Annotated in this window: 41 protein-coding genes and 1 tRNA gene (1 of these 42 cut by a window edge); 13 read left to right on the forward strand and 29 right to left on the reverse strand. The window is 61.7% G+C overall.

What is annotated here, in order from left to right; genetic code table 11:
* A protein-coding gene (locus tag L8U58_RS03280) for a hypothetical protein (protein WP_034974303.1) crosses the window boundary here: on the forward strand, positions 1-407 show its 3' portion. It extends 97 nt beyond the left edge of the window; the window shows 407 of its 504 coding nt (coding positions 98-504); its start codon lies beyond the left edge, outside the window; it ends in the stop codon at positions 405-407.
* 2 nt (positions 408-409) lie between these two features.
* Here the strand turns inward: L8U58_RS03280 and L8U58_RS03285 are convergent, their stop codons facing one another.
* From L8U58_RS03285 to secA2, 5 genes are all read right to left on the reverse strand, one after another.
* On the reverse strand, positions 410-922 hold the full coding sequence (locus L8U58_RS03285) for a MerR family transcriptional regulator (protein ID WP_034967731.1): 513 nt from the start codon (positions 920-922) through the stop codon (positions 410-412).
* Between the two features lie 126 nt (positions 923-1,048).
* On the reverse strand, positions 1,049-1,642 hold the full coding sequence (locus L8U58_RS03290; protein ID WP_034967728.1) for a hypothetical protein: 594 nt from the start codon (positions 1,640-1,642) through the stop codon (positions 1,049-1,051).
* On the reverse strand, positions 1,635-2,372 hold the full coding sequence (ftsR, locus tag L8U58_RS03295) for a transcriptional regulator FtsR (protein ID WP_034981904.1): 738 nt from the start codon (positions 2,370-2,372) through the stop codon (positions 1,635-1,637). Before ftsR ends, L8U58_RS03290 begins: the two co-directional genes overlap by 8 nt.
* A 6-nt stretch (positions 2,373-2,378) precedes the next feature.
* The gene (gene odhI / locus L8U58_RS03300; protein WP_005294594.1) at positions 2,379-2,813 is read right to left on the reverse strand and encodes an oxoglutarate dehydrogenase inhibitor Odhl; all 435 of its coding nucleotides are present in this window, start codon (positions 2,811-2,813) and stop codon (positions 2,379-2,381) included.
* Between the two features lie 71 nt (positions 2,814-2,884).
* Positions 2,885-5,200, reverse strand: coding sequence for an accessory Sec system translocase SecA2 (secA2, locus tag L8U58_RS03305; RefSeq protein WP_269954677.1), 2,316 nt, complete (start codon positions 5,198-5,200; stop codon positions 2,885-2,887).
* A 72-nt stretch (positions 5,201-5,272) separates the two neighbouring features.
* Between secA2 and L8U58_RS03310 the strand changes: the two genes are divergently transcribed.
* The 3 genes from L8U58_RS03310 (at position 5,273) to L8U58_RS03320 (ending at position 6,676) form a co-directional block, all read left to right on the forward strand.
* On the forward strand, positions 5,273-6,022 hold the full coding sequence (locus L8U58_RS03310) for an alpha/beta hydrolase family protein (protein ID WP_269954678.1): 750 nt from the start codon (positions 5,273-5,275) through the stop codon (positions 6,020-6,022).
* 4 nt (positions 6,023-6,026) lie between these two features.
* Positions 6,027-6,530, forward strand: a complete 504-nt coding sequence (gene rraA, locus L8U58_RS03315; protein WP_034967717.1) for a ribonuclease E activity regulator RraA — start codon at positions 6,027-6,029, stop codon at positions 6,528-6,530.
* 69 nt (positions 6,531-6,599) lie between these two features.
* Positions 6,600-6,676: transfer RNA gene (locus L8U58_RS03320), tRNA-Pro, on the forward strand.
* A 404-nt stretch (positions 6,677-7,080) separates the two neighbouring features.
* Here L8U58_RS03320 and L8U58_RS03325 read toward each other — a convergent pair.
* The gene (locus L8U58_RS03325; RefSeq protein ID WP_034981901.1) at positions 7,081-8,712 is read right to left on the reverse strand and encodes an ABC-F family ATP-binding cassette domain-containing protein; all 1,632 of its coding nucleotides are present in this window, start codon (positions 8,710-8,712) and stop codon (positions 7,081-7,083) included.
* A gap of 218 nt (positions 8,713-8,930) precedes the next feature.
* On the reverse strand, positions 8,931-9,623 hold the full coding sequence (locus L8U58_RS03330; protein ID WP_034967712.1) for a type I restriction-modification system subunit M N-terminal domain-containing protein: 693 nt from the start codon (positions 9,621-9,623) through the stop codon (positions 8,931-8,933).
* A 519-nt stretch (positions 9,624-10,142) separates the two neighbouring features.
* On the opposite strand from L8U58_RS03330, the gene L8U58_RS03335 reads away from it, so the two are divergent.
* Positions 10,143-10,538 (forward strand): hypothetical protein, encoded by a 396-nt coding sequence (locus tag L8U58_RS03335; RefSeq protein ID WP_034967709.1) that lies wholly within the window; start codon positions 10,143-10,145, stop codon positions 10,536-10,538.
* A gap of 85 nt (positions 10,539-10,623) precedes the next feature.
* Here the strand turns inward: L8U58_RS03335 and L8U58_RS03340 are convergent, their stop codons facing one another.
* On the reverse strand, positions 10,624-10,770 hold the full coding sequence (locus tag L8U58_RS03340; protein WP_141747035.1) for a type II toxin-antitoxin system Phd/YefM family antitoxin: 147 nt from the start codon (positions 10,768-10,770) through the stop codon (positions 10,624-10,626).
* Between the two features lie 120 nt (positions 10,771-10,890).
* Here L8U58_RS03340 and L8U58_RS03345 point away from each other — a divergent pair, with 120 nt between their 5' ends.
* Positions 10,891-12,489, forward strand: a complete 1,599-nt coding sequence (locus L8U58_RS03345) for a cation:proton antiporter family protein (RefSeq protein ID WP_034967707.1) — start codon at positions 10,891-10,893, stop codon at positions 12,487-12,489.
* Here the strand turns inward: L8U58_RS03345 and L8U58_RS03350 are convergent.
* Positions 12,452-13,747, reverse strand: a complete 1,296-nt coding sequence (locus L8U58_RS03350; RefSeq protein WP_051879606.1) for a glycosyltransferase family 87 protein — start codon at positions 13,745-13,747, stop codon at positions 12,452-12,454. The two genes, L8U58_RS03345 and L8U58_RS03350, sit on opposite strands and share 38 nt — an antisense overlap.
* Before the next feature lie 139 nt (positions 13,748-13,886).
* Here L8U58_RS03350 and L8U58_RS03355 point away from each other — a divergent pair, with 139 nt between their 5' ends.
* The 5 genes from L8U58_RS03355 to L8U58_RS03375 all read left to right on the forward strand — a co-directional run bounded on the left by L8U58_RS03355 (position 13,887) and on the right by L8U58_RS03375 (position 18,458).
* Positions 13,887-14,804, forward strand: a complete 918-nt coding sequence (locus L8U58_RS03355; RefSeq protein ID WP_269954679.1) for an ABC transporter ATP-binding protein — start codon at positions 13,887-13,889, stop codon at positions 14,802-14,804.
* A gap of 2 nt (positions 14,805-14,806) precedes the next feature.
* Positions 14,807-15,568, forward strand: coding sequence for an ABC transporter permease (locus L8U58_RS03360; protein WP_034967703.1), 762 nt, complete (start codon positions 14,807-14,809; stop codon positions 15,566-15,568).
* Complete coding sequence (locus L8U58_RS03365; protein WP_034967702.1) at positions 15,568-16,695, forward strand: sensor histidine kinase; 1,128 nt, start codon at positions 15,568-15,570, stop codon at positions 16,693-16,695. The genes L8U58_RS03360 and L8U58_RS03365 overlap by 1 nt, the downstream gene beginning before the upstream one ends.
* Positions 16,692-17,294, forward strand: a complete 603-nt coding sequence (locus L8U58_RS03370) for a response regulator transcription factor (RefSeq protein ID WP_034967700.1) — start codon at positions 16,692-16,694, stop codon at positions 17,292-17,294. The genes L8U58_RS03365 and L8U58_RS03370 overlap by 4 nt, the downstream gene beginning before the upstream one ends.
* Positions 17,295-17,393: 99 nt before the next feature.
* Positions 17,394-18,458, forward strand: a complete 1,065-nt coding sequence (locus L8U58_RS03375) for a glycerophosphodiester phosphodiesterase family protein (RefSeq protein WP_269954680.1) — start codon at positions 17,394-17,396, stop codon at positions 18,456-18,458.
* Here L8U58_RS03375 and L8U58_RS03380 read toward each other — a convergent pair.
* The gene (locus L8U58_RS03380) at positions 18,455-20,161 is read right to left on the reverse strand and encodes an ABC-ATPase domain-containing protein (protein ID WP_043012079.1); all 1,707 of its coding nucleotides are present in this window, start codon (positions 20,159-20,161) and stop codon (positions 18,455-18,457) included. The genes L8U58_RS03375 and L8U58_RS03380 overlap by 4 nt on opposite strands.
* Before the next feature lie 373 nt (positions 20,162-20,534).
* Here L8U58_RS03380 and L8U58_RS03385 point away from each other — a divergent pair, with 373 nt between their 5' ends.
* Positions 20,535-22,163, forward strand: a complete 1,629-nt coding sequence (locus L8U58_RS03385) for an aspartate:alanine exchanger family transporter (protein ID WP_043012078.1) — start codon at positions 20,535-20,537, stop codon at positions 22,161-22,163.
* A 12-nt stretch (positions 22,164-22,175) separates the two neighbouring features.
* Here the strand turns inward: L8U58_RS03385 and L8U58_RS03390 are convergent, their stop codons facing one another.
* Positions 22,176-23,642, reverse strand: coding sequence for a glyceraldehyde-3-phosphate dehydrogenase (locus tag L8U58_RS03390; RefSeq protein WP_269954681.1), 1,467 nt, complete (start codon positions 23,640-23,642; stop codon positions 22,176-22,178).
* Positions 23,643-23,780: 138 nt separating this feature from the next.
* On the opposite strand from L8U58_RS03390, the gene L8U58_RS03395 reads away from it, so the two are divergent.
* Positions 23,781-25,469: a formate--tetrahydrofolate ligase gene (locus L8U58_RS03395; protein WP_269954682.1), complete on the forward strand. Its 1,689-nt coding sequence runs from the start codon at positions 23,781-23,783 to the stop codon at positions 25,467-25,469.
* A gap of 27 nt (positions 25,470-25,496) precedes the next feature.
* On the opposite strand, the gene der is transcribed toward L8U58_RS03395, so the two are convergent.
* From der to L8U58_RS03485, 18 genes are all read right to left on the reverse strand, one after another.
* Positions 25,497-27,854: a bifunctional cytidylate kinase/GTPase Der gene (der, locus tag L8U58_RS03400; RefSeq protein WP_034974262.1), complete on the reverse strand. Its 2,358-nt coding sequence runs from the start codon at positions 27,852-27,854 to the stop codon at positions 25,497-25,499.
* A gap of 87 nt (positions 27,855-27,941) precedes the next feature.
* On the reverse strand, positions 27,942-28,814 hold the full coding sequence (locus L8U58_RS03405) for a pseudouridine synthase (protein WP_034974260.1): 873 nt from the start codon (positions 28,812-28,814) through the stop codon (positions 27,942-27,944).
* Between the two features lie 64 nt (positions 28,815-28,878).
* Complete coding sequence (gene scpB / locus L8U58_RS03410; RefSeq protein ID WP_269954683.1) at positions 28,879-29,463, reverse strand: SMC-Scp complex subunit ScpB; 585 nt, start codon at positions 29,461-29,463, stop codon at positions 28,879-28,881.
* A gap of 33 nt (positions 29,464-29,496) precedes the next feature.
* Positions 29,497-30,345 (reverse strand): segregation and condensation protein A, encoded by an 849-nt coding sequence (locus L8U58_RS03415; protein WP_370547005.1) that lies wholly within the window; start codon positions 30,343-30,345, stop codon positions 29,497-29,499.
* A complete protein-coding gene (locus L8U58_RS03420) occupies positions 30,320-31,213 on the reverse strand; it encodes a ParA family protein (protein WP_005294544.1) in 894 nt (297 codons plus the stop codon). The genes L8U58_RS03415 and L8U58_RS03420 overlap by 26 nt, the downstream gene beginning before the upstream one ends.
* Positions 31,214-31,288: 75 nt before the next feature.
* Positions 31,289-32,188, reverse strand: a complete 900-nt coding sequence (locus L8U58_RS03425) for a tyrosine recombinase (RefSeq protein WP_269954684.1) — start codon at positions 32,186-32,188, stop codon at positions 31,289-31,291.
* A complete protein-coding gene (locus L8U58_RS03430; RefSeq protein WP_034991450.1) occupies positions 32,185-32,841 on the reverse strand; it encodes an NUDIX domain-containing protein in 657 nt (218 codons plus the stop codon). The genes L8U58_RS03425 and L8U58_RS03430 overlap by 4 nt, the downstream gene beginning before the upstream one ends.
* Positions 32,842-32,866: 25 nt before the next feature.
* The gene (locus L8U58_RS03435) at positions 32,867-34,534 is read right to left on the reverse strand and encodes a CTP synthase (RefSeq protein ID WP_034981885.1); all 1,668 of its coding nucleotides are present in this window, start codon (positions 34,532-34,534) and stop codon (positions 32,867-32,869) included.
* A 62-nt stretch (positions 34,535-34,596) separates the two neighbouring features.
* A complete protein-coding gene (locus L8U58_RS03440) occupies positions 34,597-35,529 on the reverse strand; it encodes a copper transporter (RefSeq protein WP_269954685.1) in 933 nt (310 codons plus the stop codon).
* 32 nt (positions 35,530-35,561) lie between these two features.
* On the reverse strand, positions 35,562-36,764 hold the full coding sequence (steA, locus tag L8U58_RS03445) for a putative cytokinetic ring protein SteA (RefSeq protein WP_269954686.1): 1,203 nt from the start codon (positions 36,762-36,764) through the stop codon (positions 35,562-35,564).
* Between the two features lie 73 nt (positions 36,765-36,837).
* Positions 36,838-38,451 carry a hypothetical protein gene (locus tag L8U58_RS03450; protein ID WP_269954687.1) on the reverse strand — a complete coding sequence of 538 codons (1,614 nt, stop codon included), beginning with the start codon at positions 38,449-38,451 and terminating at the stop codon, positions 36,838-36,840.
* A gap of 215 nt (positions 38,452-38,666) precedes the next feature.
* Positions 38,667-39,395, reverse strand: coding sequence for a hypothetical protein (locus L8U58_RS03455; protein ID WP_269954688.1), 729 nt, complete (start codon positions 39,393-39,395; stop codon positions 38,667-38,669).
* Between the two features lie 143 nt (positions 39,396-39,538).
* Positions 39,539-41,263 carry a DNA repair protein RecN gene (recN, locus tag L8U58_RS03460; protein ID WP_269954689.1) on the reverse strand — a complete coding sequence of 575 codons (1,725 nt, stop codon included), beginning with the start codon at positions 41,261-41,263 and terminating at the stop codon, positions 39,539-39,541.
* Positions 41,264-41,265: 2 nt separating this feature from the next.
* Positions 41,266-42,210 (reverse strand): NAD kinase, encoded by a 945-nt coding sequence (locus L8U58_RS03465; protein ID WP_034967668.1) that lies wholly within the window; start codon positions 42,208-42,210, stop codon positions 41,266-41,268.
* Positions 42,207-43,046, reverse strand: coding sequence for a TlyA family RNA methyltransferase (locus tag L8U58_RS03470; RefSeq protein WP_034967664.1), 840 nt, complete (start codon positions 43,044-43,046; stop codon positions 42,207-42,209). The genes L8U58_RS03465 and L8U58_RS03470 overlap by 4 nt, the downstream gene beginning before the upstream one ends.
* Complete coding sequence (locus L8U58_RS03475; RefSeq protein WP_168163088.1) at positions 43,046-43,222, reverse strand: hypothetical protein; 177 nt, start codon at positions 43,220-43,222, stop codon at positions 43,046-43,048. The genes L8U58_RS03470 and L8U58_RS03475 overlap by 1 nt, the downstream gene beginning before the upstream one ends.
* Entirely contained in the window at positions 43,223-44,230 is a 1,008-nt protein-coding gene (locus tag L8U58_RS03480) for an HAD-IIA family hydrolase (protein ID WP_034967661.1), read from the reverse strand.
* A 3-nt stretch (positions 44,231-44,233) separates the two neighbouring features.
* Positions 44,234-45,130 (reverse strand): tetratricopeptide repeat protein, encoded by an 897-nt coding sequence (locus L8U58_RS03485; protein ID WP_034967657.1) that lies wholly within the window; start codon positions 45,128-45,130, stop codon positions 44,234-44,236.
* Positions 45,131-45,349: the final 219 nt, after the last annotated feature.

Raw genomic sequence — 45,349 nt, forward strand, 5'->3', positions numbered from 1 at the left:
GGTGGATCGTGCTGGCGCGCAACAACCAGGATCAGCTGACGGCGCCGGAATGCCCGCAGGGGGATTTCGTGGTGCAGGTGTGGGCTGCGGATACCGCTGGATTGCAACCGAAGGTCGACGAGTTTAACGAGGCCAACGAGGTCCAGTTGGACCACTGTCTAAAGGCGGAGGCGGTAGAGAAACCGGATGCGGAGGCCATTGCCGCGTACAAGGCGTGGGGTGAGGGCGGTCAGCCGGGCGCCGCGCTGTGGCAGCCGGCGGATCGGCAGAAGGCCGACGAGGCCTTGGCGGTCTCCAAGGTGGAGATCGGAGAAGAGAAAAATGGTGTGTTGGCCCCACAGTTGCGGGACAAGGCACTGCCCGAGTTGGATCAGCGGGCGCGGGGAGCTTTCTTAAGGCAGTTCTAGGTCTAAGCCATGCGGCGACGGCGGCGCTCGGCGAGCTCGTCGATAGCCGCGTCCTGGACGACCTTCTCAGAGGGGAAGGAAGTAATCGTGCCGGTGAGTTCCTTCATCAGACCCGGGACAGCGATGCCGAATACGCCCTGGCCACCGTTGAGGAGGTCGATGACTTCCTCCGAGGAGCGGCACTCGTAGACGGTGTGGCCGTCGGAGACAAGGGTGATGCCGGCGAGGTCGTCGACGCCCAGGTTCTCCAGCTTTTCTACCGCCTTGCGGATGTTCTGCAGGGAGATGCCCGTATCCAGCAGGCCCTTGACGATCTTCAGCACCAGAATGTCGCGGAAGGAGTACAGGCGCTGAGAGCCGGAGCCCGCCGCGTTGCGGATGCTCGGCTGCACCAGCTTGGTGCGTGCCCAGTAATCCAGCTGGCGGTAAGTGATGCCAGCTACCTGACAGGCGATCGGCACTCGGTAGCCGACCTCGTCATCGGGGCCATGGACGTCGAAAAGGGCATCCTGCATGGGAAAGACTCCTGGTGTAATTTCAATTCTCTTCTAAAGATTAGACCGGTTCGCGACATAGTCAACCGCTAGCCGAGAATTACTTTAACACGAGTCACAAAAATCACACGTGTAACAACACGCGTGTCATTCTTTCAACCAGTCGTCGAGGTCGCTAGATAGACCCAGGCCCTCCCACATCTGTTGGAAATCGGAGTCTGCGTTGTCGCTGGCGCTGAAGCCCATCTCCGCCGGATCCCAGTCGAGGAGGAAGTCCACCTGGTCGCCATCCTCGTCGACCTGTTTGAGCTTCGCTTCCAGCTCTTCCACCCAGGCGGGGTTCACGCGGATCAGTGCGCTTTCCACTCCCGGAGCCACCCGCACGTCGAAGAGCACACCCGCGTGCCACAGAGGTTCCAGGGTGGAAGGACGGAGGTCGATGTAGCGTTCCGACTCCCCCTCCTCCAGCACCAGGCCGGCGGTCATCTGACCGCGGGAGTTGGTGGCGATGCGGGCAAACCAGGGGTCGCGCGCCTCGTCGTTTTTGAGGATATTCGCCAGTACCTCGGCATCCGTGGGGCGCCCGCCCAGATCCACCGTGGGTTCTACCCAGATCGGCAGGATGTGGGTGCGTTGGGGCGTCATAAAGATAAGGCAGTCAGCCACCGGACTGCCGCAACCAAGGGCGCTGGCGACCGCGCGGCCGAGAAAGACGACCTCGGTGCCTTTGCCGTTATCCAAGGTTGCCCTTCACCAGAGCGGTGTTGAGGGAAATGATCAGCGCGGACATCTCGCGGGCGGTTTCGGCGGAGCGCTGCTTTGCGTTCTCGTCGCGACCGTGGGCCAGCGGGTCGGCGATGCGGGACACCATGTCCAGCTGGCGGTTCGCGATGGTCAGCAGCGACTTCAGGTGGCGATTATCCAGCCCGTGGTCGGTCAGATTCTGCGCGATCTGCACGATCTCCACGTCGTCGACCGAGTAGAACCCGGCCGGGTCAGCAGTGATCAGCCCCATGCGGATGAGTGCGCCGGTGAAGGAATCCTGCACGTTGGCACGCGCCGTGACGTCCGCGCGGGTCAGTCGGCGGGACTGGGCAGCGCGCATCTGTTCGGCGGAAATGGCGCCGGGGGCGGACTTGCGGGCGGCGGTCACCGGGGTGACCTTGCCGGAATCCATTGCCTCCAGGCGCTGGCGGATAACCTTCAGCGGCAGGTATTCGTCCCGCTGCAGGGTAAGGATGTAACGCAGCCGCGAAATATCCTCTGGCGAAAAGCGCCGGTAGCCGCTCTGCGAACGGCGTGGGCTAACCAGCCCTTCGGATTCCAGGAAGCGGATCTTCGAGACGGTGACGTCTGGGAAGTCCGGCTTCAACTGCTTCAGCACGTCGCCGATGGACGAGGTGGGAAGAACCGCACCGGCTGGGGCGGAGGAAGGGACGGGAGCGCTAGCGTGGCTTCTCTGTGCGCTCACTTTTCTTTAGGCTTCCTTCGAACCGTTCAGGAACACCAGGCGGAACTTGCCGATCTGAATCTCGTCGCCGTTAGACAGAACGGAGGAGTTCTTCGGCTCACGGTTAACGTAGGTTCCGTTCAGGGATCCGACGTCGACTACCTCGTACTGGTCGCCATTGCGGCGGAACTCTGCGTGACGGCGGGAAACGGTGACATCATCCAAGAAGATGTCGCTGTCGGGGTGGCGGCCAGCCGCGGTGGTCTCCTGATCCAGCAGGAAGCGGGAGCCAGCGTTCGGGCCACGCTTCACGACCAGCAGCGCGGAGCCCTCGGGAAGACCCTCCACACCGGCGGGAGAGGCATCGTGCTGAGAACCAGATTCCATCTCCTTTAGAAGGTCTGCGCGGAAGACCGACGTGGTCTCGACAGATGCCTCCGGCACTCCGGTGTTATCGCTCATGGCTTTAAAGTCCTCTCATTCGAACTAATCGGTTCGGCTTTAACAATACGTCTAACAATACCCTAAAGCAGTTAGCGGAACATCTGAACGATAGATCCCATCACAGACCCCCCGGAGGAGGACAGCGGGTTGTCGTTCACCATGTAGGTCCACGTTGCGCTGGGCTTATGCAGGCCCAGGTCGCCCAGTTGGGCACCCTCGGAGGTAATCTCGACCTCGTCAAAAGTCTGGCGGGCCTTTTCCACCGCGCGCTCGGCCAACTCGCCGAAAGCGGCGATAGACATGCGGTGGAACTCGTCGATAGGCGATTCGCGGGCGATGGCGCGCAGGTGGATCGACTCGCGCACATCGTCCAGGTAGGCCAGGTGCTCCGACCACTCGTTATCCAGGTGGAAAAGCATGATCTCGCGGGCGGCCTGCTCTAGTACTTCCTCGCTGATGCCCTGCTTCTTGAGCTCCGCGGCCCGGTCGACGTTGTGGTAGCTCAAGTCATCCCAGGCTGCGGCGGTATCCAGCAAGGTGTCGCGACGGTCGTTTACGATGTCGCGCTGATCCTTGATGAGCTTGTTGTACTTCCACGTGGTGGCGTGGATATCCAGCATCTGGCCTTCGGTCACGCGCTGGCAATGGTCCACGAACTGCAGAACCTTCTTCTGCGGCAGCAGGCCGTCGTCCTCAGGCTGAGCCTGCAGCTCCTCCCCTGCTCCGCCGATGGCGACCACGTCGTCTTCCAAGGAGACAAAGAACACAGAGCTGCCCGGGTCGCCCTGGCGGCCTGCGCGGCCGCGGAGCTGGTTATCCAGGCGCTGGGAACGGAAGCGCCCCACGCCGACGACATGCAGGCCGCCGGTCTCCACGACCTCGTCGCGCTCCGCTTCGTCGGTGCCACCCAGCTTGATGTCCGTGCCGCGTCCGGCCATCTGCGTGGAGACGGTCACTCGGCCCGGACGGCCTGCCTCGGCGACGACGGCCGCTTCGGCCTCGTGGTTCTTCGCGTTCAGCACGGAGCATTCCACGCCAGCGGATTGCAAAGCCTCGGCCAGTTCTTCGGATTCCGCGACGTCCTGAGTTCCCACCAGCTGCGGCTGGCCGGTCTTCTGGATTTCGATGATGTGCTTGACCACTGCATCGTTGCGCTCGGCGGCGGAGACGTACACCCGGTCAGCCTCGTCGAAGCGGACGTTCGGCACGTTCGGCTCGATCACGGAGACCTGCAAGTTGTAGAACTGGCGCAGCTGGTCGCCCGCGGCCAGCGCGGTGCCGGTCATGCCGCACACTTCGGGGTACATGCCGACCAGTGCCTGGATCGTGACCTGGTCGAGGATACGACCGCCGTCGGTGACGTCCAGGCCCTCCTTGGCCTCCACTGCGGCTTGCAGGCCGTCGGGCCAGCGCTGCAGTTCGGCGACGCGTCCACGGGAGCCGTCAATAAGAGCAACCTTGCCCTCACGCACGATGTAGTGCACGTCGCGGATCAGTAGGTGCTCGGCGTGCAGGGCAACGTTGACCTGCACCAGCAGATCGCCTTCGTCCTCGTAGAGGGAATCCACGCCCAGCCGCTTTTCCACGAAGGCCGAGCCTTCGTCGGTCAGGAAGACGTTGCGGTGATCCTCGGAGATGTGGAAGTGCTTGTCTTCCTCCATCCGCTTGACCAGGTCGGTAATGCGACCTGCGGGCGCGGGGCCTGGCTCGGAACCGGCCAGGACCAGCGGCACCAGGGCCTCGTCGACCATCACCGAGTCTGCCTCGTCGATCACGGCCACGTCTGCCGGGGTGCGCACCTGGTCGGAGCGGCGGGTAATCAGCTGGTCGCGCAGCACGTCAAAGCCAAGCTCGTTGATGGCGCCGAAGATTACGTCGCGGGAGTAGACCTCGCGCCGCTGGTCCGCGGTCAGGTCCTCGTTGATCGCGCCGTGGGACAGACCGAAGAAGTCGAACATCGGGCCCATCCAGTCGTTATCGCGACCGGCCAGGTAGCTGTTCACCGTGATGACGTGTACGCGCTTGCCCTGCAGCGCGAAGCCCACGGCGGCCATCGCGCCGGCCAGGGTCTTGCCCTCACCGGTGGCCATCTCCACCACGTCGCCGTGCAGCAGGCGGTAGGTACCCTGCATCTGCACGTCGAAGGGCTCCATGTTCAGGGTGCGGCTGGCTACCTCGCGGAGAATGCCCAGCAACGCTGGAGCGTCGTCTACCTGCCCGCCGAAATGGTGGCCATCCTCGCTAGTGGATTGTTTGGTGACGACGTCCGAGGCGGCGTCGCGAAGCTCCTCATCGCTTAGCCCCGAGTAGCGCGACGAGTCGGCCTGAGCGACCACGGCCCGGCTTTTCTTCTGATTCTTCTTCGGGGAAGATCCCATTGCCTTCCAGAACCAGTCAAATGCCATGAATGTGCCCTTCGAGTGAGAGATGTAAAAATGTACTGACCACGTTAACCGACTAATGGCAAGAGGCGATCTATGACCCGCACGATACGCTCCGTTCACGTGACCATGCCGACGAAAAACGGCTGGCAGCTGGCAGGAACGGTAGATATGCCGCGGGATGTGAAATTGGAGGATTCGCCCCGGCGGGCGGTCGTCGCGCACTGCTTTACGTGCACGCGCGGGGCGATTGGAGTGACGCGCATTTCTAAGGCGCTGGCCCGGGCAGGTTACGCGAGCTTGCGGTTTGATTTCGCGGGGCTGGGTGATTCTGACGGGAGGTTCGAGGAGACCACGCTGGCGACGAATGTGTCCGACGTGCAGGCTGCCGCCGAGTGGTTCGGCGGGGCGGAGTTGTTGGTGGGACATTCGCTGGGAGGCACCGCGGTGCAACGGGCGGCGGCGGCGATTCCTTCGGCTGAAAGCATCGTAACCATCGGCACCCCTTTTGAGCTGCGGGATACCGCGAAGCGCGCGCCGGAGATCATGCACATGTTCGAGCGCCAACGGGAGCTTTCTTTGGGCCAGGCGCTGCTGGATGAGCTCGCCACGGCCGATTCTGCCGATACCGTTGCCGCTGTTTCTTCTAGTGACGCCACGTCTCTGGTGCTGCACTCCCCCGATGATCTGGTAGTTCCAGTGGCAGAGGCGCATGCAATGAGGGCGGCTCTGCCGCGAGCGGACTGGGTGAGCTTGGAGGGCATGGATCACCTGCTTTTGCAAAGAGGATCCGGGCAGCGAGTGGGCGAATTCATCGCAGCATGGGAGAGCTTGCGCCTACAGTAGGGGCATGGCTGAAGAAAAACTGACTTTTATTCCGACCGCCGACCTGGTGGACATCATTGGTAGCGACGTGCGCAGCTGCGATACGCAGTTCCGCGACCTGGGCGGTGTGGTGGAGTTCTGCGGCAAGATCACCACGGTGAAGTGCTTCCAGGACAACGCGCTGCTGAAGAAGGTGCTGCAGGAGGATAACCCGGGTGGCGTGCTAGTGATCGACGGCGATGCGTCGATGCACACCGCACTGGTGGGCGACATCATTGCAGGCATGGGCAAGGATCACGGCTGGGCCGGAGTGGTGGTTAATGGGCCGATCCGCGATTCCAAGGTGATCGGCCAGATGGAGTTCGGCTGCAAGGCGCTGGGCACCAACCCGCGTAAGTCCACCAAGACCGGTGAGGGCGAGCGCGACGTGACGGTGAGCTTCGGCAGCGTGGACTTTGTCCCAGGCGAATACATTTACTGCGATTCGGACGGCATTATCGTTACCGACAAGGCTGTGCAGCCGGTATAAGCAGGGGATTTCATAACGGCGATGGGAGTGGGGTAACCTATCGCCGTTGCCTTTTTTACAGGGCTTCGGCGGACTGTGGCGCAGCTTGGTAGCGCACTACACTGGGGGTGTAGGGGTCGCAGGTTCAAATCCTGTCAGTCCGACCAATTTCATTATTCTGGGGGGCATGACCTCACCATCACCACAGAAAAAGAATAACTCTCCTTGGTGCAGGTATTGGGCTGGCACTGACCTACAAAGAATAACTAAGGCTTCTTTACATATGGCAGGCCTTCGATCACTTCGTCGTTATCAAAAATGACTGAGCGACCGCATCTAAGGCAACCCGTTGTGACGCTCGGTCCACGAGGTTGTTGACTTTGATTCCGGCAAGCAGCTCCTCGGCACTTCCAAGGGTGCTCCCCCGACGCCACCGGCAAAGCCCACACCGCCCTCACCCAAGCCCTCCGTCTATATCGACGCCCTCGCCGACGCGGTAATCCGAGGCGAGTACGCCAAGGTCGACAAGAAAGGAACTCTGACCTTCACATTTAGGGAGGACTCCCAAGTCTCATGTCGATGCTGACTGGTGAACAGAAGTGAGGTGGAGATGACGTCCGTGCCAATGTTCAATCAGCCAACGGTCATGACTGGCGATGATGAGAGTTCCTCGCCAGTCCCGTAGCGCGTTCTCGAGTGCATCCATCGATTCCAAATCAAGGTAGTTAGTTGGCTCATCAATGATCAACAAAGCTGGCTGTTTCGCTAGGGCGACTGCAAATTGAGCCCGGCGTTGATTCCCTGCAGACAAGTTCACGATGGGAGTGCTCCACATTGAAGGATGCAGAATTCCTTTTCCAGCCTCGCCGACGCCATCTTGCCACCTCTCCGAGTCAAATCCTGCAATTGAACCATCAGGAAGCGTCTGCGGCACCACGCCGACGGGATCATCACGGGTGAGGGTGCCACTGTTCATAGTCCCCTCGGGTGCGTTTCCTGTGGCGATCCAGTTAAGCAGGGTTGATTTACCCGCCCCGTTTTCTCCTGTCACGAGGAGGTGCTCGCCTCGCCCTAAATCGAACGTAACCGGCAAAAGCCGACCTGCCACTGTCGCATCTCTGAGCGAGACGGCCAAACCAGTTCCGGGGTCAATCTTGAGGGAGGGGAACGCCAGGTTGTAGTGGCGGGGTTTCCGTATCTCTCGCTCTGAAATGCGTTCCAGGCGGACGTCGTCACTTCGGGTTCTTTTTGCCGATGTGGCTGCTGCGCGATCGGTGAAGAACTTCTTCTCTTTGCGGGTTGCGGTTTCAACCCGAACCCCACCACGGGCGATCTTCATGCTTTCGCGCCGATGCTCGTGTAGCTCGCGTTTCTCAGCTTGCTGTGCGGCGTGGATCTGTCGGTGTTTTGCACGGGCAGTCTTCTTCGCCAGCAGGTAGTGCGTGTAGTCCCCTGCGTTGCGGTACAAGCCCACGACCTTCTGTCCGTCCGCTTTGGCGAGTTCTTGCCAAACGGTGATGTCCATGTCGTAGATGGCAGTGGCGGTGTCGTTGATGAAAGATCTGTCGTGGCTCGTAGCGAGCACAGGGCCGTTCCAGTTCTTGACAACACCAGTGAGGAAATCGGCTGCTTCATGATCGAGATGATTGGTCGGCTCGTCTAGGATCAACACCTCAGGTCGCATCATCAGCAGGGTAGCCAGTTTCAGGCGTGCACGCTGACCTGGCGAAAGGGTCTGCATCATTCGATTGCTTCCCGACCCCATGAAATCTACGAGTCCCAGTCCTGCGAGTGTTTCATTCACTCGTGCATCCAACGACCACACATCAAGGGCGTTCAACCGGGCAAGAAGTTGGTCAAACTCCATTGCTAGATGAGTGTCTCCCGCTGCCATGGCTTCTGTGGCTTGGTCGAAGCGCGTGAGTAGCTCATTAAACGGTTTAAGCGCCGAGTCAAGGAATTGCGCAACGCTGCCGTCGAAAGACTCTGGATCGGGAACGTGCTGAGGAACAGGCCCAGAAACAATTCGGCCCGAATCAGGCGTCAACTCACCAGTGAGGACCCTTAACAGGGTGGATTTGCCGACCCCGTTCGGGCCAATCAAAAAGGCGCGTTCACCGTTTGGCACATGCAAACTCACACGGTCGAGAATGAGGCGGGAGCCGAATGAAAAAGAAATAGAATCGAGCAAAATTTCGGGCATAGTAATCTCCAATAGGAAGAAGTAACTTCAGTCACGTCTCAGCAGAGCTGAGTGGAGATCACATGTTCACCGGAATTACACGCTCCTCGGTTCGGGTAGGTCGTCAGTCGACGAATCCAGTCTAATTATACGCGATTATACGCGATTCGCTGAGACTCAAGCGGCTCCGTAATAGGGGCGAAACGCTGAATTGACCAGCTGCCTCCGTTTTGAACCAATCAGACGACCAAAACGCAGTTCGCACGCATTTGTATCCGTCGTGGCAAGAAAGTTTCGTACACGGTGCGTGAAGCACCGTCCGAGGCCAGTCCGATGTCGTCGGAAGCGAAAAGAATATCCACCATGAGCCGGATCGCGTCACGCGGAGTGTAGAACGCACCCGCGGCTTTGCCCTTGGTGTCGAATGCCTTGTACATGACGTGCTCGAAGAGGTCACCCATCTGGGCATCCGGCAGCGCCTCCATACTCATGTCGATGGTGGCGAAGTGTTTGACCACCGGCCACAGGCGTGAGGCACTGTCGAGAGTCTTCATCTTCACCGCGAAATCGAAAGCATCCCACACGTCGCGGACAGAGGCCGAGAACGCACCGACATAATCCATCAGCGCCTCATATACATGGTCGTCGAGCTGCGCGATCCGCGGCAAGTCCAGGCGAGAAGAGTTATAGAAGGAAAGACCAAAGCGAGCCTGCACCTCCCAGTCGATCATCTCGTCGCTGAAGCCCTCCTCCTGAAGACTCCATACCAGGTCGAGAACTTCATCTTTGGTCGGGGCGAGAATGCACTCAAGACGTCGCAGCACCGTCATCGGCAGAATATAGTCTCCGTAATCTTCAGGCTCGACGATGGAGCGCAGAAACTTGTCCGCTGTGTTCCAAACGGCGGACTGATTGAGTTCCGCTGTACTCATCCGGGCATGCCTCCTTGGGCCGAAAGTCTCAGTGCCCCTACGGTAAACGCACTGTCCAAAATCGTTCTCGAGACACGCACGTGCTGTCTCGCCTTCTAGTGCATCACCCCCGATAGACACCGTGCTGCTATGTTCGAACGAAGTATCGAACAGCTTCAATCCTTCAAGCTTTGCTGTCTTGCCTTATAAACCACCCTTAGCCACCCCTCCCACTCTCTAACGCGCTACACCTACCCCACTTCACTGCTTCAAGACTTAAGAACGACCTTCCTCCCCAACGTCAACTACTGGTTGACACACCTGTCAACCTATGGTTGACTAACTGTCATGGATCCATTGACGAATATCCGACACACACTGCAAGCAGTCAGCCTCGCCGAACACGAATTGGAGGATGCCGTCTCGCAAGCAAGAGATGCAGGACATTCATGGGCGGACATTGGGCAAGCGCTCAATGTTTCCCGCCAGGCAGCCTTTAAACGATTCGGTGCGGTGCGAAACCCCTTTACAGGAGAAACCATGGCCCCAGTATCAACCGACAAGCTCCCAGAGATTTCCGACAAGCTCATTCGCCACATTGCCAAGGGCGAAGAAGCAGAAACCATTGAAATGCTCGATCCGCACGTCCGCGAGGACCTCCCCTGGTCCGTCATCGTGGACGTTTGGACATCAATCCTGACCGACTTCGGCGAGCTCCAGGAGATCACCGACCAGACGATCGTCCCCATCAAGGGAGACCGCAACGCGGCACCGGAGTCAGAAGCACTCTCCGCAAAAAGCACGGGCACCTCTGTCGTCGTCTCGACGCTCAACCACGAAGCCGGCGAACTGATGTCTCGGATCGCCGTCAGCAGAGAGGGCACGGTCGTTGGCGTTCTTTTCTTGACGCCCGATGCCACGGACTACCCGTTCTAAGTCAGCTCCCGTAGTGGTAGCGGCGATCCGCCGTCTGCCACCACAAATAGTCCCCCCAAGGCAGACTCATCTCAAACGAGAATCATTAGTCCTCAATGAGGGCGTGGTGGGCGCCGCGCCCCCGCTCCAGGTTCTCGATGGAACCGAGGAGGCGGCGAGCGTTCTCGGGAGAGCGCAAAAGGTAGGCAGTTTCCCGCAGTGATTCATACTCGGTATAGCTAATCGGCTTCACAGCGCACCTCCTGTCCTGAAAACCGCCGCAGGTCGTGTGCCTTCAATACTATCTGCCCCACTCGGGGTAGAAATCGCCTCTATTGGCGAGTTACCAGCCCCTGTGAGGTAGACTACATCCATGGAGCTCTTGCTGATTTACCTCGGTGTGGTCTTCGTTTGTGGCCTCATTGCTTGGGCCGTGCGGCTCCCACCCCTTATTGGCTTCCTCGCAGCCGGTTTCGCGCTCCACGCGGCCGGTGTGGAACACGTTGATTCCCTGGACCTTTTCGCCGATATCGGTGTGACCCTCATGCTCTTCGCCATCGGCCTACGCCTGGATCTTCGCGCGCTGACGGATAAGGCAGTCTGGCTCACCGCGAGCGCTCATGTTCTCGTGATGACGCTTATTGGTGCTGGCTTCATCACCGGCCTCGGCGCCCTCGGTGCCTTCGGCCCCACCGATTTCTCCGTGGCCGTAAATATCGCTCTGGTCTTGAGTTTCTCCAGCACCATCGTCGTCATCAAGATCCTGCAGGACCGAGGCGACGAGCAAGCCCTCTACGGCAACATCTGCGTCGGCGTGCTGATCATGCAGGACATTCTGGCCGTCGCGTTCATGAGCATCCTTCGGGGCGAACCGCCACGCCTGGCCTCCCTGCTGCTAGTCGCCATTGTCCCGCTGCTGGCATTGACCACCCGCCGTTGGTACAAGCTCGGCCACGGCGAGCTTGGCTCCCTGTTCGGCATCGTTATGGCATTGCTGCCGGGTTACGCACTCTTCGAATGGGTGGGGCTCTCCGGTAGCCTCGGAGCCCTCATCATGGGCGTGGTTCTCTCCCGCTCCCCCGGCGCAGAACAACTCAGCCACTCCCTGTTTACCCTCAAGGAGCTACTGCTGGTTGGCTTCTTCGTCAACATCGGCTTCCTGGGTCTACCAAACCTGCAAAACCTCGCCGACGCTGCCCTGTTGCTCATTCTGCTGCCCGTCCAAGGCATCGCCTACTGGGCGATCCTGTGGGGCCTCGGACTGCGCAATCGCACCTCCGTTCTCGCTTCACTATTGTTGGCGAACTACTCGGAGTTCGCGCTCATTATCGCTGCTCTCGGAGTAAGTGACGGTTGGCTCAACCAGCGCTGGCTGCTTTCCCTAGTACTCGCGGTATCCCTCAGCTTCGTCATTTCCGCAATTCTGAACCCGCAGAGTGTCTCGCGGGCAACACGCCTGGCAAAGCGCCTCCCGACGCGCCCGCCGCACAAGATCCACCCAGAGGATCGCCCCATCAAACTCGGCGATGCCCACGCCCTGGTTCTCGGCGTGGGCCGCCTGGGGGTGTCTTGCTACAACGAACTCACCGAGGTCTACGGCACGAAGGTCTTGGGCGTGGAGCACGACCCCGCCCGAGTGCGCCACCTGCAGGAGCGCGGTTACAACGTTGTGGAGGGCGACGCCACAGATATCGACTTCTGGGAGCGTGTGAAGGACAGCCACCAGATCGACATGATCATGCTTGCCATGCCCGCCCAGCACGCCAACGTAGACGCAGTAAAGGAGATTTTTGCCTCCAACATCAATCCGGAGGAATGCACCATCAGTTCAGTGGCCATGTACCGCGAGGATGTCGAGGAACTCGAAGAACTTGGGATCAACGTTGTTGTCCACCTTCAGGACGGTGCCGGCGAATCCCTCGCCGAACGCACCTTTACAGAGAATCAGCAGCGTCGCGCTCGGTCCCAGTAGCACGGCGGTCCGTGAAATACCGCACCGCATAGTACGCCGCAGCCACCACGACGAAGGCCACGCCCAGGAAGGTGAAGGCGCCCTGCCACAGCGGGTTATCGTGAGCCACGCCCTGGCCGAAGAAGCCGAACCTGCGGGACGTGGCGTTGCTGACGAAAGGCAGGAACACCACCGTCAATACCGCCACCACTGCGAAGCTCAGGAGCTGCTCAACAACCCAGCCCAGCACTCCCTTCACCTTGTCTGAGACCGCCTGTACCAGCCGGAACCCGGCGTCCAGAAAAACGACAAAGAGCGGTACCAAGAACACCCAGTGGTGATACCAGCTAAACGGCGAGATGATGCAGGCGACAACGCCGCCGAGGGCCATAATCATCGAGTAGTTACCGCGACGGTAGCAGCCCAGGACCACGATGCTGTACAGCACCACGATGGCGACAACGCCGACGAGCCACAGCACCGTGTTGTCGTAACCGAGGCGGTGCAAGACTGCGCCGAGGGACTGCGCGCCGGGATTGTCCTCGCCGCCGATGCGCTGGGTTTCGAAGATCTTGGTCTGCCAGAAAGACTTGGCGTCCGGGACGAACAGGAAGCCAATGACGACGGTCGCGAGGATCGTGAGGGTCATGTAGACCATCGCGCGCCAGCGCCTGCCCAGCAACAACGGCAGGTAGAAGAAGACCGGGGTGAGCTTAATGCCGGCGGCCACACCACTGAATACGCCGCCGCCCTTGTTGCCGGTGCGCCTGCGCAGGAAATCCAGGGCAACCAAGCCCATGAGGAAGATGTTGATCTGGCCCCAGAAGAAGGTGCCGAAAACCGGGGCCAGGTGGATGGAAGCGACTAGCGCCGCCAGGGAAACGAGGATTAGCCCCGGGGACCAGGCATAACCACGCTCGCGGAAAACACCGACAATCACCGCGAAAAGCACCAACGCGGTGAGCGCCAACCAGATACTCGCCGCAACCTCGAACGGGGCCAAGGGCAGCACCCTGAAGATCGCGCCGGAAAAGGGCGGATACGTAAAAGGAAGGCCCCCTACGAAAGGCTGGGAGTACAGCTCCTGCCCGCTGTTCAGAGCCACCGCCGCGTTGTAATAGACCTTAAAGTCCGTCGGCCACTTAAAGAGATTTGTGAACCAGGAAGCGCGAGTTTCCGGCAGAGTGAGCCGGTAGACCGCATACGCGGCGAGCAGGGCGAAAGCCACGAACGCGCCGAAAGCGCCCGGCAGCCTCTTGGTGGTGGACTCGGTTTTCACAGCCCCACCTTAAAACGCAGGATGCAAAAACCCGCTTAGGCGGTGCGGGAGTCTGCAAAAAAGGCATGACAAAAGTCATGGTGCAATTCGTGATGAACGGTATGCGCGCCCCCTTCGTCGGCGAAATAACGTGAAAACCATGAGCACAACACAACTGGCACACGCCATAGAAGTAAGCGGAATCAGCAAGACCTTCAACCCACGATCCAACAAACCAGTGCACGCGCTGAAGGACGTAAGCCTCAGCGTTCGCCCGGGCGAGATCATCGCACTGCTCGGCACCAACGGCGCGGGCAAGACCACCCTGGTGGACCTGATCCTGGGGCTTACCTCCCCGACCGCCGGCACCGTGAAGGTCATGGGCCAATCCCCCAAGCAGGCGGTGTACAACCAGAACATCAGCGCACTGATGCAGACCGGTGGCCTGCTCCACGAACTGACAGTGAAGGACACGGTGGAGATGATTGCCGCCGCGTTCCCGGAGCACCTGCCCCTCGACGAGGTCATCGAGCAGGCAAACCTGGAACCCATCTACAAGCGCCGCGTAGGCAAGTGCTCCGGCGGCGAGCAGCAGCGTCTTCGCTTCGCCCTGGCCATCCTCGGCAACCCGGACATCCTCATCCTCGATGAACCCACCGCTGGTATGGACGCCGGCGCACGCCACCGCTTCTGGGACTCCATGAAGCACCAGGCCCAGCTGGGCCGCACGATCATCTTTGCCACCCACTACCTAGAGGAAGCGGACAACTTCGCTCAACGCATCGTGCTGATGAATAAAGGCGAGATCATCGCCGATGGCACCACCGACGAGCTGCGAAACCTGAGCGCCAACCGTGTGGTCAGCGCCGAGTTCCCGGGCGGATTCCCCGAGTTGTCGGGACTTAGGGGCGTCATAAAAAGCGAAGTAAACGGCCATCGCCTGCGGATAACGACCGATGACTCTGACGCGCTTGCCCGGTACTTGCTGACGGAAACTGACGCCCGCAACCTCGACATCACCAGTCACAGCCTGGAGGATACGTTCCTCGCGCTAACGAACGAACACCAGGAGGCCTAACAATGAGCACCACCCTAAAATTCGCCGGCCACGAGCTACTACGCCTGCGCCGGGACATGACCACCCTGTTCTTCAGCATCGGCATGCCGATCTTCTTCTACCTGCTTTTCGGCGCAATGCAGGAATACGGCGATCAGGAAATGAACGGCGGTAACGTCTCCGCATTCGTCATGCTAGGCATGGCTTTCTACGCCGGAGTGGTAGGCGCAGTTGGCGCGGCGGGATCTGCCGTAACCGATAGCCGCAGCGGATGGGGTAGGCAGCTGGCGCTGACACCCCTGCGTCCCTGGCAGCTCGCCTTCGCCACTACCTTAAGCATCACCGTGCGCGCAGTGCTGCCGATAGCGGCAGTGTTTATTGTCGGCGGGCTGACGAAATCACACATGCAAGTTGACCAGTGGATACTGAGCTTTATCGCATGTGCACTGTGTGCCATCCCCTTCGGATTCTACGGCCTGGCATGGACATTGCTGATCCCCAAAGAAAATACAGTGGCCATCGCCACAGCCTCCATCGTGATTCTCGCCTTCGCGGGCAACGTATTCATGCCACTGAGCGGATCGCTTCTGCAGGTGGGCCGTTTCACTCCGATGTACGGCGCGGTAACGCTGGTTCGCTGGCCGCTGGCAGAAGGCGCACAATTGCTCGATCAAGGGCTGCTGTTCGACCCGATGTGGTACGCCTGGGTTAGCATCGCAATATGGACGGCGATCTTCGTAGGCTTTTGCCTTCTCATGAGCAAGCGAGACAAGGGACGAAGCTAATGCGCCCTTTCGACGGGTTCCGGCTGAACTCCGCCATCTTCGCTTCAATATGGCTGGTATTCCTGGTGCCCGTCGCTCTGCAGGTTTACATGGGGGAAGGATTCTCTACTACGGCGAAAGCCTGGATGACAGTATGCCTGCTGGCTTTCGGCGCGTTCTACTTCTACGCCTTCGGCTCGCTGAAGTACTTCCCCCGTGACTGGGGAACACTTGCGCGGGCACTGCTGCGCTGGGGCATACTGCTAGCCATTGCGTTGGCCAGCGTGCCCGCGATGAAGTCTGGCGCAGTGTCCTTTGCTCCCTACCTGGCCGCGATGTTGGGATTCACGGTGACGCTACGAAAGGCGCTGCCGATCGTGGTGGCAACGGGTGTGCTCGGGACTGTCGCTGTGTGGAACTGGTCGCCGGACGACCTTACCTGGGCTGCATTCACCCTTTTCGGCATGCCGCTGATGCTCGTCGCACTTGGGATCTTCAGCCAATACGATGAATCCCGCCACAAGCTGCGACACGACCTGGACCTGGCGCAGCAACGAGAGGATATCGCAACGGACGTGCACGACCTGTTGGGTCACTCGCTGACGGTTATCAACCTGAAGTCCGAGGTCGCCAGGCGGGCAATGGATAGCAACCCCGAGCAGGCCAAACAGGAGCTCAAGGAGATCAGCGACCTCTCCCGCCTGGCCTTGGCGGAAGTGCGCTCGACAGTCACCCGCATGCGCACACCCACCTTCGCCGGTGAGCTGCAGGCAGCGCGCCGGGCTTTGGAAACTAAGGGCGTCACCGCGCATCTACCCGAACTCCTGAAAGCACCGGGCGCACACGACGCGGTGTTTTCCTGGGGGCTGCGTGAGCTCACGACAAACGTGGTGCGGCACTCCGGGGCGAGCGCGTGCTGGGTGAGCGTCAATGCCCACAAGCTGCAGGTTACCGACGACGGCTGCGGGTTTAACGGTGAAGCCACGCAGGGTACTGGCGGTTTGGCCGGCCTGCGCGAGAGGGTCGAGGTAGCCGGCGGGCAGCTGATCGTACGCCGCGAACGGGGTCTGAGTACGGTGTTGATCGCTATGGAAGGCGACGACAAACTAATCGACGACGGCGCAGTGCCAGAGGAGGCCGCCCGATGAGCATTCGTGTATTACTTGCCGAGGACCAATCACTGGTGCGCGGAGCATTGATCGCGCTGCTCAACGCGGAGCCGGACATCGAAGTCGTTGCCGAATGTGCGACCGGGACTGAGGCCGTGGCTCTCGCGCAGGAGCAGCCCATCGACGTGGCTCTGCTGGACATCGAAATGCCCGGGCTGAACGGCATCGATGCCGCAAAGGAGCTGGCCGGGAATCGGTGCCGCTGCCTGATCGTGACGACATTCGGCAAGGCCGGGTACGTGAAACGTGCCATGGAGGTTGGCGTGGACGGATTCATCGTTAAGGACACGCCTCCCGAGGAGCTCGCCGATGCTATCCGACGGATCCATGCCGGCCTGCGCGTTATCGACCCGACGCTTGCCCAGGAAAGCTTATTGACGCCCGATAATCCCCTTAGTGAACGTGAGACCGAGGTGTGTCAGCAGCTTTTCGAGGGTAAGAGCTCCCCCTCCATCGCCAAGGCGCTGCACCTGTCGCCGGGCACGGTACGAAATCACATTTCCAGCATCATGTCGAAGACGGGTGCAGGCAATCGCTACGAGGCGGCGCACGTGGCGAAGACGAATGGGTGGATTTAGCTCGCCCTGCAGACTAGCTGAATCCTTGTTAAATTCATGTGCGTTGTCTCACAGTAGACGCATGATCTTTTAACAAATAGCTCCCCCAGTTAGGAAAGCATGAAGACACCCCTCACCTGGCGCAAGGCCACTGCCGCAGCCGTGGCCGCCATCGTTTCTATCGGCTCCGCAGGCACCGCAGTTGCCGCCACCAACTCCAGCATCGGTTCTTCCGTCGCCGGCTCTTCTTTTAATCTCACCATCGGTTCATCCGTAACAGGTTCCTCAAAACCTCAGCCGGAGGAGCAGCAGGGCTTCGACCTGCAGTCGCACCGTGGCGGTCGCGGCGAGTACACCGAGGAATCCCGCAAGGCTTTTGAAGAATCTTTAAAGATGGGAGTATCCACCCTCGAGCTGGACATCGTACTGGCCGAGGACGGAACCCCGGTTGTATGGCACGATCCGGAAATCCAGGCCGACAAGTGCACCGATACCAAGCCAGCCACCGAGAACGACCCGGAGTTCCCCTACGTGGGCAAGCTCGTCCACGAGCTGAATTGGAAGCAGCTGCAGACCCTGAACTGCAACAAGGTGCTGAAGGGATTCCCCGAGGCTAAGGCCGAGAAGTCGAACAAGCTGCTGCAGCTGCAGGACGTCTTCGATATTGCTGCCGCCGATCCGCAGATGCGCTTCAACATCGAGACCAAAATCGAGGCCGAGAACCGCGAGAAGTCTGCCACACCGCAGGAGTTTGTCGACGCGATCCTGCCGGTCGTCCGCCACAACAAGGCAACCTCTCGCACCACCATCCAGTCTTTCGACTGGCGCTCCTTGCCACTTGTGCGCAAGGCCCAGCCGGACATCTCTCTCGCTCTTCTTTATGACGCCACCACGTGGAAATCCGGCTCCCAGTGGATCGGTGACGTTGACTACGACAAGCTCGGTGGCGACGTGAACAAGGCCGCTAAGCAGTTGGGCGCGGAAATCCTATCCCCGGACTACAAGCTGGTCACCCCGGAGAACGTAGCTTCCGCCCATGCTGCGGGGTTGCAGGTTCTGCCGTGGACCGTGAACGAGGAATCCGACATGCAGGCCATGGTCGACGCGAAGGTCGACGGCCTGATCACCGACTACCCGACCCGAGGCCTGGAAGTTGTGAAGAAGAATAAGCTCCAGGTTCTCTAAGCCAGCTTGAGTTCCCGGTAGCGGTTCGCCGCCGCCAGGATTTCCGCCCCGCGCGGGCGACTCAAGTGACCGGGGTGATCGCGCCCCGGCGCCAACACGGCCAGACCCTTCTCGGTGATGTGGCGTTCCAAGCGAGCGACCAGATCCACTAGCGGGGTCTGGCCGTCGGCGTTTTTAGACAGCCACGCCAGTGCCGCGGCGATGGCCGCCGTCTGAGACGGCGCAACCAACTGGCCTACGGCACTCAAATCAATGTCGGAACGGTCCACACTGATCGTGGACAACCCGCGGGGCTTCGGCGGTTTGCGTGAGTTCAGAGTTCCACGAGCCAGGACACGCTCGGCGGTCCCGTGCTGAAACTGGTTCTGAGCTGGTTCCCCTGTACTCGCTGTGTCCCCTGTATCCCCTGCGATCTCGTGGGCACGTGCGGTCACCTCGCTGGGGCGGTAGGCATCCATCGCAATGACCGTGTCGGCCAGTCGCAGATAGGCACCCGAGCCGCCGGCGATAAGGACGGTGGAGACCGAGGTGGCGTCATACAAAGAACGAACGCGCTGCACGAACGGGGTGATGGGCTCCTTGTCGTTCGGCACGAGGCGCTGCATGAGGCGGTCGCGGATCATGAAGTTGGTGGCCGAGGTGTCCTCGTCGATGAGCAGCGCGGACGTGCCTGCGGCGTGTGCCTCGACGACATTGGCTGCCTGCGATGTGGAACCCGAGGCGTTGGTGGTGCTGAAGCGGCGCGTATCGGCGCCGGTGGGCAGGTTGGTGATGAACGGCGAGATGTCGGCGCCGGTGATGGGACGGCCGTCCTCGGCGCGGACGCTGGCGACGTCGGCGCGGGAGATAACCCACTCGCGGCCATCGCTGACGATGTGGGGATAAATGCCGCGTTCCAGGGCGCGCAGCAACGTGGACTTGCCGTGGTAGCCACCGCCGACGATGACGGTGAGCCCCTCCGGGATACCCATGCCCGTGACGGTGCGGCCGCTAGGGAGGTTGAATGTGTGGGTAAGAGACTCTGGGGATTCGAAAGGCGTGGCTTGCGAGGCGGCAAGCGGGCGGTCGCTATCGCCTGCAGCGCGCGGGAGGATCGCGCCGTTGCCGACGAAAGCGACGAGCTTGCGGGGTGCCAGCTGGGCGCGCAAGAACTCTTGATCGCGCAGCAGAGCCACGTGATCCTCGAGGGCACGGGCGTCGGCAGGGTCAAAACGGTCGTGGAACAGGCAGTCGTCGGCGAGTTGCGGCAGGTCATCGGCCAGAAGGTGGGCGGCCTGGCGGCCCAGGATGCGGCGGCCCTTGGCAGGCAGACCAACAAGCAGGCGGGCTTCGATGCGGTCGGGAGTGACCAGGACGTGAGTGCGTTCCAACACCTGCTGGCCGATATCACCGATGTGAACGTTCTTCGGGCGGGTGACATCGGCTTCGATGCGGCGGGCTAGGAAGTCCGCGACCGCTACCCTACCGATTGGGTCATCTATCAAGTGCTGTGGAATCCCAGCGGCGCGCATGGGAAGGATAAGGCGCATTTTCGAAGGGCTGGCGTAAGGGTCGGCCTGCACGCGGTCGATCGACAGCGTGAGCCCGGGGTCGCCGAAAGCCCCCGCGAGCTTCTTGTAAGCCCCGTAGCCCGCGCCGTCTAACTTGCGGGCATGGTCGAAAAGATCTTTGAAGCTGCGTGCTGCTGTTTCGTTGCGTGCCATGGCTTCCAGAGTAGGGGCAGAGTTTATTCTGCTCCAATATGCACGTGACCTGCAAATACATAGGATCCGAAAAAAATTTTTAGAAAAATTTGTTTACAAGACGTAACAGTTTTTATGGGTGAACGTTTGTATGGGTGAAGGCGCTAACAAAACACACACTCACTCAACAGGCGTCTCACTACACACCGAAAGGATCACTCCCATGATTGAACTCGTTGCAACCTTCTTCCAGAACCTCGTCGAGGTAATCGGCGGTGCTATCGCTGGACTGGTCGGCCTGATCACCGGCCGATAAGAATCCCCTTCTTCTGAGGTTTCTCACTGGTCCCCGTCCACCTCGTGTGGGCGGGGATTTCTTTATAGGATCGATGACATGCTGGCCTTCCTCGCTGAAAATCCGCTGATAGCCCTCGTCCTCATCCTCGCTCTCGGCTTTGCCTTTGGAAAGCTCCGCATAGGCGGCATGTCGCTGGGCACGGCGGCGATTCTCTTCGTCGCCATCATCTTCTCCACCCTCGAACCCGCCATCCAGCTTCCCCCACTGCTCTTCCAATTCGGCCTGGCCATCTTCGTCTACGCCATTGGACTGACGGCAGGCCATGCCTTCTTCGCCGATTTCCGCGAACGCGGGTGGCGCATGATTCTTTTTGTGGTCGTGCTACTTGCCGGTTTGATGGGGATGACGTGGCTACTGGTACCTCTGCTGGGAGTAGAGGCCGCCACTGCTACCGGCTCCTTCGCCGCAGCACTGACCTCCACGCCCGGCATGGCCGCCGTCGTCGACATGTTGGAGGGCACCAACCCGGAACTCGCCGCCAACCCAGTGGTCGGTTACTCCCTGGCCTACCCCGGCGGTGTGCTCGGCGCAATCGCCGTGGCCGCCATCGGCGCGAAGGTCATCAAGGTCAACCACCGCCAAGATGCGATCGACGAAGGCGTACTGCATGCCCCGCTGGAACACCGCGGAATCCGCCTGCGCGAAGGCATTCATGGATGCGTGCGCGACCTGCGGACGATCGCGGACACGAAGATCATCGTCACGCGGCTGGTCCGACCACACCACGCCACACAGGATGTCCAGGAAAAAGACCACAAGCTGGCCTACCCGGATGCGGAGGTCTACCCCGGGATGATCGTGGTTATTACCGGCACACCGGATTCCCTAGATAGGGCCACCGCCGCGTTGGGCGAAGAGGTGGACATCGATATCGATAAGTCCTACATCGGCTACCGCCGCATCACAGTTTCTAACCCCAACATCGCCGGGCGCAGTATCAAGGACATTGATCCGATCAGCCACGGCTTCATTGTCGCCCGTGTGCGCCGCGGCGACGAAGACCTAGTCCCCGGCCCCGACGATGTGTTGCACTACTCCGACCGCGTGCGTGTGGTCACCCCGAAGCACCGGATCGACGAGGTCTCCCAGTTCCTGGGTGATTCCGAGCGCTCCCTGGCGGACGTCAACCTCCTGCCTTTCACGCTAGGACTGGCCATCGGTCTACTGATCGGCGCCATCCCCATCCCCCTGCCGGGCGGCGCCACGCTGAACCTGGGCTTCGGTGGCGGACCGATTGTCATGGGTCTGGTGTTTGGCGCATTGGCCCGCACCGGCCCCATTGGCTGGCAAATCCCCTACCACGCCAACAAGGCCCTCAGCAGTCTTGGATTGGCGATCTTCCTGGCAGGCGTGGGAACTATCGCGGGCACGGGATTCCGCGACGCTTTAACGGACATCTCGTCCCTGAAATACATCGCGCTGGGGCTGATCGTTACCGTCGTATCCGCCCTGGTCTGTGGTCTGGCCGGAATGTGGGTACTGCGCCTCAAATGGGACGAGGCAATGGGCATGGCCGCGGGTGTATCTACCAACCCCGCGGTGATCAGCTACCTCAACGACCAGTCGGGCACTGAACTACCCATGCGTGGGTATGCCACGGTCTACCCGGCAGCGATGATCGGGAAGATCATCGGCTGCCAGGTGCTACTACTGATGCTGCTCTAACAGCACCCGGTCTTAGAGATCCAGGGCAGCTGCGCGCTGCGGCAGAACCCGCGGACGCACTCCTGCGATCTCCTCAACAATGCGGATCACCTGGTTGGAGTAGCCGAACTCGTTGTCGTACCAGACGTACAGCACCAGGTGGTTACCGTTAGCGATAGTGGCCAGTCCATCGACGATGCCGGCGTGGGTGGTGCCAACGAAGTCGGTGGACACAACCTCCGGGGACTTGATGAAGTCGATCTGCTGACGCAGCGTGGAGTGCAGGGAAACGCGGCGCAAGAAGTTATTAACCTCGTCGGCCTCGACTTCCTTGTCCAGGGTCAGGTTCAGCACAGCCATGGAAACGTCCGGGGTGGGAACGCGGATGGCGTTGCCCGTTAGCTTGCCGGCGAACTCCGGTAGAGCCTTTGCCACGGCCTTCGCTGCACCGGTGGCGGTGAGCACCATGTTCAGACCTGCAGCGCGGCCACGGCGATCGCCCTTGTGGAAGTTATCGATCAGGTTCTGGTCGTTAGTGAAGGAGTGCACGGTCTCGACGTGGCCATGCTGCACGCCGTAACGGTCGTTGATCACCTTCAGCACCGGGGTGATGCCGTTGGTGGTGCAGGACGCCGCGGATAGAATCCGGTCATCCTCAGTGATGTCGCCGTGGTTGATGCCGTAGACGATGTTCTTGATGTCGCCCTTGCCCGGGGCGGTCAGCAGAACCTTGGACACGCCCTTGGACTGCAGGTGCTGGGACAGGCCGTCGCGGTCGCGCCACACGCCGGTGTTGTCCACCACGATCGCATCGTTGATGCCGTAGCTGGTGTAGTCGATCTCCGCCGGGTTGTTAGCGTAGATGATCTTGATTGGGGTGCCGTTGGCCCAGATCGTGTTGTTCTCGTGATCCGTGGTGATGGTGCCGTCGAAGGCGCCGTGGACGGAGTCGCGGCGCAGCAGGGAGGCACGCTTAACCAGGTCGCCCTCGCCCTTGGAACGGACGACGACGGCGCGCAGGCGGGCACCACCGTAAGTAGCCTCGCGGGAAACCAGGATGCGGGCCAGCAGACGGCCGATGCGGCCGAAGCCGTAGAGGACGATGTCGCGGGGCTCTACCTGCTCCGGGCCACCGATGACCTCGGCCAGCTCGCGCTCCAGGTACTCGCGCAGGGTCAGTCCCTCGGAGTTCTTGTTGTAGCGGCTAGCCAGGGATCCGATGTCGATAGAGGCGGTGCCCAGGTTCATTTCCACCAGCTCGCGCAGAACCGGCAGGGTCTGCTCCAGCGGCAGCTCCTTTTCCACCACGCGGCGGGCGTAGCGGTGGGACTTGATGATGTCGATGTCGGTGACGTTGACCAGCAGTCGACCGAAAATAGAGGTTACGACGTTCTTATCGCGGTGCAGTCGGCTGATCAGCGGCAGCATCTCTTGTGCCAGAGCCAGCCGCTCGTTCCAATCGCTGTGCAGATCGCTCGTGGTGTGCGCGTTGTCGGTCATCTATACCTCACTACCTCACTGGAGGGAATCGTTTTGCCAAAATCCGGGGGTCACCCGCTTACCCCCTAAGTCTAGTGGCAGACTCCCCCACTCCCATTAATCCGGGGGCTTATAGGGGTAGACGTTTATTCTGGGACTATGACTAACTCTTCTGCAACCAACAATCCGCAGCCCAGCGATGTGGAGATCGCGCAGGCCCACACCCTGGAACCCATCACCACGATCGCGGAGCGCGCCGGCATCCCGGAAGCCGCCCTGATCCCCTACGGCCACACAAAGGCCAAAATCGACGTTCCCGCGCTCAAGGCTGAACGTGGGGGCGTCAATAAGAAGGGCAAGCTCGTGCTCGTGACGGCAATGAGCCCAACCCCCGCTGGTGAAGGCAAGTCCACCGTGCTGATCGGTCTGGCAGATGCCGTGCGTGCGGCGGGTCGCCAGACAATGGTGGCGATCCGCGAACCCTCCCAGGGACCGGTTATGGGCATCAAGGGCGGCGCAGCGGGCGGCGGCTACGCGCAGATCGTTCCGATGGAGGACATCAACCTACACTTCACCGGCGACATGCACGCCATCACCGCGGCGACGAACACCCTGGCTGCGATGATCGATAACCACGTGCAACACGGCAACGCGCTGGGCATCGACCCGCGACGTGTGACGTGGCGGCGCTGCCTGGACGTCAACGATCGCTCGCTGCGCCACGTGGTCACCGGCCTGGGCGGGCCGGGTCAGGGCACTCCGCGCGAGGGCGGCTTCGACATCACCGCAGCCAGCGAGATCATGGCGATCCTGTGCCTGGCCACCGACCTGGAGGATCTGAAGAAGCGCATCGGGCGCATCGTGGTGGGCCAGACCTACGACCGCAAGCCCGTCACCGCGGGCGACCTGAAGTGCGCGGGCGCAATCACCGCCCTGCTGCGCGACGCGATCAACCCGAACCTAGTACAGACCCTAGGCGGCACCCCTGCCCTGGTACACGGCGGGCCTTTTGCGAACATCGCCCACGGCTGTAACTCCCTGATTGCGACGACGACGGCGCTGGATCTGTCGGAGGTCGTGCTGACCGAGGCCGGATTCGGCAGCGACCTGGGCGCGGAGAAGTTCTTCGACATCAAGTCCCGCGCTGGCGACCTGGCCGTGGCCGCAACGGTTGTGGTGGCCACGATCCGCTCGCTGAAGCACAACGGCGGTTCCGTACTAAAGGCCGGACTGGCCAACCTGGAACGCCACGTCAGCAACATCCGCAAGTTCGGCGTGGAACCCGTGGTGGCGCTGAACCTGTTTAGCTCCGACACGGACGCCGAGCGCCAGCTGATCGCCGACTGGGGCAAGGACTTCGGGGTGCGCGTGGTGGAATGCAACGTGTGGGCCGAGGGCGGCGCCGGTGCGGCGGATCTGGCCACTGCCGTGTTGGAGGTCGTCGATGGTGTTTCTGGTGATGACGCCCCTAGCTCCAGCCACCAGATCTATCAGCCCATCGATGGTGTGGAAGCCACCCTGCACACGCTTGCCACGGAGATCTACGGCGCGGCGGACGTGCAGTTCGGCCCGCAGGCCGTGAAGGATCTGGCGTTTCTGAAGGACAACGGCTGGGACAAGCTGCCGGTGTGCGTGTCGAAGACGCAGTACTCGTTCAGCGATGATCCCAGCGCGCTGGGTGCGCCGAGCGGCCACACTCTGCACGTCCGCGAACTGGTGCCACGAATCGGCGCCGGATTCGTGGTCGCACTGACGGGCGACGTGATGACTCTGCCTGGGCTGCCGAAGAAACCCGCGGCGGAGCGCATCGACGTGGATGCGCAGGGAGTTATCTCCGGGCTGTTCTAGCCGGGCTGGCTAGTCCAGCCAGTCCAGCTACTTCTTGCGCTTCTTCTCGCGCACGCGCACTGCGATGCGTACCGGCGAGCCTTCGAAGCCGAAGGATTCGCGCAGCTTGCGCTCCAGGAAGCGGCGGTAGCCGTGCTCCAGGAAGCCGGTGGTGAACAGCACGATCACCGGCGGCTTGGTGGAAGCCTGGGTGGCAAACAGCACGCGCGGCAGGCGACCGCCACGCATCGGCGGCGGGGTCTCCGCGATCACGGCGCGCAACCAGGTGTTCAACTGGCCGGTGGAGATGCGCTGATCCCAGCTCTCCAAGGCCTCAATCATCGCGGGCTCCAGCTTCTGCAGCGCGCGGCCGGTCTTCGCGGAAATGTTCACGCGGCGAGCCCACGGAACGTGAGACAATTGCAGCTCAATCTCGCGCTCCAGCAGCTCGCGGCGGTCTTCATCAACAAGGTCCCACTTGTTGTAGGCCACGACCAGGGCACGCCCCGAGTCAAGGATCATGCGAAGTACTCGCTGGTCCTGCTCGGCGATGGGTTCGCTGGCGTCCACAAGAAAAACAGCGACCTCCGCCGCGTCGATGGCGGAGCGGGTGCGCAGCGAGGCGTAGAACTCGTGGCCGCGCGCCTGCTTCGTCTTTTTGCGAATGCCCGCGGTGTCGACGAACTTCCAGGTCTTTTCCTCCAGCTCGACGATGGAGTCGACCGGGTCGACTGTAGTGCCGGCGACGTTGTTGACCACGGAGCGTTCCTCGCCCGTGATTTTGTTCAGCAGGGAGGACTTGCCCACGTTCGGGCGGCCGACCAGAGCCACGCGGCGCGGGCCGGAAACGACGGAAAGCTCGCGGGGGTGCTCCGGGAAGGAGCGCAAAACTTCGTCCAGCACGTCCGCCGCACCCTTGCCGTGCTGCGCAGACACCGGGTACGGGTTATCCAGGCCCAGCGCCCAGAACTCGGCGACGTCGCCCAGCTGCGCGTCCGCGTCACACTTGTTAGCCACCACGATCACCGGCACCTGACTGCGCTGCAGCTTGCGTGCAATGACCTCATCGGTGGAAGTGATGCCCACCTTCGAGTCGACCACAAAGACGATCACGTCGGCGGTTTCCATGGCGGTCTCAGCCTGGCGGGCGATGGCTGCGTGGATGCCCTTCGCATCCGGATCCCAGCCGCCCGTGTCCTGCACCCAGAACCGGCGGCCGGACCACTCGCCCAAGTAGGAAATGCGGTCGCGGGTGACGCCCGGGAAGTCCTCCACCACGGCTTCGCGGCGACCGATGAAGCGGTTCACCAGGGTGGACTTGCCCACGTTCGGACGGCCAACAATGGCGACGGTGCACAGCGCTTCGCGCTCGGCTTCCTCGTCGTCCATCATGCCGAAGGCCTGCTCCAGGGCTTCCCAGTCCTCCTCGGTTTCCGGCATATCGCCGCCGCCCTCCAAGGTGAAGTCCTCGGGGCCGGTGATGAAGAACTCTTCGGGGTCGGATTCGTCGTCGTAGTCGCCGAGCTCTTCGTCCGAGAAGTCGGCGTCCGAGAAATCAGCGTCCGAGAAGTCGGCGTCCGAGAAATCAGACTCCCCCAGCACCTCGCCGTCGGCGGTGCGGAAGGTCAGTTCCTCGGGGACCTCCGCGCTGTCGGATGAAGCGCTGGCCAGGGTCAGCTCTGCCAGTTTCTCCAGCACCTCGTCGATGTCCATCTCTCCGGTGTCGACGATCACAGCGTCGTCTGCGGGGCGTAGCGGGGACGTCTCACGGGAGGAGTCTGCCTCATCACGGCGCTGCACGTCTGCGAGTACCGCGTCGAAATCCACGTCCCGGCCGGCGGCAATGTCTTGGTCGTAACGCCGCTGAGCCCGCACCTCTGCGGAGGCGGTCATGAAGATCTTCACTGGGGCGTCCGCAAGAACAACAGTGCCGATGTCGCGGCCCTCGACCACGCAGCGACCGGCCGCGAAGGCCAGGGAGCGCTGCAAGGCCACCAGGTTCTCGCGAACCTCCGGGATGGCGGCTACGGCGGAGACATGCGCGGTGACCTCGGGGCCGCGGATCTCGCCGGAAACGTCGGTGCCGTCCAGCAAAACCTCGGTGGACGTGGGATCCTCGTTGATCTCCAGCGGCAGGTCGGCCGTGGCGGCGATGATCGCCTCGCGGGCAGACTCCGTGGATGGGTCGATACCCTGGCGCAGTACGTGCAGGGTAGCCACCCGGTACATTGCGCCGGTATCCAGGTACTTCGCGTCCGCGGCGGTGGCTAGGCGGCGGCAGACGGTGGACTTACCGGTGCCGCTGGGGCCGTCAACGGCGACAATCAGGCCACCGTCGGCGACATTGGTGGCGCTGGCGAGCTGATCCAGGGCGGAGCCGGGCTCGTAAAAAGGTGCGTTCGTCATGGAAAGGTCGTTCCCCTAGTTAGTTGTGTGTCTATGTCGGCTGTAGTGGCAGTGTTTACTGCGACGGCTGTGCTTTCTGCGCTGGTTCTACAGCCCGACCTTCTTATACAAGCTTTGCAATTCCGCCTGGTTCAGCGCGCGGATCGTGCCCGGCTTCTGCTCGCCCAATTGCACGGTGTGGATCTTAGTGCGGACCAGCGCCTGAACTGGGAAGCCGGCCTCCTTCAGCATGCGACGCACAATGTGCTTGCGCCCTTCGTGCAGCTCGATCTTGATCAGCGACTTACCCTGCCAGACGTCCACGATCTGCACGCTATCGGCGCGGGCGGTGCCGTCGTCTAGCTCCACGCCGTCCTTTAGGTCGCGGATCAGTTTGCGGCTGGCTTCGCCCAGCACCGTAGCCATGTAGGTCTTTCGCACCTCGTACTTCGGGTGCATCAGGCGGTTGGCCAGCTCGCCGTCGTTGGTGAGCAGCAGCAGCCCCTCCGTTGCGGCGTCCAAACGACCAACGTGGAACAGGCCCTGGCCTTCCTTCAGGCGGGTGCCGACCAGGTCACCGACGCACGGGCGACCTAGCTCGTCGCTCATGGTGGAGTGCACGCCGCGCGGCTTGTTCAGCACGAAGTACACCATTTCCTCGTTGACCTGCACGCGCTCTCCATCCACGCGGACAATATCCACGCTCGGGTCAATGCGGGTGCCCATCTTCACGACGATTTCGCCGTTGACTTCCACACGACCGGCGGCGATGAGCTTCTCGCTCATGCGGCGACTGGCCACACCTGCGGAAGCCAGCACCTTCTGCAGGCGCACCTGGGCTTTCTCCGAATCGGGCTGGTTCAGAGCAGCGGCTGCCTCCTGCTCCGTTACGTGCTGGCGCTTGGCTGGCTTGGCCTGCGATAGGTAGATGTCTTTCGGAGCGGTCTCCGGTGTGCCGTCTCGGCGAGCGGGTGTGTCCACGGTGTTTCTAGCCCTTCGAACTAAAATCTTGAATTATCCGCCCGAATTGTACCCCTCAGCCTGCTTAATTGTCGATACTGTCGATGCTGTCTACCTCCGGCAGCAACGGCGCCAGATCCGGCAGTTGATCCAGCGATTCAATCCCGATCTGTTCCAGGAAAAGCTCGGTCGTGGAGTACAGGTGCGCTCCGCCCTGCTCCCCTGTTTCGGCGATCAGCCCGCGCAGCGACAGGGTACGCATCACGCCATCGCAGTTCACGCCACGCACCGCCGCCACCTGGCTCCTAGTTACGGGCTGCCGGTAGGCCACCACCGCCAGGGTCTCTAGCGCCGCGCGGCTCAGGCGCTGCTGCGTGCCGTCCAGCAGCTTCGCCTCCACCACATCCGAGTTCGCGCGCCGTGTGTACAGCCGGAACGCCCCCTCGTGCTCACGCAGTTCAAAGCCGCTACCCCGGGCGTCAAACTCCGCCGAAATCTCGTGGAGAGTCTGCGCCACCTCGGCCTCGGGAACCGCGCGCTCCTCGGTGGAAAGCACGCGGGCGAGCTCTGTGGGCGTCACTGCCTCATCGCTGACCAACAGCAACGATTCCACGCGGCTGCGCAGCACCGACACCTGCGGCAGCGGCGCGGGGTTGGGTTGTTCGCTCATGGTCTGTGCCCTCTCTGTCTTATTTATGGACGCCTATTCCCAGTTGCTGGCCGCCACCACCGCTGGATCGACATCCAGCCCGGTCCAGGCCACCGACATGTCCTGCAGTGGCTCGGGCTGCTCAATGCCGATGGCGCGAGCCTTGTACAGCTCCAAGAGTGCCAGGAAACGACCGACGACGATCATGTTCATCTCCGCATCGGCGATCAGGGCGCCGAAGGTCACCCACTTGTTTTCGCCAGCCACCTTGAGGGTATTAAGGATCCGCCCGGCCTGCTCCGGCACCGAGACCGCCACCTGGTGGATGTGGCCGGTATCCACGTGATCCGGTTTGGGGCGGAACACGGCGGCTGCGAGCTCAGCGAACTCGTCGGCGGTCTTACCGATCTTCACTTCCGGCAGCAGGTTCGCGTGATGTTCCTCCAGCGACAATGTGGCGGGATAGGAACGCGCGGCATCGCGCTGCCAATCGGAGAACAGGTTCGCCACCTGCTTGTAGGCGCGGTACTGCAGCAGACGGGCGAACAGCAGGTCGCGGGTCTCGAGCAGCGCCAGGTCTTCTTCGCTGTCGACCTCGCCCCGGGGCACCAGGCGGGCGGCTTTGAGATCCAGCAGCGTGGAGGCGACGACCAGGAACTCCGTGACCTCATCCAGGTCGTCCGCGCTGGAGCTTAGGCTCTTGGTGTAGGCGATGAACTCGTCGGTGACCTGTGCCAGGGCGATCTCGGTGATGTCCAGCTTGTGGGAGTGGATCAGCTGCAGCAGCAGGTCGAAAGGACCGTCGAAGTTCGCCAAGGCCACCCGGAAGCCGGTGATCTCGGGCTGCTCCGGCTGCGCGGACTCCGGAGCCAGCTGGCTAGATTTGCTGAGCGACGCGCTCAATGACTTCCTTCGCCAGGTTCGAATACTGCACCGCGCCCGAGGAACTCGGCGCCCAGGTGTTAATCGGCTCTCCGGCCACCGAGGTCTCCGGGAACCGCACGGTACGGGTGATCACGGAATCGAAGACCTTGTCGCCGAACGCTTCCACCAGCCGCTCCATCACCTCGCGAGCATGCAGAGTACGTCGATCGAACATCGTCACCAGGATGCCCAGCACCTCCAGCTTGAAGTTCAGCCGGTCGCGAACCTTATCCACCGTGTCCATCAGCAGAGCCAGGCCACGCAGGGAGAAGTACTCGGACTCCACCGGAATGATCACCGAGTCCGCACAGCTCAGCGCGTTGACGGTCAGCAGCCCCAGGGAAGGCTGACAGTCGACGATAATGAAGTCATAGTCGCGCATCACCGGACGCAGCGCGCGGGCCAGGGCCTGTTCGCGACCGACCTCGTTAACCAGCTGAATCTCCGCAGCCGACAAGTCAATATTCGCGGGAACGACATCCAGACCGTCGACGGGGCTGGAGTGGATGGCGTCAAGAATAGAGGCAGAAGAATCGACCAACAGGTTGTAAACCGTCACGTCGAGCTCATCGTGGCTAATGCCCAACCCGGCGGACAGCGCGCCCTGTGGGTCCAGGTCTACCAGCAGCACCTTGCGCCCGAACGCGGCCAGCGAGGCACCGATGTTGATCGTCGAAGTGGTCTTGCCCACCCCGCCCTTCTGGTTACACATCGCGATGATGGAGGCCGGGCCGTGGCGATCCAACGGCTCGGGATCCGGCAGCTCCTTGATAGGTCGTCCGGTCAGGCCGATGCGCTGATCGGGCTTATCAAACAACGCATCCGCGTGTGACTGTGAACGTGACATCGGCGATCCCGTCAAGCCCTTTCCCTTGATTGTTGTGTTTAGCCTTTAATTACACCCTAGAGATTATCAGGCACGCTAGGTGCGGGGGTGAGATGAGGCCCAAATCTCCCGCAAGTGCTCAGGGCTGACCTTGGTGTAGATCTGCGTGGTAGCCACGCTGGCGTGCCCCAGCAGTTCCTGCACCACACGGATGTCCGCGCCGCCTTCCAAAAGATGGGTGGCGAAGCTGTGGCGCAGGCTGTGTGGCGAGACATGATCCAGCCCCGCCGTCTCAGCCGCCTGCGAGACGATCTTGAAGCCCGATTGCCGCCCCAGTCGCGCGCCACGGTTGTTCAGGAACAGCGCCGGGCTGCCCTTCTTGTTCAGGCTCGGTCGCGCGCGCACCAGGTAGCGCTCCACCGCCTGCAGCGCGGGTCGCCCTAGCGGCACGATGCGTTCCTTACCACCCTTGCCGCGCACAAGCAGCATGCGCTGTTCGCGGTCGAGATCGTCGACGTCGAGGTCTAGCAGCTCTGTGATGCGGGCGCCGGTCGAGTAGAGCATCTCTAGCAGCGCACGGTCACGGATGTTTATTATTGACGCCCCGTCGCCCGCCGGCACCGCGTCCAGCAAAGCCTCTACCTGAGCCAGACTGAGGGCTTTCGGAATGGAGCCGCCCAGCGAGGGCGTTGGGACGTCCGCCGCCACGTCGAAGGGCAGGCGCCCGTCGGCGTGGGCAAAGGAGTGCAGGCCGCGGATCGCTGCCAGCGCCCGAGCGGCCGAAGATGCCGCGAGGTTCAGGTCCTTGCGCAGGTGGATGAGGTAATCCTCGATGTCCGTGGCCGTGACGTCCTGGAGCGACGTGTTGCCCAGCCACTCCAGGTAGCGGTCCAGGTCGCGCTGGTAGTTCGACAACGTGTGGACAGACACGTCACGCTCGGTTTTTAAGTGCCGGATGTACGCCCGGCCGAGCTTCTGGTTCGCTTCGAGGCTCAACGGAGGAACTTCATATCTGTGCCGAGCTTGGCTTCCGCGCGGGCGGAGCGGCGTTCGGCGAGGCCCGAGTGGTAGTTGAAAGGTTCGGAGACGTCGCGACGGGTATCCGCCGCCAGGTGCAGCAGGGCGATGGTGGCGATGGAGTTTTCCACCACGCCCGTCTGAGCCCACTCGATTGCTTCGGGAATTGGCACCCAGCGGGTCTCGATCTCCGCTTCCTCGAACTCCGCTTCTGGCAGGTCGAAGTCGGCGAGGTCGTCGTCCAGATCTTCGGCCAGGTAAATGCGGCACATTTCCTCGCTGAACCCCGGGGAGGTCACCACATCGCCCAGCAGGTGCCAGGAATGCGCACGCAGCCCAGCTTCCTCGGCGAGCTCGCGGCGGGCGGCCTCTAGGGGATCCTCCCCCACTAGATCCAGCAAGCCGGCCGGGATCTCCCACAGGTGCCGCCCCACGCCGTGGCGATATTGGCGGATCATCATCACGTGATTGTCGCGCACAGCCGCGACGGCAACGGCGGAGAAATGTTCAACGATTTCCCGCTTCGCCTCGCCGGTAGCGGTAGTGATCGTATCGCGTCGCACGCCGATGATCGGCGCATCCAGCAGCAATTCGCTATCGACGACGCGGTACGGGGTGTTGTCGGTGCTCATGACTCCCTAGTTTAGGAGCGCTGGTTTAGGAGCGCTCGGCCTGGTGCTTCAACGCAGCGTCCACCAGCCCCTGGAACAGCGGGTGGGAACGGGTCGGGCGGGACTTGTACTCCGGGTGCGCCTGGGTGGCGACGAAGTACGGGTGTACATCCTTCGGGTACTCCACAAACTCCACCAGGGTGCCGTCCGGGGAGGTGCCGGAGAACTGCAGGCCGGAGCCCTCGGTGATCTGCTCGCGGTATGCGTTATTCACCTCGTAGCGGTGGCGGTGGCGCTCCGAGACATCAGTGGTGCCATAGAGCTCCGCAACCAGGGAGCCTTCGGCCAGGCGCGCCGGGTAGGCGCCCAGTCGCATGGTGCCACCCAGGTCAGCCTCACCCGAAACAGCCGCCTTCTGTTCCTCCATGGTGGAGATGACCGGGGTGGAGGCGTTGGCGTCAAACTCCGTAGAAGAAGCATCTTTCAGCCCCGCGGTGCGCGCAGCCTCAATGACGATGCACTGCAGGCCAAGGCAAATGCCGAGCAGTGGCAGCTTATTCTTGCGGGCGTAGGTGATGGCGCCGATCTTGCCTTCGATGCCACGGTTGCCGAAACCACCGGGGATGACCACGCCGTCGACGTCCTTCAGAGCCTCGGCCGCGGCCTCCTCGGTCTCGCAGTCGTCGGAGGTAATCCACTTCACCCGGGCGCGGACGTTTGCGCCGAAGCCGCCGGCACGGATGGCCTCGGCGACGGAGAGGTACGCGTCCGGCAGGTCGATGTACTTGCCGACGATGCCGATGGTGACCTCACCGTTGGGGTTGTGCACACTTTCCAGCAGGCTGCCCCAGGTGGACCAATCCACGTCGCGGAACGGCAGGTTCAGGCGACGGATGATGTAGTTATCCAGGTGCTGGGAGTGCAGCACCTTCGGGATGTCATAGATGGAGGGTGCATCCGGGCAGGAAACCACGCCGTCCTCGTCCACGTCGCACATCAGGGCGATCTTGGCCTTCATGGCCTGCGGCACTTCGCGGTCGGCGCGCAGGACGATGGCGTCCGGCACGATACCAATGCTGCGCAGCTCCGCGACGGAGTGCTGGGTCGGCTTGGTCTTCAGCTCGCCCGACGGAGCCAGGTACGGCACCAGGGAGACATGGATGAAGGCGATGTTCTCACGGCCGGCCTCGTGGCGAACCTGGCGGATGGCCTCCAGGAAGGGCTGGGATTCGATATCTCCGACGGTGCCACCGATCTCGCTGATGACGACGTCCGGGGCCTGCCCGTTCTTATCCGGCTGTCCCATGGCCATCACCGCAGCCTTGATCTCATCGGTGATGTGCGGGATCACCTGGACGGTCTTACCCAGGAACTCACCGCGGCGCTCCTTGGCGATGACGTTCGAGTACACCTTGCCGGTGGTGACATTGCCCGCGGCGGACAGGTTGCGATCCAGGAAACGCTCGTAGTGGCCGAGGTCCAGGTCGGTTTCCGCACCGTCCTCGGTAACGAACACCTCGCCGTGTTCGAAGGGATTCATGGTGCCCGGATCGACGTTGAGGTACGGATCCAGCTTCTGCATCGTGACGCGCAGGCCACGAGAGGACAACAATTGGCCCAGGCTAGCTGCCGTTAGCCCTTTGCCTAGTGAGGACGCCACACCGCCGGTGACGAAAATGAATTTAGTGCTGTTTTCTGCACGATTAGTGGCCAAGGCAACTCCCGAATCAACGACGCTTAACTTCGCTATCTACGGGGTTTCAGCCTAACACATGCCTATTCAGGCGTAGCATCCGACGCGTTCGCAGTGGCCCCGTAGTGCCCTGACTTCCCGTTCTTCTGCTGCGACAGAGCGCGAATGGCGGCGATGCGTCCCGCGACGGTATCCGCGTTGTCGACCGTGGAAACGGCCTCCTTCATGGAATTATCCGCACGCACCTGGCCGATGGCACCGTTGTCTTCGGCACTGCCGGATTCTGCGGCCAGGACTGCCCCCTTCATGCGGGAGTCCAGCCCCGCCGCGAACTCGGCGGCGAACTTGGTGCCGTAATTGCCGTGGGCTTCGTCGTCGGAGGTATTCCCGCCAACGACCAGGGCCAGATCCGCAGGCTTCGGGGCCTCGCCCTGGTAGGCAATGAAGTCGTCGTTAGCCAGGGCACCGAGGGCGATTCCGCGATCCGTTTCGCTGGCTTCGTGCTCGCCAGCCGACAGTGCGGCGCCGAGCAGCTGTCCGGTGTGCATGCCTGGGGCAAGGTTGTCCTCCGACAACTTCGCACCAGCCGGCAGGGAGTTAGCTGCGATCGACTTCAGCGTGTCTCCCCCGTCCGAGCCGAGCGCCTTGTCCGTCAGCTCGACCACACCATTGACCTTGCCGCCGGCCATTTTGACGAGGTGCTTGAGGCTATCGACGTTGGCCTGGTCGGCGTCCGGAAGAACAAAAAGATCGACCGACGCACCGCGCAACAGGTTGCGCACCGCGGGACCCGCGACCGAGCTCAAGACCTTGTCGCTGGCGGCAGAGTTGCCCTCGGCCTTCTCGCGGGCAGCCTTCTCGTCCTTCAGCTTCTGTTCGGCGGAGGAATCCTTCGCGACCGGCCCGCCCGGCACGTTCGGCGCAATGGCGAAAAAACCCAGTGCGGTGCCTACGGCGATACCGAAGCCCAGACCGGCGATGACCTTGCCGGTGGCTCCTGTGGAGTGCTTGCTCATGCTTGTCTTTCTAACTCCCTGCTTTTCCTGGCTTACTTCTTAAACAGATCCTGCACGCTCAGTGCAAAGTTGTTCCAAGTGTCCACGAGGTTATCCACGAAGGAGCCGTCACCGGAGAGGCCGATGACCGCAACGATAACGGCCACGGCAACCAGAACGCCCAGCAAAGCCCAGATCCAGCCACCGCCAGACCGGGACACGCGGTAGAGCTCTGCGACGGCGGTGGAATCCACCAGGCGCGGCCCCACGCGCAGACGCGACATCAGGGCAGACGGGGTCTCCGGCGACTGTGCCTGCTGGAATACGCGATCCAGATCCTCCACCTCGCCGAGGTTCACCACCATCGATGCGCCGTGGTAGTTGGCCAGTAGCAGAGCCAGGTCGGTGGGATCCTGCGTTGCCGCGGGGAAGGTCATGGCGCCCACGCCCAGGTCCTGGATGCGCTCCAGGCCGACGGCGTGGCCATCCGGGTCGGCGGGCAGCACGACGGTAGCGCCGCTGCGCAGAGCCTCGTTGGAGATCTTCTCCGGGTCGCCGATGATCACGTTCGGGCGGTAGCCCTCCTGGATCAGACTATCGGCTGCATTTTCCACGGCGACGATGATCGGCGAGTACTCGCGCATGAAGTACCGCAGGTCCTTGAGCTTCTGCTCAATCTGCGGATCCGGGCTGGCGACCAGCACCTTTCGGTCGTCCATGTCCACGTCGACGTCCGGGATGCCAAGGCCATCGACCAGCAGAGGTGCCTCGGAGCGGACGAATTCGGACATGTTGCCGGACAGAGCCTCCATGTGGTCGCCCAGGGCTTCGCGTGCATCCTCGAAGCGGCTGGAGGCGGTATCCATATCCAGCAGCTCTCCACCGCCGATGGAGCGATCGCCGTAGTAGACCTTGCCCTCGTCGACGCGCCCCTTCTTGCCGTTCTTAACCTTGGCAAGCAGGTCGTCGCCGGCGTTTTCGATAAGCAGGATGCCTTCGTCCAGCATCAACTGCGGACCGAAGTTGGGTACCTGCCCCGTGGTGAATTGGCGTGCATTCACAACGACGGCTACGCGTGCGTCGATGAGCTTTTGGCAGGTGGCACGGCTGATGTCGGCCTCGTCGACAATTGCGATGTCGCCCTCGGAGATCTTAGCCTTGGTTAATCCCTTGGGTCCGGTGAGGTCACGGGTGGCGCCGTTGATTCCGGGCTGGTCAGAACGGGAGAAAATCATGCCCACCATTGTGGTGTTCATGTGGCCTGTGTTGCGTTAGGCGCGCCGGTAGACGGCTGTTTTCCTCTTTCCTCTCCCGTTCCGCCGCAGCCGCCTAGCGAATCACCTTCCGCACGGTCTGGCGCGCAGTTTGTCCCACAGTCTCTTCGTGCTTCTTCCGCCCGCGGTTCTTTCCCTTGCCGGAAACCAGCGGGTCTTCCCCACTGAGGAACAAGCGCCGGAAGTACGACCGATCCTGCTTGCTGTATGTCACCGCCCCGCCGCGCAGGCCGCTCTTTGCCCCGTTGCCGGCCCGGCCGCCTGCCGCACCCCTGCCCATCATTGTTGACGCCGCACTTCCCCCGCCCCGCATTCCAGCGCCGCCCTTCGCGGAACCAGAGTTGTGAGGCGCTCCGACGAACCCCTTGCCAGACTGCGGAGCCTTTGCAGGTGGGGAATCGACGGGAAGTGGGCGGACATTCTGCGAGTTGAGGCTGCCAGGCAGACTTGGGCGTGGGGCCGTGCTGGAAATATTGCGCAAGGTTCCCTGCTGTGCCCCGCCCCTGGCGTGCGCACCTGCGCCGGCACCTGAACCGTAGCCCGCGCCCGTGCCTGCACCGCCGAAGCCCGCACCGCCGTTGATCGCATTCGCGCGCCCAAAGCGATCCTGGGCGTTGATCAGCGTGCCAGGAGTAGTTGCACCGGCATTGCTGTGCGGGCTAGCAGCTAATCCTTGCGCCGGTGCCGCTGTTGTCACTGTCGTGGGCGGTACCGCTGGCGCGTTGGGGCTAACTGCAGGTGCATGGGGTGCTGCTGTCGCTGCCGCGGGCTGGATCGGTTGCGGCGCTGGCGATGGTGAGTGCAGCGTCCCCGGCACGCCTGCGGGCTGCATTGGTGCGGTTGCGGCCGTGGGCTTCGGAGCATTTGCCGCCGCCGTTGCAGCTTGCTCCCCGTGCGCGGTCGCGCTGGCCGGGGCAACGGCGTTCGTCTGGCCGTTGATCTGCGAGACCTTGGGCTGTGCGGAGGCGGTGGAGACGGTGGAGGCGTCCAGGCCTCCCCCACCCGTGTGTCCAACAATCGGTACGCCTAGGTTGGAAACCGGCGGGCGAACGAGTTCCAGGGAGGGTTGCAGGTGGGTGGATACGTAGTTGGAGACGGCGGCCTGCTCGGCGAGAAGTCGGTCGGCCGGGTCCGGGATCAGCGAAGTGGTTGCTTGGATTGCTTCCAAAGCTTTGAGGTTGCTGCCACGGATAACCGGGAACTGACGGACTGACCTCGCCATCGCGGTCGTATTTGCGGCGACTACGACTCCGGTCTTGTGTACGTCGTCGATCGCCTGGCGTGCCATGTCGAAGGAGAACCCTTCGGAGGAACTGGCGAGCCCCGAAGAGGCGCTCTTGAGGTCATCCATCGACGTTTTCAAAGCTTTGGCCGCGCTTTCCCATGAGTCTGCGGCAAAAAGCGGTGCGGAGTCGTCGGCTTGGAATGCAGCAATGAGGGACGCCAATGGCATGGTCGCTTCCGCCGCGGTAACCGGTGTGTTGTACAGCAGGTTGTCGATCGTTCGAGCGTCACGAGTCGGAATAAAAAACTTCCGAACCTCCCTGTCAGCGACAGACACTTCGGAGCTCACTTGGTCAAAAGACTTGCCATTGAAATGTTCCTGAATATCCAGCCCCACGAGCTGATTGCTGAATACTTCTTGGAGCCAAGCGATATTCGATTTCATGATATCGAGAACATTGACCGCAGAGCCCGATTGACCTACCCAAAAAGATTGATGTTGGGAAAACGCCACAGTCATCGATGGAACTTTGGTGTAACTACCGACCCCCTTACTTATAGAATCCAGTTTCTTAAGCGCCCCTGCTGCCGAACGTAGACTCTGTCTAACCCTTTTTAGCTCTGAAATATCAAACTTTAACATTCCCCACCCTCCCAAGCTTATAGCTCAGCTATATTATCAAAGATCTGAAAGAAATATTCTGAGTATCTACATTTGTCTAAAACAGCGTCTTTTGGATCCCATGAGACGTTTTCTACATTAAAATTTACACCATCTATATTTTGAGCAATCGCACATTCCTTCTCGTTACGCTTTGAATTCTCTACTGTAACAACATCGTCTCGATGCACTTTGTAGGAAACATCACTCTTGAACTGTTCAATTGGACGTGCAGGATCTAGAACAACATGAAACATCCTCTCCAAGAAGGCTCCCTCCACCCCCTTCACTTCAAAGAAGTCACAACTATAATCGAAATAGTTCTCGATCGAACCCTCACGCTCAAAACCTATTTCTTTCAATCGATTAACTACTTGCTGATCGCAAATATCTGGAAGTCCGGATAAATTGCTTTTGTACCCTTCATTCGTTAACTTCGGAAGCTCGATTCGGTCATTAACAAACCTCTGCGATTTCCAGACGTAATGCTCCCAAGGATCCTCCGGCTCAGTCTCGAACCACATCCCCTTGTGCCCTTCAGGTTTTAGCACACGTCCGTCCCCCTGCCCCGCGCCCGAGCCTGGGTTATCCACAGAGGACTCGCCTGTGGATAACCCATCTGCTTCAGCAAAAGCGCCGTTCAGAGGCTGTTCTGTCTCACCCGAACCGCAAGCCGCCACCGCAAAACCAAAGAAAATTAAAAACACACTTGTCGCTAGACGCTTCATCAGAAATCCCCCTCGTATACCGCACGCTTGTCGCCACGGGCGCGTGCTCCCCCTTCAACACTGCACCACTGTAGCGCCGATCACACCGCTGCGCGCGGGGTAGCTCCAAAAAAGAATCTAGGCTGCTCCGACCGTACAGCCCGCTATGCCCGCAGGGCAGCCTTCGCCTCCGTGGCCATCTCCATCAGCTCTTCCGCGTGCGCCCGCCCCGTCTCGGATTCCAGACCCGCCAGCATGCGTGACAGTTCTTCCACCCGCTCGGCCTCATCAAGCGTGCGCACAGAAGAAGTTACCGAGTCGGCCGACGTCGCCTTAGCCACGTACACGTGGGCGTCACCAAACGCAGCGACCTGAGGCAAGTGAGTCACCACAATGACCTGATTATCGACCGCCAGCTTCGCCAAACGGCGCCCGATCTCCACGGCGGCTTTACCGCCCACACCAGCATCGACCTCGTCGAACACCATCGTCCGACCGCCATCCGTGCCTGCGGCCAGCACCACTTCCAACGCCAGCATCACGCGCGACAGCTCACCACCAGAGGCCGAACCCGCCAGCGGATTCACATTCCCGCCCTGCACCAACTGAAACTCAACCTCGTCGATACCGTGCAGCCCAAGGTCATCCGGCTTCTCGCTGGCACGCCGCACATCCACGCGGATCTCGGCCGACATGTGCAGGCCCCGGATCTCTTCGGTGACAGCCTTTGAAAATCTTTTGGACGCCCTCACGCGTGCCTTCGACAGCTCCTCCGCCACGTTGCGCGCCGCATCCTGTGCAGAGGCGACCTGATCCTGCAGCTTCTGTAGCGCTTCATCAGAAACGTCCATCGATTCCAAGCGCTGGCGAGCCTGCTCACGCCACGCCAGCGCCCCATCGACGTCCACGGCGTATTTGCGCAGTTCCCGCAGCTGGGTCTGGCGCTGCAGCAGCCCGTCCAGCTCATCGGGGTCGGGCACGTCCAACAGCGCCTGGCCAACCTCAGAGGAAATGTCGGCCAGCAGCACTCCAACCTCGCTCAGGCGATCAGCCAGCTCGGACAGATTCCCGCCTTCGCCTTCCATGTCCGTCAGACTGGATAGCTCGTTAGCTGCCTGGGAAACCAGGGAACTGGCACCTTCGGAATCGCCGAAGTCATCGCCGGCCACCATTCCATCCATGCCGTCCAGCGCCGCCTGCGCCCGCTGCAACCCCGCGCGGATATCGTCGGCGGCCTGCAGACGCTTGATCTGCGCTTTGACCTCCACGTCCTCTCCTGGCTGCGGGTCGATCTCGTCGATAGCCTCCACAGCTCGTTGCAGGGTCTCGCTTTCCAGGGCCAGGTCGCGCCGCGCCTCCATGCGGCGCTGCAGATCCTTGGCTAGGCGCAGCCACTCGGCGCGACGGGCCTGGTATGTGGCAACCTTCTCTCCCAACCCCGCATAGTCGTCGAGCGCGGCGAGCTGGCGCACCGGATCCAGCAGACGCAGCTGGTCGTTCTGCCCATGGATAGTGATGACGTGGCCGGCGAACTCCCCCAGCACGCCCGCTGCCACCGTCTTACCCGCCAGGTGCGCGCGAGAACGCCCCGTAGCGTTCACTGTGCGGGAGGCTATAACCTCGCCCTCGTCGCTGTAACCGCCGACTTCTTCGACCAGCTCCGCAACCGCCGCGGAGTCGGTGGAGAAAATGCCTTCCACGCTGGCCTTATCAGCGCCGTTGCGAACCCGCGACGGGTCCGCGCGGTGGCCGGAAAGCAAGCGTAGGGAGCTGACCACCATCGTCTTACCCGCACCGGTCTCACCGGTGACAACGCTCAAGCCCGTGGAAAACTCCGCCGTCGCTTCCTCGATCACACCGAGGTTGCGAATGTGTAGTTCGTGCAGCATTACTAGTGGCGCGGTCCCCTCCAGCCCGTCACAGGCAGGCGGAACTTGTGAACCAGGCGGTCGGTAAACGGTGCGGAATCCAGGCGCACCCAGCGCACGGGCTGCGGGCCACGGCGAATCTCCACGCGCGCGCCCGGGGGCATGTGGATCTGGCGGAAGCCATCCATCACCACGGTCGCCGGGGAGGTCGAAGGATTCGTCTCCACCGCCACCATCGAATTCGGGGAGACCACCAGCGGGCGGCTAAACAACGTGTGCGCGTTGCTGGTCACCACCAGAATCGCGTCCAACTCCGGCCACAGAACTGGGCCACCTGCGCTGAAAGCGTAGGCGGTGGAGCCGGTGGGCGTCGATACCAAAACACCGTCACAACCGAACGAAGATACAGGGCGCTTGTCGACCTCCAGGATCGTATCCAGCACACCTTGGCGGTTTAGGTTTTCCACGGAGCACTCGTTCAGCGCCCAGCCAGTGCCCAACACGCGACCATCCATGTCGCGGGCAGTAATGGACAGGGTCATGCGATCTTCGATGCGGTAGTCGCGGTCGATAACGCGGTCGACGGCCTCCTGCAGAGATTCCTGCTCCCACTCCGCCAGGAAACCGATGTGGCCCATGTTGATGCCCAGCACCGGCACGTCCGCTGAGTGCGCAATGTCGGCGGCGCGCAGGAAGGTGCCGTCGCCGCCCAAGACGATCACCATCTCCACGCCAGTGGCGGCTTCCTTGGTGTGGCCGTAGCGCTTGAATCGCCCCAGAACCTCGTGCCGAGCGACCGGGGCAGGGTCCGCGGTAGCCATTACACGCACGTTGATCCCGCCCTTTTGCAACCTAGACGCAGCCTCCGCCGCCAGGCCCAGATTTTCGTGAACACCGGTGTGCGCAACTAGCAGAACCTCGCGTTCTGTTTGCTTGCCCGCGTCCTGGTCAGTTCCCGGGTTGGTCACTGCGGGCCCTCCTTAATGGCGGTTGCAATCATCTGGTCCAGGCCGTCAAAGTCAGCCTCTGTATCCATGCTAGGCGAGTCTTTGACCAGCCACAGAAAATACTCCACATTGCCGCTCGGTCCCGGCAGCGGGGAAGCGACAACGGCCTTCGTCTTCAGACCATACTTCATCGCCTCGACCGCCACCTGACGGGTCACTTCTGCCCGCAGTTCCGGGCTGCGCACGACGCCGCCGTGGCCCAGTCTGTCCTTGCCGACCTCGAACTGGGGCTTCACCATCGGCAACAGGTCGCCGCCTTCCTTCACGCACGCGGCCAGAGCGGGCAGCACCAGGCGAATGGAAATAAAACTCAGGTCGCCGACCATCAGATCAACCTGCCCGCCGAGTGCCTCCGGAGTAAGGGTGCGCACGTTCGTCCGGTCCATCACGTCCACACGGTCGTCGTTCTGCAGGCGCCAGATCAGCTGCCCATAGCCAACGTCCACAGCCTTGACCTTCGCCGCCCCGCGGTCCAGGCACACGTCCGTGAATCCGCCCGTCGAGGCACCGGCATCCAACACCGTCTTGCCTTCCACGGAAAGTCCTCGGGGTTCGAAAGCCGCCAGAGCTCCCAGCAACTTGTGTGCGCCCCGGCTGGCCCAGCGGTCATCCTCCGACTCCGCAACCTTGATGGAAACGTTGCCGTCGACCCCGCTGGCCGGCTTCTTTGCCAGCATTCCATTGACGGTTACTCGCCCGGCCTTGATCATCTCCTGCGCGTGCTCGCGGCTGCGCGCGATCTTCCGCGCTACCAGCTCTGCATCCAGGCGCTGCAGCTTGGCTCCTCTTTTCGCCATTAGCGCTCGCCCCCGAGCGCCTCGTTAACCACCCTGTGAGCTTCTTCCAACACGGCAGCTTCCTCCGCGCCGTGTACATCCCGTGCGAGTAGCTCGTCGACGGCCTGTGCCAGCTCCTCTTGTTGACGCCCACTGTCCCCCGACAGCATCGAAGGTTTCGGTTGCCCCTCGCCCACTTACTTCCAACCTCCCAGGGCCTCCATGGCCTGCGCATCTGCACCTACAAAGTCGATATCAGCCGCGCACGTTACCTGAGTGATCTGCGGGTCGTCGATAAGCTGCCACGCCAAGGGCGCTGCGACGGCCAGAGCTTCGGCAGCCATGACCTCCACGTCGCCGAGTTCACCGGCCTCCACGCGGATGGTTGCGCTGCTCGGTTCCACGCTTGCGGACCAGCCGGGCAGGTGGTCGCGTAGATTACCGGCGATAAACGTCGGTCGGTGGGACGAGGGGGCGTCAATAATATCGGTATGGGTAGACACCCCGGTGACGGTGCAGAGAGTATCCATGCCCGCGGCGTTACCACCAGCGATGTCGGTATCCAGGCGATCACCGACGGCAAGGGGCTTCGTGGAGCCAATGCGGTGTGCAGCAACCTCGAACATCGCGGGGCCAGGCTTACCAGCAGACTGAGGCTTTACACCGGTAGCGGAGGTGACAGCGGCGACCATCGAACCGTTGCCGACCATGAATCCGCGCTCCGAGGGCAACGTGGTGTCCAGGTTCGAGGCGAAGTATCGTGCGCCGCGCTGGATAGCCAACGCGCCTTCCGACAGGCGAGCCCAGTCGTTATCCGGACTGTGCCCGTGGAATACGACATGCGGGTGATCATCGGCGGTGTCCGTCAGCGCAAAGCCCGCGTCCGCAACCAGCTGCTTGAAGGAATCGTGGCCGATGACGTACGCGAGCGGGCGTTCGACTTCTGCTTCCGCGATGTACTGCTTGCCCAGATCACAGGCTGCCATGGCGGAGGTCACCACGTGGTCCGCGTCGGCGGCAAATCCCATGGACTGCAGGTGCTCAGCTACCTGCTGGGGTGAGCGCGACGCGTTGTTGGTGACGTACATGACCTGGCGGCCTTCCAGTCCCTCGGCTGCGCCGGGGATTGGGGTGTGGCCAGAAAAGACGGTGCCGTCAAGGTCGGCTAGCAGGGCATCGTAGTTATCCAGCAGCGGGTGGGCCATGGGTCACTTATCCTCGTCCGGCTCTACGCCGAGCTCTGCCAGACGATCGGGAACGTCGAGGACTTCCTCGGTATCCATTTCCTCTGCCCGGCGGAACCATTCGATGGCCTCGTCCTTGCGCTCTGCGGTGGCCAGCGCGTCGGCATAAGCGTAGAAGAGACGCATACGGGTTACGTCGGGCGCTTCAGCGTTATCCAGCTGTGCTTCCAGCGCTAGCAGGGCTTCTTCCGGGTGGTCGAGGTCTTGGTGTGCACCAGCAACGACGATGGCCAGCTCTGCCTTCGATTCGGCATCCAGCTGGTCGGCCTGCGGGTCGTTAGCTACTTCTAGGGCCTTCTCCGGCTTGCCGAGTCCACGTTCCGCGTCCGCCAGCACAGGCAGCAGGCCGGGGCCGCCGGCCATGCGACGGGCCGCGCGGAGCTCCGCGATGGCTTCCTTCCATTCGCCTGCGTGGTAGGCGACGATGCCACACGTTTCGCGGGCTACGGACACGCGCCCAGCGCGATCCTTCGCAGCGCGGGCGTGGGCAAGGGCCTTGTCCGGATCATCGTCCAGAAGCGTAGCGGCCATAATCAGGTGCTTCGCCACCATGTCCGCGTTGTCCTTGGAAAGGCTGCGGAGTTCCTGGCGTACGGACGGGTCGAGTTCCTTGGGGTCGAGGTCGTTCGGGACGTCGGGTTCGTTCAGGCGCTTGTTAAGCCGCTCTTCGCGGTAGCCAGCGCGCTGCGGGCCACTGTGGGGTCCGCGTTGGGTCTCCCAGTTGGAGCCGCCGCGCTTCTTATTGGAGTTGCGGTTGGGGCGTCCGCCACGGTTGGGCTTGAACCCGCCCTTGTTTCGGAACTTGCCATCCCCCTGCGGGCGGCCGCCGCGACTGCGATTGTTATCTGAATGCTCAGCCATGCTTTGGGGTGCACCTTCCGTTTTCGTTGTTCAGTGAGCCTTCCGGCTCACCTCTTAAACCTTATCAATCCTAGTTACCAGGAACGCTGTAGCGCAATGTTGCTGCTTTTGTTTATTGACGCCTCTAGCCCCAGCGGAAGGACGTTCAGACATACAAAAACGAGGTGTGGGTTGCTGTAACCTTTGAAAGGCTACAACGACCCACACCTCGTTTATCTC

Origin of the sequence: Corynebacterium macclintockiae, assembly GCF_027570165.1 — a bacterium.
GTDB classification, from domain to species: Bacteria; Actinomycetota; Actinomycetes; order Mycobacteriales; family Mycobacteriaceae; genus Corynebacterium; species Corynebacterium macclintockiae.

Coding starts and splice junctions, on each gene's coding strand:
- L8U58_RS03310 (WP_269954678.1), top strand. CDS start 5,273: ATGACCCGCACGATACGCTCCGTTCACGTGACCATGCCGACGAAAAAC.
- L8U58_RS03480 (WP_034967661.1), bottom strand. CDS start 44,230: ATGGCCCACCCGCTGCTGGATAACTACGATGCCCTGCTAGCCGACCTT.
- der (WP_034974262.1), bottom strand. CDS start 27,854: ATGACGAACGCACCTTTTTACGAGCCCGGCTCCGCCCTGGATCAGCTC.
- L8U58_RS03440 (WP_269954685.1), bottom strand. CDS start 35,529: ATGAGCAAGCACTCCACAGGAGCCACCGGCAAGGTCATCGCCGGTCTG.
- secA2 (WP_269954677.1), bottom strand. CDS start 5,200: ATGGCATTTGACTGGTTCTGGAAGGCAATGGGATCTTCCCCGAAGAAG.
- L8U58_RS03380 (WP_043012079.1), bottom strand. CDS start 20,161: ATGGCACGCAACGAAACAGCAGCACGCAGCTTCAAAGATCTTTTCGAC.
- L8U58_RS03390 (WP_269954681.1), bottom strand. CDS start 23,642: ATGACCGACAACGCGCACACCACGAGCGATCTGCACAGCGATTGGAAC.
- recN (WP_269954689.1), bottom strand. CDS start 41,263: ATGCTGCACGAACTACACATTCGCAACCTCGGTGTGATCGAGGAAGCG.
- L8U58_RS03420 (WP_005294544.1), bottom strand. CDS start 31,213: ATGTCACGTTCACAGTCACACGCGGATGCGTTGTTTGATAAGCCCGAT.
- L8U58_RS03485 (WP_034967657.1), bottom strand. CDS start 45,130: ATGGCTGAGCATTCAGATAACAATCGCAGTCGCGGCGGCCGCCCGCAG.
- odhI (WP_005294594.1), bottom strand. CDS start 2,813: ATGAGCGATAACACCGGAGTGCCGGAGGCATCTGTCGAGACCACGTCG.
- L8U58_RS03365 (WP_034967702.1), top strand. CDS start 15,568: ATGCGCCCTTTCGACGGGTTCCGGCTGAACTCCGCCATCTTCGCTTCA.
- L8U58_RS03385 (WP_043012078.1), top strand. CDS start 20,535: ATGCTGGCCTTCCTCGCTGAAAATCCGCTGATAGCCCTCGTCCTCATC.
- rraA (WP_034967717.1), top strand. CDS start 6,027: ATGGCTGAAGAAAAACTGACTTTTATTCCGACCGCCGACCTGGTGGAC.
- L8U58_RS03395 (WP_269954682.1), top strand. CDS start 23,781: ATGACTAACTCTTCTGCAACCAACAATCCGCAGCCCAGCGATGTGGAG.
- L8U58_RS03370 (WP_034967700.1), top strand. CDS start 16,692: ATGAGCATTCGTGTATTACTTGCCGAGGACCAATCACTGGTGCGCGGA.
- L8U58_RS03325 (WP_034981901.1), bottom strand. CDS start 8,712: ATGCCCGAAATTTTGCTCGATTCTATTTCTTTTTCATTCGGCTCCCGC.
- L8U58_RS03450 (WP_269954687.1), bottom strand. CDS start 38,451: ATGAAATCGAATATCGCTTGGCTCCAAGAAGTATTCAGCAATCAGCTC.
- L8U58_RS03330 (WP_034967712.1), bottom strand. CDS start 9,623: ATGAGTACAGCGGAACTCAATCAGTCCGCCGTTTGGAACACAGCGGAC.
- L8U58_RS03455 (WP_269954688.1), bottom strand. CDS start 39,395: ATGAAGCGTCTAGCGACAAGTGTGTTTTTAATTTTCTTTGGTTTTGCG.
- L8U58_RS03355 (WP_269954679.1), top strand. CDS start 13,887: ATGAGCACAACACAACTGGCACACGCCATAGAAGTAAGCGGAATCAGC.
- L8U58_RS03360 (WP_034967703.1), top strand. CDS start 14,807: ATGAGCACCACCCTAAAATTCGCCGGCCACGAGCTACTACGCCTGCGC.
- L8U58_RS03335 (WP_034967709.1), top strand. CDS start 10,143: ATGGCCCCAGTATCAACCGACAAGCTCCCAGAGATTTCCGACAAGCTC.
- L8U58_RS03470 (WP_034967664.1), bottom strand. CDS start 43,046: ATGGCGAAAAGAGGAGCCAAGCTGCAGCGCCTGGATGCAGAGCTGGTA.
- L8U58_RS03285 (WP_034967731.1), bottom strand. CDS start 922: ATGCAGGATGCCCTTTTCGACGTCCATGGCCCCGATGACGAGGTCGGC.
- steA (WP_269954686.1), bottom strand. CDS start 36,764: ATGAACACCACAATGGTGGGCATGATTTTCTCCCGTTCTGACCAGCCC.
- L8U58_RS03375 (WP_269954680.1), top strand. CDS start 17,394: ATGAAGACACCCCTCACCTGGCGCAAGGCCACTGCCGCAGCCGTGGCC.
- L8U58_RS03345 (WP_034967707.1), top strand. CDS start 10,891: ATGGAGCTCTTGCTGATTTACCTCGGTGTGGTCTTCGTTTGTGGCCTC.
- scpB (WP_269954683.1), bottom strand. CDS start 29,463: ATGAGCGAACAACCCAACCCCGCGCCGCTGCCGCAGGTGTCGGTGCTG.
- L8U58_RS03430 (WP_034991450.1), bottom strand. CDS start 32,841: ATGAGCACCGACAACACCCCGTACCGCGTCGTCGATAGCGAATTGCTG.